The sequence below is a fragment of the Microbacterium sp. NPDC087591 genome (assembly GCF_044743625.1).
In the GTDB taxonomy this organism is placed as follows: domain Bacteria; phylum Actinomycetota; class Actinomycetes; order Actinomycetales; family Microbacteriaceae; genus Microbacterium.
In genome coordinates this window covers 733,618-790,161 of the sequence record NZ_JBIUWU010000002.1, presented here as the reverse complement: position 1 = coordinate 790,161, position 56,544 = coordinate 733,618, and the positions used below count along the sequence as shown (strand labels likewise).

49 protein-coding genes, 1 pseudogene and 1 riboswitch (2 of these 51 cut by a window edge) are annotated in these 56,544 nt (G+C 65.8%); of the genes and pseudogenes, 26 read left to right on the top strand and 24 right to left on the bottom strand.

Annotated features, from left to right (window positions below):
* The 3 genes from ACIOVG_RS14385 to ACIOVG_RS14375 all read left to right on the top strand — a co-directional run.
* A protein-coding gene (locus ACIOVG_RS14385) for a tyrosine-type recombinase/integrase (RefSeq protein ID WP_400874680.1) crosses the window boundary here: on the top strand, positions 1-1,149 show its 3' portion. The gene continues 36 nt to the left of window position 1, outside the view; the window shows 1,149 of its 1,185 coding nt (coding positions 37-1,185); its start codon lies beyond the left edge, outside the window; it ends in the stop codon at positions 1,147-1,149.
* Between the two features lie 77 nt (positions 1,150-1,226).
* Entirely contained in the window at positions 1,227-1,808 is a 582-nt protein-coding gene (locus ACIOVG_RS14380; protein ID WP_400874677.1) for a hypothetical protein, read from the top strand.
* Positions 1,809-1,849: 41 nt separating this feature from the next.
* The gene (locus tag ACIOVG_RS14375) at positions 1,850-2,716 is read left to right on the top strand and encodes a nucleotidyl transferase AbiEii/AbiGii toxin family protein (RefSeq protein ID WP_400874674.1); all 867 of its coding nucleotides are present in this window, start codon (positions 1,850-1,852) and stop codon (positions 2,714-2,716) included.
* A 429-nt stretch (positions 2,717-3,145) separates the two neighbouring features.
* Here the strand turns inward: ACIOVG_RS14375 and ACIOVG_RS14370 are convergent, their stop codons facing one another.
* Positions 3,146-4,702 carry a recombinase family protein gene (locus ACIOVG_RS14370; RefSeq protein WP_400874671.1) on the bottom strand — a complete coding sequence of 519 codons (1,557 nt, stop codon included), beginning with the start codon at positions 4,700-4,702 and terminating at the stop codon, positions 3,146-3,148.
* Between the two features lie 258 nt (positions 4,703-4,960).
* Here ACIOVG_RS14370 and ACIOVG_RS14365 point away from each other — a divergent pair, with 258 nt between their 5' ends.
* Together ACIOVG_RS14365 and ACIOVG_RS14360 are read left to right on the top strand one after the other, a co-directional pair.
* The gene (locus ACIOVG_RS14365) at positions 4,961-8,170 is read left to right on the top strand and encodes a DEAD/DEAH box helicase (protein WP_400874669.1); all 3,210 of its coding nucleotides are present in this window, start codon (positions 4,961-4,963) and stop codon (positions 8,168-8,170) included.
* A 248-nt stretch (positions 8,171-8,418) separates the two neighbouring features.
* The gene (locus ACIOVG_RS14360) at positions 8,419-13,401 is read left to right on the top strand and encodes a hypothetical protein (protein ID WP_400874667.1); all 4,983 of its coding nucleotides are present in this window, start codon (positions 8,419-8,421) and stop codon (positions 13,399-13,401) included.
* 448 nt (positions 13,402-13,849) lie between these two features.
* On the opposite strand, the gene ACIOVG_RS14355 is transcribed toward ACIOVG_RS14360, so the two are convergent.
* From ACIOVG_RS14355 to ACIOVG_RS14340, 4 genes and pseudogenes are all read right to left on the bottom strand, one after another.
* Positions 13,850-14,191 carry a hypothetical protein gene (locus ACIOVG_RS14355; RefSeq protein ID WP_400874664.1) on the bottom strand — a complete coding sequence of 114 codons (342 nt, stop codon included), beginning with the start codon at positions 14,189-14,191 and terminating at the stop codon, positions 13,850-13,852.
* Positions 14,192-14,534: 343 nt separating this feature from the next.
* Positions 14,535-15,713 (bottom strand): hypothetical protein, encoded by a 1,179-nt coding sequence (locus ACIOVG_RS14350; RefSeq protein WP_400874816.1) that lies wholly within the window; start codon positions 15,711-15,713, stop codon positions 14,535-14,537.
* 261 nt (positions 15,714-15,974) lie between these two features.
* Positions 15,975-16,052, bottom strand: a pseudogene (locus tag ACIOVG_RS14345) (SEC-C metal-binding domain-containing protein); the annotation flags it as partial.
* A 574-nt stretch (positions 16,053-16,626) separates the two neighbouring features.
* Positions 16,627-16,830: a hypothetical protein gene (locus tag ACIOVG_RS14340; RefSeq protein WP_400874661.1), complete on the bottom strand. Its 204-nt coding sequence runs from the start codon at positions 16,828-16,830 to the stop codon at positions 16,627-16,629.
* Between the two features lie 308 nt (positions 16,831-17,138).
* Here ACIOVG_RS14340 and ACIOVG_RS14335 point away from each other — a divergent pair, with 308 nt between their 5' ends.
* From ACIOVG_RS14335 to ACIOVG_RS14310, 6 genes are all read left to right on the top strand, one after another.
* Positions 17,139-17,762, top strand: a complete 624-nt coding sequence (locus ACIOVG_RS14335; RefSeq protein ID WP_400874658.1) for a TetR/AcrR family transcriptional regulator — start codon at positions 17,139-17,141, stop codon at positions 17,760-17,762.
* On the top strand, positions 17,759-18,679 hold the full coding sequence (locus ACIOVG_RS14330; RefSeq protein WP_400874655.1) for an NAD(P)-dependent oxidoreductase: 921 nt from the start codon (positions 17,759-17,761) through the stop codon (positions 18,677-18,679). The genes ACIOVG_RS14335 and ACIOVG_RS14330 overlap by 4 nt, the downstream gene beginning before the upstream one ends.
* The gene (locus ACIOVG_RS14325; RefSeq protein WP_400874652.1) at positions 18,676-18,945 is read left to right on the top strand and encodes a hypothetical protein; all 270 of its coding nucleotides are present in this window, start codon (positions 18,676-18,678) and stop codon (positions 18,943-18,945) included. The genes ACIOVG_RS14330 and ACIOVG_RS14325 overlap by 4 nt, the downstream gene beginning before the upstream one ends.
* Positions 18,915-19,006: riboswitch (TPP riboswitch) on the top strand. (Overlaps the previous gene by 31 nt.)
* Positions 18,998-19,192 carry a hydroxyethylthiazole kinase gene (locus ACIOVG_RS14320; protein ID WP_400874649.1) on the top strand — a complete coding sequence of 65 codons (195 nt, stop codon included), beginning with the start codon at positions 18,998-19,000 and terminating at the stop codon, positions 19,190-19,192. (Overlaps the previous riboswitch by 9 nt.)
* Complete coding sequence (locus ACIOVG_RS14315) at positions 19,189-20,754, top strand: bifunctional hydroxymethylpyrimidine kinase/phosphomethylpyrimidine kinase (protein WP_400874646.1); 1,566 nt, start codon at positions 19,189-19,191, stop codon at positions 20,752-20,754. The genes ACIOVG_RS14320 and ACIOVG_RS14315 overlap by 4 nt, the downstream gene beginning before the upstream one ends.
* A complete protein-coding gene (locus ACIOVG_RS14310) occupies positions 20,751-21,239 on the top strand; it encodes a PaaI family thioesterase (protein WP_400874643.1) in 489 nt (162 codons plus the stop codon). The genes ACIOVG_RS14315 and ACIOVG_RS14310 overlap by 4 nt, the downstream gene beginning before the upstream one ends.
* Positions 21,240-21,335: 96 nt before the next feature.
* Here the strand turns inward: ACIOVG_RS14310 and ACIOVG_RS14305 are convergent, their stop codons facing one another.
* Together ACIOVG_RS14305 and ACIOVG_RS14300 are read right to left on the bottom strand one after the other, a co-directional pair.
* Positions 21,336-22,178, bottom strand: a complete 843-nt coding sequence (locus ACIOVG_RS14305; RefSeq protein ID WP_400874639.1) for an NAD-dependent epimerase/dehydratase family protein — start codon at positions 22,176-22,178, stop codon at positions 21,336-21,338.
* Between the two features lie 44 nt (positions 22,179-22,222).
* Positions 22,223-22,573 carry a hypothetical protein gene (locus tag ACIOVG_RS14300; RefSeq protein WP_400874636.1) on the bottom strand — a complete coding sequence of 117 codons (351 nt, stop codon included), beginning with the start codon at positions 22,571-22,573 and terminating at the stop codon, positions 22,223-22,225.
* Between the two features lie 328 nt (positions 22,574-22,901).
* On the opposite strand from ACIOVG_RS14300, the gene ACIOVG_RS14295 reads away from it, so the two are divergent.
* Both ACIOVG_RS14295 and ACIOVG_RS14290 read left to right on the top strand, forming a co-directional pair.
* A complete protein-coding gene (locus ACIOVG_RS14295) occupies positions 22,902-23,570 on the top strand; it encodes a FadR/GntR family transcriptional regulator (protein WP_400874633.1) in 669 nt (222 codons plus the stop codon).
* Positions 23,567-24,379 (top strand): ABC transporter ATP-binding protein, encoded by an 813-nt coding sequence (locus ACIOVG_RS14290; protein WP_400874630.1) that lies wholly within the window; start codon positions 23,567-23,569, stop codon positions 24,377-24,379. The genes ACIOVG_RS14295 and ACIOVG_RS14290 overlap by 4 nt, the downstream gene beginning before the upstream one ends.
* A 6-nt stretch (positions 24,380-24,385) precedes the next feature.
* On the opposite strand, the gene ACIOVG_RS14285 is transcribed toward ACIOVG_RS14290, so the two are convergent.
* The 5 genes from ACIOVG_RS14285 to ACIOVG_RS14265 form a co-directional block, all read right to left on the bottom strand.
* Complete coding sequence (locus ACIOVG_RS14285) at positions 24,386-24,874, bottom strand: YbaK/EbsC family protein (protein WP_400874627.1); 489 nt, start codon at positions 24,872-24,874, stop codon at positions 24,386-24,388.
* Between the two features lie 48 nt (positions 24,875-24,922).
* A complete protein-coding gene (locus ACIOVG_RS14280) occupies positions 24,923-27,715 on the bottom strand; it encodes a family 78 glycoside hydrolase catalytic domain (protein WP_400874624.1) in 2,793 nt (930 codons plus the stop codon).
* Complete coding sequence (locus ACIOVG_RS14275) at positions 27,715-29,016, bottom strand: MFS transporter (RefSeq protein WP_400874621.1); 1,302 nt, start codon at positions 29,014-29,016, stop codon at positions 27,715-27,717. Before ACIOVG_RS14275 ends, ACIOVG_RS14280 begins: the two co-directional genes overlap by 1 nt.
* Before the next feature lie 110 nt (positions 29,017-29,126).
* On the bottom strand, positions 29,127-29,717 hold the full coding sequence (locus ACIOVG_RS14270; RefSeq protein WP_400874618.1) for a MarR family winged helix-turn-helix transcriptional regulator: 591 nt from the start codon (positions 29,715-29,717) through the stop codon (positions 29,127-29,129).
* 268 nt (positions 29,718-29,985) lie between these two features.
* Positions 29,986-30,657, bottom strand: a complete 672-nt coding sequence (locus tag ACIOVG_RS14265; RefSeq protein WP_400874615.1) for a TetR/AcrR family transcriptional regulator — start codon at positions 30,655-30,657, stop codon at positions 29,986-29,988.
* Between the two features lie 180 nt (positions 30,658-30,837).
* On the opposite strand from ACIOVG_RS14265, the gene ACIOVG_RS14260 reads away from it, so the two are divergent.
* Genes ACIOVG_RS14260 through ACIOVG_RS14240 form a run of 5 tightly spaced genes read left to right on the top strand, consistent with a single transcriptional unit; the run spans position 30,838 to position 36,527 of the window.
* Complete coding sequence (locus ACIOVG_RS14260) at positions 30,838-31,947, top strand: hypothetical protein (protein ID WP_400874612.1); 1,110 nt, start codon at positions 30,838-30,840, stop codon at positions 31,945-31,947.
* Entirely contained in the window at positions 31,947-33,386 is a 1,440-nt protein-coding gene (locus ACIOVG_RS14255; RefSeq protein ID WP_400874809.1) for an amidase, read from the top strand. Before ACIOVG_RS14260 ends, ACIOVG_RS14255 begins: the two co-directional genes overlap by 1 nt.
* Positions 33,383-34,651 carry an MFS transporter gene (locus ACIOVG_RS14250; protein ID WP_400874609.1) on the top strand — a complete coding sequence of 423 codons (1,269 nt, stop codon included), beginning with the start codon at positions 33,383-33,385 and terminating at the stop codon, positions 34,649-34,651. The genes ACIOVG_RS14255 and ACIOVG_RS14250 overlap by 4 nt, the downstream gene beginning before the upstream one ends.
* Positions 34,648-35,169, top strand: coding sequence for a hypothetical protein (locus tag ACIOVG_RS14245; RefSeq protein ID WP_400874606.1), 522 nt, complete (start codon positions 34,648-34,650; stop codon positions 35,167-35,169). The genes ACIOVG_RS14250 and ACIOVG_RS14245 overlap by 4 nt, the downstream gene beginning before the upstream one ends.
* A complete protein-coding gene (locus ACIOVG_RS14240) occupies positions 35,169-36,527 on the top strand; it encodes an acetyltransferase (RefSeq protein ID WP_400874603.1) in 1,359 nt (452 codons plus the stop codon). The genes ACIOVG_RS14245 and ACIOVG_RS14240 overlap by 1 nt, the downstream gene beginning before the upstream one ends.
* A gap of 311 nt (positions 36,528-36,838) precedes the next feature.
* On the opposite strand, the gene ACIOVG_RS14235 is transcribed toward ACIOVG_RS14240, so the two are convergent.
* Positions 36,839-37,759: a zinc-binding dehydrogenase gene (locus tag ACIOVG_RS14235; protein ID WP_400874600.1), complete on the bottom strand. Its 921-nt coding sequence runs from the start codon at positions 37,757-37,759 to the stop codon at positions 36,839-36,841.
* 128 nt (positions 37,760-37,887) lie between these two features.
* Between ACIOVG_RS14235 and ACIOVG_RS14230 the strand changes: the two genes are divergently transcribed.
* Positions 37,888-38,517, top strand: coding sequence for a TetR/AcrR family transcriptional regulator (locus ACIOVG_RS14230; RefSeq protein ID WP_400874597.1), 630 nt, complete (start codon positions 37,888-37,890; stop codon positions 38,515-38,517).
* 179 nt (positions 38,518-38,696) lie between these two features.
* On the opposite strand, the gene ACIOVG_RS14225 is transcribed toward ACIOVG_RS14230, so the two are convergent.
* Entirely contained in the window at positions 38,697-40,145 is a 1,449-nt protein-coding gene (locus ACIOVG_RS14225) for an MFS transporter (protein WP_400874594.1), read from the bottom strand.
* Positions 40,146-40,375: 230 nt separating this feature from the next.
* On the opposite strand from ACIOVG_RS14225, the gene ACIOVG_RS14220 reads away from it, so the two are divergent.
* The 3 genes from ACIOVG_RS14220 to ACIOVG_RS14210 all read left to right on the top strand — a co-directional run bounded on the left by ACIOVG_RS14220 (position 40,376) and on the right by ACIOVG_RS14210 (position 42,797).
* Positions 40,376-40,975: a TetR/AcrR family transcriptional regulator gene (locus tag ACIOVG_RS14220; protein WP_400874591.1), complete on the top strand. Its 600-nt coding sequence runs from the start codon at positions 40,376-40,378 to the stop codon at positions 40,973-40,975.
* Between the two features lie 137 nt (positions 40,976-41,112).
* Entirely contained in the window at positions 41,113-41,967 is an 855-nt protein-coding gene (locus ACIOVG_RS14215; RefSeq protein WP_400874588.1) for an enoyl-CoA hydratase/isomerase family protein, read from the top strand.
* Positions 41,968-41,972: 5 nt separating this feature from the next.
* Positions 41,973-42,797: an alpha/beta fold hydrolase gene (locus ACIOVG_RS14210; protein WP_400874806.1), complete on the top strand. Its 825-nt coding sequence runs from the start codon at positions 41,973-41,975 to the stop codon at positions 42,795-42,797.
* Between the two features lie 3 nt (positions 42,798-42,800).
* Here ACIOVG_RS14210 and ACIOVG_RS14205 read toward each other — a convergent pair whose 3' ends face one another.
* The 3 genes from ACIOVG_RS14205 to ACIOVG_RS14195 all read right to left on the bottom strand — a co-directional run bounded on the left by ACIOVG_RS14205 (position 42,801) and on the right by ACIOVG_RS14195 (position 46,539).
* Positions 42,801-44,012, bottom strand: coding sequence for an amidohydrolase family protein (locus ACIOVG_RS14205; protein ID WP_400874585.1), 1,212 nt, complete (start codon positions 44,010-44,012; stop codon positions 42,801-42,803).
* A 14-nt stretch (positions 44,013-44,026) separates the two neighbouring features.
* Complete coding sequence (locus ACIOVG_RS14200; RefSeq protein WP_400874582.1) at positions 44,027-45,430, bottom strand: L-serine ammonia-lyase; 1,404 nt, start codon at positions 45,428-45,430, stop codon at positions 44,027-44,029.
* Positions 45,431-45,510: 80 nt separating this feature from the next.
* Positions 45,511-46,539: an Lrp/AsnC family transcriptional regulator gene (locus ACIOVG_RS14195; RefSeq protein WP_400874579.1), complete on the bottom strand. Its 1,029-nt coding sequence runs from the start codon at positions 46,537-46,539 to the stop codon at positions 45,511-45,513.
* Positions 46,540-46,618: 79 nt separating this feature from the next.
* Between ACIOVG_RS14195 and ACIOVG_RS14190 the strand changes: the two genes are divergently transcribed.
* The 3 genes from ACIOVG_RS14190 (at position 46,619) to ACIOVG_RS14180 (ending at position 49,922) form a co-directional block, all read left to right on the top strand.
* Entirely contained in the window at positions 46,619-48,085 is a 1,467-nt protein-coding gene (locus ACIOVG_RS14190; RefSeq protein WP_400874576.1) for an MFS transporter, read from the top strand.
* Complete coding sequence (locus ACIOVG_RS14185; protein WP_400874574.1) at positions 48,082-49,308, top strand: amidohydrolase; 1,227 nt, start codon at positions 48,082-48,084, stop codon at positions 49,306-49,308. The genes ACIOVG_RS14190 and ACIOVG_RS14185 overlap by 4 nt, the downstream gene beginning before the upstream one ends.
* Positions 49,309-49,421: 113 nt before the next feature.
* Positions 49,422-49,922 (top strand): hypothetical protein, encoded by a 501-nt coding sequence (locus ACIOVG_RS14180; protein ID WP_400874571.1) that lies wholly within the window; start codon positions 49,422-49,424, stop codon positions 49,920-49,922.
* Between the two features lie 82 nt (positions 49,923-50,004).
* On the opposite strand, the gene ACIOVG_RS14175 is transcribed toward ACIOVG_RS14180, so the two are convergent.
* The 3 genes from ACIOVG_RS14175 to ACIOVG_RS14165 all read right to left on the bottom strand — a co-directional run bounded on the left by ACIOVG_RS14175 (position 50,005) and on the right by ACIOVG_RS14165 (position 51,919).
* Positions 50,005-50,643, bottom strand: a complete 639-nt coding sequence (locus ACIOVG_RS14175; protein WP_400874568.1) for a hypothetical protein — start codon at positions 50,641-50,643, stop codon at positions 50,005-50,007.
* A gap of 154 nt (positions 50,644-50,797) precedes the next feature.
* On the bottom strand, positions 50,798-51,247 hold the full coding sequence (locus ACIOVG_RS14170; RefSeq protein ID WP_400874565.1) for a MepB family protein: 450 nt from the start codon (positions 51,245-51,247) through the stop codon (positions 50,798-50,800).
* Between the two features lie 75 nt (positions 51,248-51,322).
* Positions 51,323-51,919 (bottom strand): TetR/AcrR family transcriptional regulator, encoded by a 597-nt coding sequence (locus ACIOVG_RS14165; RefSeq protein ID WP_400874562.1) that lies wholly within the window; start codon positions 51,917-51,919, stop codon positions 51,323-51,325.
* Between the two features lie 33 nt (positions 51,920-51,952).
* Here ACIOVG_RS14165 and ACIOVG_RS14160 point away from each other — a divergent pair, with 33 nt between their 5' ends.
* Positions 51,953-52,915: a DMT family transporter gene (locus ACIOVG_RS14160; RefSeq protein WP_400874559.1), complete on the top strand. Its 963-nt coding sequence runs from the start codon at positions 51,953-51,955 to the stop codon at positions 52,913-52,915.
* On the opposite strand, the gene ACIOVG_RS14155 is transcribed toward ACIOVG_RS14160, so the two are convergent.
* From ACIOVG_RS14155 to pdhA, 4 genes are all read right to left on the bottom strand, one after another.
* Positions 52,869-54,044, bottom strand: a complete 1,176-nt coding sequence (locus tag ACIOVG_RS14155; RefSeq protein WP_400874556.1) for an ice-binding family protein — start codon at positions 54,042-54,044, stop codon at positions 52,869-52,871. The two genes, ACIOVG_RS14160 and ACIOVG_RS14155, sit on opposite strands and share 47 nt — an antisense overlap.
* A 226-nt stretch (positions 54,045-54,270) precedes the next feature.
* On the bottom strand, positions 54,271-55,512 hold the full coding sequence (locus ACIOVG_RS14150; RefSeq protein ID WP_400874553.1) for a dihydrolipoamide acetyltransferase family protein: 1,242 nt from the start codon (positions 55,510-55,512) through the stop codon (positions 54,271-54,273).
* Positions 55,513-55,521: 9 nt separating this feature from the next.
* Positions 55,522-56,514: an alpha-ketoacid dehydrogenase subunit beta gene (locus ACIOVG_RS14145; RefSeq protein ID WP_400874550.1), complete on the bottom strand. Its 993-nt coding sequence runs from the start codon at positions 56,512-56,514 to the stop codon at positions 55,522-55,524.
* Positions 56,511-56,544, bottom strand: partial view of a pyruvate dehydrogenase (acetyl-transferring) E1 component subunit alpha gene (gene pdhA, locus ACIOVG_RS14140; protein WP_400874548.1) — the final stretch only. The gene runs 1,064 nt beyond the window's last position; 34 of the gene's 1,098 nt are visible here — the last part of the coding sequence; its start codon lies beyond the right edge, outside the window; the stop codon is at positions 56,511-56,513. Before pdhA ends, ACIOVG_RS14145 begins: the two co-directional genes overlap by 4 nt.

Genomic DNA, 56,544 nt, shown 5'->3' with positions numbered 1-56,544 from the left:
GAGATCGGCTATCTGCCAACTGCCGCCGGACGGATCGTCGCACGGGCCCGCTATCGCGATTGGGATGGCAAGACGCGGCTTGTCCAGGCCACCGGCGAGACCCGGAAGGCGGCGGAACGATCGCTGAAAGTGAAGCTCGCCGATCGCAGCCTCTTCCAGCCCACGTCGTCGGTGTTGACCCCGGACAGCCCGTTTCCCGATCTCGTCACCTACTGGCTCGAAGACCTGGACCTGGAAGATCGGCTCTCGAAGCGAACCCGGCAGTTGTACGAGCGAAACATGCAGACCCTCGTGATGCCCGCCTTCCGCAACCTCACCCTGCGAGAGATCGGCGTCGCCCGCTGCGATCACTTCCTCAAACAGCTCACGAAACAGAGTTACAACCGCGCTAAGCAGGCCCGCGTTGCCCTCCGTCTGGCACTCGGCCTTGCCGTGCGGCACGAGGTGCTGCCGCGCAACCCGATGGATCACGTCGCCCGCCTGCATCGCCCGGCGAGCACTCCGAATGCGCTGACACCCTCGGAGGTGAATGCGATCCGCACGGCGATCGCGTTCTGGGAAGCCGGGCGATCACCGTCAGGCCCGAAGCCGGACGGACAGCTCGGTGCAATCGTCGAGGTCATGCTCGGAACTTCCGCCCGCATCGGCGAGGTGCTCGCCATTCGTCGCCGCGACATCGACATCACTAGTGCGACGCCCTCGATCCGTATCGCGGGAACGATCGTCAGTCATCGTGGCGAGCCCACCATGCGGCAGGATCATCCGAAGACCGCGAAGTCGCGCCGTACGGTCGCGATCCCGTCCTTCACGGCGGAGGCCGTCCGGCGGCGCTTGGTGAGGCGGGATGACTCCTCGCCGGATGCTCTGCTGTTCAACAGTCGAGAGGGGACACCGTTGACGACGAACAACGTGCGCCGCCAACTCCGGCACGTGATGGACCTCACTGGAATCGCTGGAGTCACCCCACACATGTTCCGCCGCACGGTCGCGACCGCGATCAACGAGCAAGCTGGCGTCGACCTCGCCGCCGAGTTGCTCGGACACACTGATCCGAAGATCACCATCCAGCACTACATCCGCCGCAACGAGATGGTGAACCCCATCACCGCTGAACTGCTGGACCGCGCTTTCGCGAAGGACGAACGATGAGCACATCGGCTCTAGCCAACAGAAACACAGCCAGATATCATGGATGTGTAATGGTTCCCGTCGGAATGGAGGTAAGCATGGATACCGCGACGCTGCCCGATCTACTCCGCTACGGAGATCTCGACAGGCACGGTTTAACCCGCCACCGCTTCGACCGACTGATCGAGGAGGGCGAGTACGAGCGCATCGCCGCCGGGCTGTTCCTCCGGATCGGCAGCACCGACGACACCACGGCCGCATGGATGGCGATCGCCACGAAGAAGCCTGAGGCGACGATCTGCCTGCTGTCGGCGCTCGCGATACATGACCTGACCGACGAGATCCCGACACGCAGCGACATCGCCATCCCCCGTGGTGCCCAGCCTTTGGTGATCCAGCATGCTCCGATCGCTTGGCACCGATTCGACACCGACACGTTCACAATCGGCCGTACCGAGCACGCCCTGCCTGGAGGTTTGTCGATTGGGCTGTACTCACCGGAGCGAACGATCATCGACCTCTTCCGCCTCCGCCACGATTGGGGAAGCGATCTGGCCATCGGTGCCCTTAAGCGATGGCTTCGAGGACGCGGCAACAGCCCGGCGATGCTGTCGGCGATGGCCGAGTCGTTCCCGAAGGCGCGCCCGGCGTTACAGAACGCCTTGGAGATTCTGCTGTGAGCCCTAATCCGCAACACGGCACCCCCGCAGGTGACGCGACCTTGGCGATCCAGCGACTTGCTCGCCAGACGGCCGGCGACGTGCAGGAGTTACAGACGCTCTACGTGCTCGAGGCGCTCCTGGCTCGGCTCGCCGCATCCGAGCATCGCGACGACTTCGTCCTCAAAGGCGGCGTGCTGCTCGCGGCTTTCGCCGTTCGTCGATCGACCAAAGACATCGACCTTCAGGCAACCGGCGTCGAGAACGACGAGAGTGACGTTGCGGAACGGCTTCGGGAAATCGTCACCATCGACCTGCCCGACGGCGTGATCTTCGATCCGGACAGCATCACTGCCTCGACCATCCGTGACGATGACGAGTACGCCGGGATCCGCGTGAAGCTCGTCGGCATACTGGGCCGTGCACGATTGACCGTCGGCATCGACGTGAACTTCGGCGACCCCATCTGGCCGGCACCACGACTCATCGAACTCCCTCGCATCGTTGCGCTCGATCAGCCACCGGTCGAGATACTCGGCTACCCGCTGACGATGGTCCTCGCCGAGAAGATCGTCACTGCCATCGACCGTGGGCCTGCCAACACTCGCTGGCGTGACTTTGCCGACATCTACACGCTTGCGCGAGTGCACAGCGTGCCGGCTGATGACCTCGTGGCGTCCCTGAGTGCAGTAGCGGAGTATCGCCGAGTGGCCCTGAAACCCCTGCTTCCAGCACTGGACCGGATGCCGCAAGTCGCCCAGCCGAAGTGGCGCGCCTGGCGCACCCGTGTGCAGCGCGTCCACGAATTGCCCGAACAGTTCGCGGATCTTCTTAGCAATGTTTCGGCCTTCGCTGACCCGGTACTCGTTCAGTCTGCGGCCGGGGCTTGGGATCCTGCTTCCAGGCGCTGGGAGCCCATCACGCGCTAGGGCCTCGACTGCGGGGGCCATCCTCGACGGGAGTGGAACTGCCGGATGGCAGGAACTGGGCGAGGTCGACTCCGTTGCGAACGAGGCCTTCAGCGACGCCTTCGAGAAGTCTCAGAAGCTCCGGATTATGTGTGCTGAGGAACTCTTCGAATTTGCGTGAATCCTCAGCAGTGGGGTGTCGGCGACTCATCTTCATCTCCTTGGTCGAACGTTCGATGCGGGGCGACAGCTCGCCTCCAAGACGGATAGGTATGGCCTGCCAGCCCAGGGAATCTGGAGGTTCTCTTGAGCAGTTGGGCGGGGGTTCGAGTCTCGTCAGGGGCACCTGAGGTGCGCTATGCGAAACGCGCAGAGGCATGTAGAAGAGCAAAGGTTCGTTTCGCGTAGGGTCCACTCAAATCAGCTGTGCGAACACCGCCGCTGGTCGCTTCAGCAGGACAGGATCTCTAAGACCTCAGCGCGCATCTCCACGCGCAGATTCTCGTTGGCTGGGCCGATGAGGATACGGCTGAACAGTGTGTTGTTCATCTGCTTCCGCGCATCCGACGTAACGGCGAGGTAGCGCGCGTGAGCGCCATCGAGGAGATCAAGGACGTCAGTGATTCGCCGCAGGATGGAAGCGACATCCTCGCTGAGGCGTTCGCGTTCTCCTGCGATCCGGGCCAGCTCCTGCGATAGCTTCTTTTGTACCTTGGTGAGAATCTCGCGGGGGATACCATCCGAGTAGTAGAGGTCGAGCAGCTTCGCCTGGCGTGACGCGAGTACGTCAGCCTGTTCGTCGAGTTGGGCCAGTCTCTGTTCTGTGTCGCACGCGTCGCGGTCGAGAGGCCGTTGATGAGACTGTTCGATCTGTTGTCGCCGTGCGCTGGAGATCTCAACCAGTGAGTACGCTTCTTCTACTCGGCGTTCAACATCCGCGATCGGGAGTGCCTGCTGCGTGCGTTTGGGTACCGTCTGCCTTCCGGAGCAGACGAAATAGTCATAGATGCGCCCGCTCTTCGATCGGGCCTTGTGGACGAGGAGTCGCCGGTGACAGTTGAAGCAGTAGATCGTGCTCTTGAGGTAGTGCGTGTGGATGCGACTGCGTTCGCCATTGCGTCGAGCCTTGAGGAGTCGCTGCACCATATCCCAGGTGGATGCAGAGACGAGCGGCTTGTGTGACCCGGCGTGCTGGGCGCCGTTCATCGTGACGATGCCCTTGTAGTACGGGTTGGTCAGCACGCGGTGGAAGCTCGTGACCGTGGGAGCAGCGGATGGTCGTGATGGCGTCGAGCGCGTCCGCAAGCCTCGCTTCTCCAGTGCGAGAACGAGTTGGGCGACGCTCCAGTTACCCGTCGCGTACGTTTCGAATGCCCAGGCGATGTGTGGAGCTCGATCCGAGTCAACGATGACGGTTCGGTACTCTTGTCCGTCATCAGTCTGGAGCCGGACATTGAGATAGCCGATCGGTGCGCGACTCGGAGTCCCACCCTGGATGACTTTCTGCCGCATACCCTTCATGACTTCTTGCGCAAGGTTGCGTGAATAGAATTCCGCGATCGATGCCATGATCCCGTGCAGCAGCACACCGTTCGGTGTCGTGTCGATCCCCTCTGTAGTCGAGACGAGACGGGCACCTGCAGCATGAACCGCCTGGCTGATCGTGATGTCGTCAGCACGTGATCGGGCTAGGCGGTCGAGCTTGTGGACAATGAAGTAGTCGACAGGATGCTCTCTCAGGTAGGCGAGCATCCGTTGAAGCTCCGGACGGTTTGTACTCAGCCCAGATTGACCGCGGTCGACAAACTCGGCAGAGATGAGAGCACTCAGCCCATGTGCCTGCTTCCTGTTCGCCTCGCGCTGGGCAGGGATTGAGAAGCCGTCTCGCTCGCCGTTTCGCTCCGCTTGGCGCGCAGTGGATACGCGGATGTACGAGACGGCCGACAGCGGCGAGAACGCAGTATGGATAGAAGTTGGAACGTGGGAGGGCTTTAGAAGATGAGTCATTCAGTCAACGTTGGCGCTCCCATGCCCAAGGAGCGGAAGGGCACGTGCACTGGCTCATGCGTGTCGTCTGGTCGCGGCGATCCACATGCTGGAGAATCAGAGGGATGTCTGACGAACTGTAGGTGACCGCGTCACCGATAGGAGGTACCCGGTGACAAGCTCATCTCTCGCAAAGCCACCTTCAGCGAACGAGCAGAGCGCCCGTCGCCGGCCGTTCTCGTGCAACGCAAGCCATGTCTCTGCCGTAGCCAACGGGCGATGGCATCACTGGCCAAAGCGGATCGGGAGACAGCGATGAGAACCGCATCCGTATGGGCGACGGAAAGCGCTGTCGGCAAGAACATCATCAGACAGTTGTTGGTTCCGGCCCACGACTCACTAATCCTCAGCGAAGACGAAACAGAGACCGCCCGTAGCCAATACGGCGAATGGTCCACGGCTTCACCAGATCAGACTCAACCTGATGGCGGAATAGCTGCCGTACTACCGATCGACAAGGCCGAGGGCGTGATCGAATGGATCGGCGAGAGAGACCCGATCCCTGCAGAGAAGATCCTCGACTCCTTTGAGGGCGCGATAGGGTTCACCGCCTATGACCGACCACACAGCCTGCGCCGTCCACAGATCGGTGCTCTGCACTCCATCCTTGGCTACCAATCATCAGGCCTCACTGAGCCAGGAACCGTGGTCATGCCGACGGGGACCGGCAAGACAGAAACTATGCTCGCGTGGCTGGTCGCGCGACGCCCGGAACGAGTCCTCGTAATCGTTCCCTCGTCCGCGTTACGGGAGCAGCTCGCGTCGAAGTTCGAGACGCTCGGCATTCTTCAACAGGAAGGAATAGTCGGCCCGGGCGCGCTCAGACCACGAGTAGGACGAGTCTCTGGCCGATTCGACAGCGAAGAAGACGCCGCCAGCTTCGCAGCTGCCTGCAACGTTGTCATTGCGACTCCCAGCGCTATCAACGCCTCAAGCGAATTGGTACGCCGGGCCTTCTTCGCGGGGTTCACGCATCTTCTGGTCGATGAAGCACACCACGCTCCAGCTCGCACCTGGACCGAAATCATCCGCGCCTTCGCTGACCGCCCTGTTCTTTTGTTCACTGCGACTCCCTATCGGCGTGACGGACGCACGCTGCCGGGACGTGTGATCTTCCGCTTTCCGCTACGAGAGGCGCAACGAGAGGGCTACTTCAGCAAAATCGACTTCACTGCCGTCCTCGATCTCGATGACGACGACGAGGCACTCGCTAAGGCCGCGATCGCCCGGCTACGAAGTGACCTGGCCGCAGGACATGAACACCTCCTGCTAGCACGTGTCGATACGAAGTCGAGAGCTGACGAAGTCCATGCGTTGTATTCGCGGCTAGCACCGGACCTCGCTCCGAAAGTGATCTATGACTCGCTTGGAGTAAGAGATCGAACCGCAGCTATACGAGCGATGCGCAACCGTTCCAGCCGCGTGATCGTGTGCGTCGATATGCTCGGCGAGGGCTTCGATCTGCCGACACTTAAAGTCGGCGCGTTCCATGATGCGCACCAGTCTCTGAGCCCTATGGTCCAGCTCATCGGGCGGTTAGCAAGGACATCGTCTCCAGTTCCGATCGGCGAAGCGAGCGTCTTTATACGCCAAGACCCTAAACAAGCACTCTCTCCACTCCGGTTCCTCCTCCGAGAAGACCCGGATTGGAACAAGGTCCTCAGTGACATCACCGAGCGTGCGACCGAACAAGCTGATGAACTCAGCGACTTTGAAGCGTCGTTCATCGAGACACCGCCCGACGTTCCCGTCGGCCTCTTGGAGCCAAAAATGAGCGCGCGAGCGTTCAGGGCCACAAACTTGGATTGGGATCCACTCGCGGCGCGGCGCATCTATGGAGATAAAGTCTTGGACGGACTTGTCAGCGTCAACCAAGACAACAGCATCGCGTGGTTCGTAATCGAGTCGATCACTGACCTTAGATGGGGCGATATTCCTTCCATCCGTGCCACTGACTACGCACTCATTGTCCTGTTCCTCGATCGGTCTCAGGGCCTCCTCTATGTTCACTCATCTGACACGAAGCGCGGCCTGGATGATCTCGTGGAGGCGGTTCTTGGGCACGAGCCCATACCGGTCAACGGATTCGACACGTTCAAGGTGTTCGCTGGACTCGACCGTCTCGTGCCAACGAACATTGGCCTACTAGACGCCCGGGATCGCGATAAGCGGTTCTCGATGCACGTCGGAAGCAACGTCGAGACAGCGCTGACGGAGGCAGAGCAGAGCAACAAGACCAACACCCACGTCGCTGCCAAGGCATTCCAGGACGGCGAACGAGTCACCATATCCGCGGCACTTTCGGGCAGATTCTGGTCGATGAGGGCTGCGTCCAACCTCGTTGAGTGGCGTCGTTGGTGTCACGACCAAGGTACGAAACTTCGCGATAGCTCCGTTGACGTCCGCTCTCTGTTCCGCGAGATGATCATTCCGATCGACGTGAAGGAACGGCCTCCTCACCCGTTCCTGGCGGTCGAATGGCCGTGGGATCTGTATCTCGGGGCAGGTACCTCGTCGCGCGTCGTGTACGACGGCTCGGGCGTTCTTCTCACCGACGCGGATTTGAGAGTTGACGACTACGGCGCCGTCGGTCATCTTCTCTTTTCGGTAGTCACCCCAAACTGGGAACTCGCGTACGAAGGACGGTTCAGCGAGAGAGGTATTCACTACCGCGCAGTAGCCGACGATGCCACGGTCGAAGCCGGACGCGGGACCAGTTCACCACTGTCTACGTGGTTGAACAACCACAAGCCGACGCTGCTGCTCTCTGGCGATCGGCTGATTACGGGAGATGACCGGCTTCTTGAGCCGCGCACCGAACTCGCCCCATACCCCCGGGAGAACTTGCGCACTCTCGACTGGGCGGCAGGTGGCGTGAACATCACGGTCGAGTCGCAAGGCCGTGAGCGCAGACAAGACTCGATCCAGGCATTCATGGCCCGACACCTCTCGGAGAACCAGACCTTCGATATCCTCATCGACGACGACCGATCTGGTGAGGCGGCCGACCTCGTTGGGCTCCGAGTTGAGGGCGGGAATCTTCACGTCACCCTCGTGCATTGCAAATATTCATCGAGACCAGAACCCGGATCGCGACTTGCCGATCTCTACGAAGTGTGCGGGCAAGCGATGCGAGGAGCTCGGTGGCGAGACAAGGCCGCACTGCCGCTTCTCGAACACCTCGATCAGCGGGCCGGCGGCTACGAACGCAGCTTCGGCGGTTCGGCGTTCGAGATCGGCGATCGAGAGGCACTGTTCAAGATCAGACAGCAAGCGCCGCTGCTGTTCCCACGCTTCACGACGATCATCGCTCAGCCAGGCCTGAGCATCGAGGCCTCAAGCGTCGAGCAGCTTCGACTGATTGCGGGGGCAGCTTCATACGTCCAGGCCGTCACCAAGGGAGGTTTCGAAGTGTATGGATCGCGATGAGAATTCGAGACTGTCAATGGGTTTCCGTAGAAGAACGGCTTTCAGCAAGTCCTTCGGAGTCAACAGACGACGTGCGTTACGACGCTCGCGTTGAGGAAGCCGCGTTCCCTGGTCCATCCTCTCGTTCTGGCGTGCCCCGAGAGGAAGGAAAATTGGTTGAGATCGCCGATTATTGGTGTTCATTGCCTGTGAGGGATCGTGGCTGGGTGAAGCTGTCGGCAACACGTTCGATCGGGGAGATCTAGAGCATGGGCGCCGATAACGTGAACGCGCGCGAAAAAGAGATCGCGGTGGTCAATCCGTATGCCGGCGGTGGCGGAGGGAACACCCTTGCTCACCGAATCGCGACTAGCTATCTCGCCGACATGCTGCTGGGCGCCGGGCGAGCTGAGACTCACGAGCTTCCTGTCGTCAGGGTCGCCTTCCAGACGAGCTCAACCGATCCCGTCGACGATCTAAGGGTAGAGGCTGAACACGATGGAGAAACGATCGTCGTCCACATCGCAGCTCGACGCGCCCCCCAGTTCACCCGCAGCCATTCGAAGACAGCCAAACTCGTCAGGACCCTTGTTGACCAGGTCGAGACCTTGGCAGAGGACGAGTGTGCAAACGTTGCGGTCGCCGTCGCAACTATGGCCTCTTCGACTAAGGAAGTTCAGCTCCTCGCCTCCCTTGCACGAGACAACGCAACGGAAGCTGACTTCTACTCACAGATCCACACGCCTGGGAGGAACTCAGGCTATGCGAAGCGGTACGAGCACCTGACAAGGCTGGTATCTCAGGCGCGGCCGACGGCCTCCGACAACGAACTTCGGAGAATCGTCTGGTCACTCCTCAACCGCCTATGGATCCTGAGTTTTCGCGTCGAGTCCGACGACGAAACTGACTGGGTAGAAATTGGAAACCGGCTCAATCCTCTCGCCCGGCACGGACAGAAGGGGACCGATGTCCGCGATGCCCTTCACTCGGCTGGCTCTACTCAGTTTGATCAGCAAGGCACTGTAGTTGACCGTGCCTTGCTCCGACGCAAGTTCCACTCTGTTCTCGCAGCAGACGCCGGCCGATCTAAGGATGCGTGGGCGCAGCTCAGCCTGGAACAGGAATCCGCAAGGGTTGCCGTTCGCCGCGATCTGGCAGACGGAATCCAACTGCCACGAGCGAAGCTACAGGCGGACATTCAGGCCACGATCGCTCACGCAGGCAAGACACATGGGGCTCTCCTAGTTACAGGTGAATCCGGGATAGGCAAGAGCGCGGTGACCCTCTCGTCGGCAGCAGCGCTGGCGGACCGCAACAGCGATTTTCAGTGCGTAGTGCTCAATTTGCGACGGACCCGCGACAGCGTTGCGGCACTGTCGGCGGATCTCGGAATGTCTCTTACTGACGTACTCGGGGAGATGTCTGCACCTGATCGCGTCCTCATCATTGACGCCGCCGATGCCGCCAATGAAGGGCGTGCACCACTCCTCCGAGAACTTGTGGCAGCGACACATGCAGCAGGAGTCGGAATAGTGCTCGTCGCCGCCGACACGGCAGTCAACCAAGCCTCCAACACGCTCCACGGCATATACCCCGACCCACAACGATTCGAAGTGCCTGGACTCAATGACAGCGAGCTTCGCGCCGTGGGAACCAAGGTGCCAGCGATCGCAGGTGCCCTGCGAAACATCCCCACCAAATCGCTGTTTCGGCGACTGGCGATCATTGACCTCTTGGCGCGTACCGGTTCCGCAGTCACCAAGCCGCTGGCCGACTGGGACTGTCTCGAGCTGATTTGGCAGAACCTCATAGGCCGTGCAGTGGGTCAAAGCTCAGCGGCAGCGAGAACCGCAACCCTCTTGTCAATGAGCGAGGCAGCACTCGGCCTCCCGAGCCCCGAAAAGGCCTACTCAGGCGCCGACTACGCAGCACTCGACTCTCTCCGGGCAGATCGGCTGGTGGCACCAGCGAATCTAAGAAGGCCCGCGCCGGAGTTTGCCCATGACGAGGTCCGTCGCTTCGCAACCGCTGTCTGTCTAGTGCAGGCCCCTTCCCTGAGTGGAACTCTGAAGACATCCGGACCAGCGCGATGGTCGATGTCTGCCGCGAAGCTCGCATGCGAGGGCAGGCTCTCCGGCGCAAACGATCCCCATGCTGAACTCGCGATACAGATCGCCGATTTTGACGCTCTTGGAGAGGAAGCCAGCGTCCGCTGGAAGGACGTGCCGCTCGAAGCGGTACTTGAGATGCCGAACTCCTATTCTCTTCTCCGCCGCATGATCGACGAGTCCGGCACAGACACGCAGAACGTTCTCGCGAACATTGTCCGAGTCGTTTCGCTGCATCAGCGACATGACAACATGATCGACGTCCTACGAGGTGAGCCGGTCGTGCGCTTGCTCGTTGAGGAAACAGAGCAACTGTGGCACCGTGATAACGAGACCTACCGTTTGGTGTCAGACTGGCTCAAATCCTCCCTACTGGAACAGTTGCCTGCCGGCAACTCCTCTCGTCTCGCGCTTCGCAGAGTCCTGCTCGACCATTGGCATAAGCATTACCCGCAGGCTGACCGGTCCAGCGCGGCACAGGATCTTGAAGGCGACGTTGTGTTTAACGTCTTCCAAGGTCATACAACGATGAGAAGGCGCCGGAGCAAGCTGAACTGGCAGATCACCGAAGAGCGCTTCGTTGAGCTGCTGGCTCTCCTTGGCCCTGACATCAACGATGAAACACGTGCATGCCTCCTGGAGGTAGCAGCCGAGTCCCCATCGCGCCTTCAACCCGCTGTCGACTTCTCCTGGAGCGCCTGGGGGGTTGGGATGCACGATCCTCAGCTTCTCCTCACCCTCACTGAGTCTTACTACATCGATCACGAGGGCAGCGGCGGGTGGAGACACTGGGACGGCATTCGCGACCACCAACGGCACGGCTCTTACAAACTCAGCAACCACATGTATGGCCCGTTTTGGGTCCTGACTCGGTTCTGCTCACACGTGGATTGGATTCCAGTGGTGAACAGAATGCTCAACCATGCAGCGAACATCCGGTGCCGGACAGAGGATGGATCAGGATCGATCGATCGCGGTTCGAAGGTGACACTAGCGATCGACGGCACAGAACGAACCTACGTCGGCGACGGCAACGTATGGGGCTGGTACCGCGGCAACACAAACGGACCATACCCATGCATGAGTGCACTACAGGCAGTGGAACGATGGGTGGACCACTCGATCCGCGATGGCGCAGCTATCGGTGATGTTGCAACCGCGTTGCTGAGCGGATGCGAAAACCTTGCAATTCCCGCGGTCCTCCTGGGGGCCACCATTCGTCACTTGGGTGACGACGCTACGGTACTCGATCGATACCTCGTGGAACCCCTTGTCTGGCAGCTTGACCTGAGCCGCGCCACTCACGAAGCCGTTGGAATCATGCTGGCGGCCGATGATGGAATCATCAATCCGGAACGGCGCAAGTGGCAACTGAGAGATGTCGCTGCTTTTCTTGTGTTGAACGCCGGCGCGGAACGCCGTTCAGAACTAAGGGACCTGGGTCAGCAGCTCATAGCGAACTCCGATCGTGCCGGTATCGGTGAGTCAACCGTCATCCGTTGGGCGGCGACACTTGATGCGGGCAATATGGAGACTGAGCCTATAGAGGGCGGCCTTCTTGTCTCGTTCAACGAGCCGAAGGCTATTGAAGAAGAGCTTGCTCCGCTACGAGCTGACCTCGGTCGCGGCAACCTTCTAATCGGGCTTCAGAACAAGTACTGGATTCCTGCACGGGAGCAGAAGGAGGGTTGGGAACCGCCAACACCGGGTGAGATTGCGGAAGACCTATCAGAGGTCAAAGATCTGTATGAAAATCCACCCGAGTTCGCCGCATACGACCTTCCCCTCGTAGTCGCCCACGTCTCAGCCGCAGCAGTCCGTAGCGCAGCGGCTGGCAACATCGAAGCGTTCGGCGTGAACGCGTCCTTCGCGATCGATTGCACCCTCGGCATTCTCCGAGCGTACGCGGACGCGTCAACAAACGACGTCGACGCGCTTGAGTACGAGGACGACATAGGAACCCGAGGTGCAGCGGCATCAGCGGTCCCGTATCTGCTGCTCCCCGAGCTGACTGAACAACTCGCAATCGCAGGCGTCACCGTGGACGACATCGAGACGACAGTGGCGGCATTCGGCCAACTCGCGGCGACCGACACTTGCCTCAAATTCGCACGCTCTTGCGACGCCATCTGGGATCATCCTTGCTCCGGAAGCCCCTGTCTCCATACGACTGCTTACAAGTGGGTGCTCGATCTCGCTGCGCTCTGCGAAGTGCCTGACTTTGACGACGAACTTCAAGAGCTGCTGCCTAGAGAGCCCATCACGGAGAACATCGCAGATCGGGTTTCCGCTGTTGATCCAGGGAGGCTCGACACCTCACGCTTGAGTGCGACGATTCGTGCCGCTGGACACGCCGTCTTCTCGAAGGCATGCATCGCGAAGAACGCTCAGAGCGATCTCAAGAGGCTTCTGCGGGCTCAAGCGATCGCGATGGTCGTCCAGGAGACGTCCGAAGGCGTCCACTTCATTGACGACCATGGCGCTGAGACTGTGAGCGCAGCCCGAGCATTACTCCAGAACAGATCACTTTCAGACGAGAATCTGTTGCTCTCGTACGTCACAACGCTGATGCCTGCCAGTCAAGTCTTCAGTGCGTTTCTGCGGGATCTGGCAGTCGTGGGAGCCGAGAGTCAAGAACTTGCTGATTCAGCTAAAGAGCTGTGGCCCACCTTGTTCGGTCACGTCCTAAACGAACTAGACGCGAACAGAGACCTCTATGGGCGAGACGATACCTTCGGCGGCTATGCCCTTGGACATCTTCTGCCAAGCGATCCGCTCTCAGCTCGGGGCCTGCACGAAGAGTTCGGACGTTCGACCTTCGATTGGGTGCATCCTGAAGAATTGGTGGAGTTCATTCCTCGGTGGCTGCCGCACGCCGCAGGCAGAATGCCAGCGCTACTTGATCTTGTCCGTTTTCTGCGTCGACTCCCCATAGACACCCAACTCGGCGAAGGTCTGAACTGGCTGAGCGATATGTGCTTCTCGCGGCCGGATCGTCAGATCACTTCCTCCGAGGTACTTGAGGAGTGGCTGGTAAAGGTCAAACACGAAGCTGACGTGCGAGGAAACAGCGCTAGCTGGCTCAACTTCGTCGACCGTCTCGTGTACGCGGGAAACACGGCGCTTGCAGGATTCTCGCGTTGAATGTCGCGACAGAGCGGCTGCTGTGGTGCGGGCACTGATGGGCGAGCCTCCGGTGCCGTTATTCATGCCTGTGAAAGTCTCCCGGCGGGGTCCTTCACGGCGCTTCTGCCCTGTGGAGTCATAGATCGCGCCCACGACCACAACCTGTTTTTCCTCCTGGGGCGTTCGGCGCGATGAGCAGGGATCCCAGTGCATCTAGGGTTCGTAGTCCCGCGGCCGCAAGTTCCGCGGCCTGCGCGCAGGCGATCTGGAAATGCTGTTCATCGTGCCAACGCGGCGCATCCGTCCAAGTCACACGCCGCTCGTCCTGGTCGTCGAGAGAGTGCGCGTTCCAGATGGCTAGTGGGCCGAAGTGACTGTATTCAGAGAGTTGGCGGTAGACCGGTTCAAGTTGCCCCGCGTCGTCACGAACAGCATGAAACATTGCCTGAAAGCTCTTCTTCGCCGGTCAGCTATCCCCAGGACCTTCCATAAGGAATTTCGCGTAGCCGGGGTTTCGGAGAACGTAGAGGCCGATGGTGATGGTCTCGACCCAAGCTCGAATCAAGGGTAGGACGGCGTGCGGGTTGTTGTTCACGATCTCTCGTGTAACCCACTCGTGGAGTCCCCGCATACGTGAGACGAACGACCCGAACAGCATGAACTCCGCGGTGAGTGTAGTTTGCTTCGACATGTGCCTCTTAGCCACCGCCGTATACCCCTGCGAGCAGCCATGAGACGCCCGAGAAATCGCGTTCTCGCGATTGTCCATTCCTGACAGGTCTAGGAGTTGCGGGTCTGACTTAGCCATAGCTAGAGCCTGCCACCAACGGCACGGATTTGATGTAGTTGAGCGGCTCGACTCTGTCACGACTTGCTCGGTGGCCTTGGGCCACACGAACCAGTGGGCGCGGTCGTGTCAGCCATCGCTGGACGCACGGCTTCTGGCGGATATGAAGACTCGCCGGCGGAGGCCTGACGGTCGAAGGCACCGAACCACACCTCGATGAGGTTCGCCCAGAAGGGTGGGTCCCAGTGAGGTGAGCCTTGAACCGTCCGAGGGCCCTTCTCGTGCCTGGTCGGTGTGCCGGAGAGTTCCCATCACCTATGAAGCATCCGAGTCTCGAATCTTATTCGAGCGGCGGCAGTCAGGTCTACTTGCGCTTTCGCTTTGGCATCGTGAAGAGGAACGCTGCCTCGCGGCGTTGGTTTAATCGTTCCCCAATGGCGGGGCTGATAGCACCGACCAGTCCGAGTGCCGCACCCGCGAAACCCGCCACACCACCCGCTGAGCCCACGACCAGACCCATGCCGCCAGCGATCACCGGCGTGGTGAGGGCAAAGCTGCGATACGTTCCCATGCGCTTGTTCAACACTCGCGAAGCTTGTTCGATGTCGGAGGCTACAGCGCGGATGGAGGAAATCTGAGAACCGAAGTCTGAGGCACTCTCCATTGCGATGCGCACTCGCACTCGCAGGTCTTCCACTGCGTCTTCGGCCGACAGCATGCGCGCGAGGTCCTTCGCTCCGAGGTTCGCCAGCGAAGGTACGTCTGCCCACAGCGCTGTATTCGCAAGACTGGGCCTATTGCTATCTCTGCGCTGGAGCATGCGCGCTTCGAAAGGAGAGGCGGCAACGTACTCGGACCCGAGCACGTCGGCCACTGCTAGCCGCCGCTCCGTGCGTTGCAGATAGTTCGCTAGAGCGGTGTCTGACTCCTTCTTGATCCAAGCTGAATAGTCGTGTTGCGGGTCATAAGGCTGGAGCATCCGAAAGCCAATGGATCGGTCAGCCTCAGTGATCGATTCAGGATCCGTATGGCCGTAAAACCACATACCCGGGCTGTGCTCGATGTCATCCACAGCGTTGATGAACAAGACCTCACGGGCGCTTGGTCCTTCCACCACGAGCTGAGACCGGACGAACCGCACCAGGGAGTCGTTAGCGAGAGCAAGTTCGGTCGCGTCGTGGATCAATCTGCCTCCGATGAACTCGGCGACGCTGTCAGGCATTGGAAGCACGTGCCCGCCGCGCAGAAGGTGCTGAAACTCCATCTCCTCGATAGCGAGCGCTCTCACCCTCCGCGCCGTCGGCGTGGATCGAAGCGCGCGGAGCAGACTATCTGGGTAGAGAACATGGTCAGCGAGAAGCATGGTGCGTCCGATGAGCTTGTTGACTGCCAGCTCCTCATTCCAGAGGATGGTCCGGCGCGGCATCAGTTGACGGAGCGAGCTTGACGTCTTCCACGCGTCCACCGCAAACGACGCAATCGCTTCGAAGTATCTGTCCTTCAGGGGTTCATCGCTTTCGCGGAGCGCAGCGAGTTCGCGCAATAGAGCAACTCGTGTGCGTCCTAACTCCTGAGCCGTCGCTGGGTCATCGTCGGGCGTGGAGGATGCCACAGCTCGGTCGAACGCGGTAGCTCCCAGAGGTCGCTGGGTAGGCCCGTCCGGCGGCAGGGTGAGTGGGGTGCCGGCAGGCATCATCGAAGGGATAGCAGTCCGCGCTAGCTGAACATCCGGACTCAGACTGATGAATTCATCGTCGTCAGGCCTGGCAGGCGCTCCTGGTGGATGACGTGGTGCTGCGAATCGCTTGTGGCATAGACGATACGTCTTTCCGGACCCGCACCAACATGGGTCCTGGCGGTCGAACGTAGCAAGCGGATTCACCTGCTCAGGATATCCGGCTGCGGAACTAGTCCTCTGCGCCGTCGCGCCGCACGAGGGGACATGCAACACCTCTCTCGTTTTCGAGAGCCGTCCCGAAGCAAAACGCGTTCTGGCCTTGACCACCGCCTTGCACTTCCCGTGGAGTGGCTGGCTCAGTCCCAAAGCACCCCCGCGATGCGCCAGCCGTTGGTATCGGCGGCCTGGCGGACATCACTGCGTCTGCGCGTGCCGTAGAACGACCGCCACGATAACCGCGAAAGCAGGCGGACTCTCAGTGATCCCCACGCCATCCGGATCCCGCTCGAACCCGTCAATTGTTCTTGGCGCGAGTCCGAGCCCGGCCAATCAAGAACCCATCTAATTTACCCGCCAAGACCCGCCACCAACCGGCTACACTCGGACTATGCGAACCGCTCGGTTCCCTGTAAGCACAAGGGAATCCGCGAGTTCCCGAGACTATCGGCGGAGACCGGAAATCAGCCGGATTCTCCAAGGGGTCGCAGGTTCAAATCCTGTCAGCCCGACCAACAAGCCCCGGAGAACCGCGGAAACACGCGGATCTCCGGGGCTATTCTCATGCCCACTTTCGCCCGATCTGCTCGACCCGGCCGCCGCCGAAGTCGACCGCCAACGACACCGCCAATCGCGAGAGCCGGGCCGAGAACGCGCAGTACGTCGATTGGTCGATCGCGTCCGGGATCTCGCCGGTGGTGTTGTAGAGAGCGAGTTTCTCCCAGACGAGCACGGGGTCGTCGTCGCGGATTGCCGCGAGCCTCATCGCGTTGGGATGACGTGCAGCACGCGGGCCTGCCCGCCGTGGCCGGAACAGCGCCTCGCCGGGAAGGCGCCGCGAGTCGTTCGGAACCGGCGTCGCGTAGGTGTAGTCGAAAAGCGTCGAGACGTCGGGATGCGGGCGCACCTGCTCGCGGAAGGCGCGCTGACCGCCGAGGAGTTCGATGCAGTGGATCAGGATGTGCCCGCCCGCGGAGGGGCCTCCTTGTCACGCGGGGGTCGCCTGTCGCAAAATGATACTTGTGAGGTTTCATTCCATAATGGATTGTGAGACGCAGCGCGAGGAGGAAGCAGATGGCAGGCACAGGGAGCGCGGGAATCGCGCGCAAGCGGGGGCGTCCCACCGAGACGGAACGCACTCAGCGACGCGACGACATCCTGGATGCTGCCGTGCGGCTGTTCGTCGACGAAGGTTTCGAGCCGGTGACCCTCGATCGCATCGCTGCCGACGCACACGTGACCAAACGGACGATCTACACCTATCTCGGCGACCGCACGGACGTCTTCCTGGCCGCTGTCGAACGCCTGAGCGAGCAGACGCTGCACGAGGCATGGCCAGCCGATGGCCTGGAGCAGCTCGCACCCAAGATCGTGCACGCGCTGCACTCCGACGATGCGATCGGCCTGCACAGACTGGTCATCGCCGAATCCCGCCGCTTCCCCGAACTCGCCGAACGCTTCTACGACAGGGGCCCTCGTCGGTACATCGCGGCGATCGACGCCCGGCTGCCTCGGGACGACAGCGACGCGGATCACGGGCGCGCAGAGGCGCTGTTCGCCCTGCTGCTCGGCGAGTGGCACCGGCAACGACTGCTCGGACTGCGACCGGCACCCGACCGCGCCGCTTCCGCGGCTCACGCCCGTGCGGCGCTGGATCGAGCGCGGATCACACCATGCGGAGAGGAAGAAGGGAAATGACCTCCAAGACGGTGGGCTTCATCGGCCTCGGCATCATGGGAGTCCCCATGGCGAGCAACCTCGTCCGGGCCGGGTTCGATGTGGTCGTATGGGCGCGTTCAGCTGACCCCATGAACGAACTGGTTGCGACCGGCGCGCGGGCGGCAGCCGATGTCGCGGGCGTGTTCGACGCCACGGAGACCGTGATCCTCATGCTGCGCGACGAGGCGGGAGTCGACGCTGTGCTGGCACGTGGCACGGACGAATTCTCCACGCTGGTGGCACATCACACGGTGATTCAGATGGGGACCTTCACGACAGCGTTCTCTCGCACGCTCGCGTCAGAGGTGACCGCTGCCGGAGGCCGGTACGTCGAAGCGCCCGTATCCGGGTCTCGTGGCCCGGCAATCGAGGCGAAACTGGTGGGAATGCTCGCTGGAGAGGCGGGCGCGGTCGCCGAGGCGGAGCCCGTGGTCGCAGCGATGTGCTCGCAGGTCTTCAGGTGCGGGGAGATCCCCGCCGCCCTGTCGATGAAGCTGGCGGTGAACACCTTCCTCATCACGATGGTCACGGGGTTGGCGGAGACATTCCACTTCGCCTCCCGCAGCGGCGCGGACCTCGACGTGCTGCGGGAGGTGCTGGCCGCCGGCCCGATGGCATCGGTGGTCTCCCGTGGCAAGGCACAGAAGCTCACCGACGACGACCTGTCGGCTCAGGCGGCGATCGCCGACGTGCTCAAGAACGCGCGGTTGTCCGAAGACGCTGCGCAGGTGGCCGGATCGGCGCATCCGCTGATCACCGCAAGCCGGGAACTGTACGAGGAAGCCGCGGCCGCCGGAATGGGGGCACTCGACATGATCGGGGTGACCGCAGCATTCGCTGCCCGAGCCGAGCCGGAGGGCGCATCAGCAAACGACCCCACGGAAGCCTCGCGATGACGATCATCATCCGCGCCGGCGTGTCGCATGATCACGCTCGGCTCGTCGCAGTCTGGAGATCCGCGGTCGAGGCGACGCATCACTTCCTGACACCCGAGGAGATCGACGGGTACGAGCGTCAGGTCGAGGCCTACCTCCCGCAGATGCCGGAGATCTGGGTGGCTGTCGAGGATGGCGAGGGGCAGCCGCACCCGATGCTGCACCTCGAGCGGGAGGGTGGGCAGCGTGAGAACACACACGTGACACGGGGTGCCCCGCAGGGCTGAGATCACACCCGTCGAACCTGATCTAGTTCGTACTAGCGAAGGGATGTCGCGCATGACGCGCACGCCAGAACACCCGATCGAGTCCACTGTCTCGTTGCTGCACGAGTTGCGCGACCACGCGCCACTCGTGCAGTGCGTGACCAACATTGCGGTGACGAACTTCACCGCCAACGTCCCGCTCGCCCTCGGCGCAGTCGCGGCGATGGTCGACGTTCCCGAGCTGCGTGCCGCGTGGGACGCAGCATGAACGGGCGACGACCGGTGCCGCGGGTGCTGAGCATCGCAGGGACGGACCCGACCGGCGGGGCGGGCATCCAGGCGGATCTGAAGAGCATCGCGGCCAACGGCGGTTACGGCATGGCGGTCGTGACCGCGCTGGTGGCGCAGAACACGCACGGGGTGCGGTCGGTGCACGTGCCCCCGGCGGCCTTCCTGGTCGAGCAGTTGGACGCTGTGTCCGACGATGTCGCGATCGACGCGGTGAAGATCGGGATGCTCGGCACCGCCGAGGTGATCGAGTCGGTCACCGGCTGGCTCGACCGGGTGCGGCCGCCTCTCGTGGTGCTCGACCCGGTGATGGTCGCCACCAGCGGCGACCGGCTGCTCGACGCGGACGCGGAACGGGCTCTGCGCCGGATGCTCTCCCACGCCGATCTGGTGACCCCGAACATCCCCGAGCTCGCGATCCTCGCCGACGCGCCGGTCGCCGTCACCTGGGATCAGGTGCTCGCGCAGGCGGGCCGGGTCGCCCTGGAATGCGGGGTGCGGGTGCTCGCCAAGGGCGGACACCTCTCGGGACCACAGCTGCCCGACGCGCTCGTCGAAGCAGTCGACGGAACGGTTGTGGTGACCGAGTTCTCCGGTACCCGTGTCGAGACGCGCAACACGCACGGAACGGGCTGCTCTCTGTCGTCGGCGCTCGCGACCCGCATCGCCGCGTCGGGGGATTGGGTGGAAGCGACGCGGGAGTCGAAGCGATGGCTCATCGAGAGCATCCGCCATGGCGCCGAGCTCGCCGTCGGAACCGGGCAGGGGCCGGTCAGCCACTTCGCGGGGCTCTGGGCCCGTGGCGGCGTCACCACCGCACCGACCCCGGCCGAGGTGGAGGCGGACTGGTGGGCCGGCATCGCCGGTATCCGCGCCGACATCGACGCGCTGTCGTTCGTGCGCGGGCTCGGCGAGGGCACCCTGGATCGCGGCGTCTTCCTGCACTACCTCGCCCAGGATGCCCTCTATCTACGCGACTACGCCCGGGTGCTCGCCGACGCGTCACGCCTCGCCCCCACCTCCGCGGAGCAGGCCTTCTGGGCCGGATGTGCAGAGACCTCGATCACCGGCGAACTGCATCTGCACGAGTGCTGGCTCACCGATGAGACCCTGCGGTCCACGGAGCCTGATCCCGTGACGACCGCGTACCTGAACCACCTCCTCGCGACCGCCGCGCGCGGCGACTACCGCGTGCTCGTCGCCGCGCTGCTGCCGTGCTTCTGGATCTACCAGGACCTCGGCGAACGCCTGCAGTGGCGCTCGCACCCGGAACATCCCTACAGGCCCTGGCTCGACACCTACGCCGACCCCGCATTCGCCGCATCCACGCGCACTGCCATCGACACCGTCACCCGACTCGCCGCAGCCTCCGATGACACGACACGGCACGCGATGTGGAACGCATTCCGGCTGTCCTCGAAGCATGAGCACAACTTCTTCGCCGCACCAGATGTCGATGAAGACACCGTACTGACCGGTCGAGCAGCCGATCGTGGTGCCGGAGACAGTGGCGGCCGCGCCGGAAGTGGAGTCCGCGGATGAACTCTCACGAAAACGCCCCGCTGCCTGTGCTCGACTTCTTGCGACGCCACCTTGCCGAAGAGCTCGGCCCTGAGGATCACACCCATCTGAGGTACCCGACGGCGGTATCTCGGCTGCTCGGACTCGAGCTTGTCGCCGTGGCCGAGCGCTCTGCGCGCGTGCGGCTTCTGGCTGACGTGGACAAGCACGGCAATCAGCAGGGAACTATCCACGGTGGCACTCTGTGCGAGCTGGCCGACGCGGCGATCGGCACTGCGCATTCGACCGTGGTCGGAGTCGATGAGTCGTTCACGAGCCTGGACCTGAACGCGAGGTTCCTGCGACCGGCGTGGTCGGGACCGCTCACCGCTGATGCTCACTGCACCCACGCGGGGCGGAGCATCAGTCAGTACGCCTGCGAGATCACGCGGGAAGACGGAAAGACCGTGGCAACCATCACCAGTGCCGTGCTCACTCTCCGCGGGGAATCCGCACGAGGGAGGTGAATCACCTCGAGCCGTAACCATTCTGCGGCGAGGCCACGCCGGTGAGGAAGCGGATGCGGGCGTCGAAGACGGCGCGGTATTCGACCTGCGGTGGTCTCATAGTGCGGCGAAGCCGTCACGCCAGCTCGGGTGGAGCATCTCCCAGCCCTGTGCGCGGGCGCGGGTGTTGCTGACCGGTCGACCGATGTCGCCACCGACCTGGACCACGGGGCGGGGACCGCCGACGGCGGACGCGAAGACGGGAACCCACGTCGTGCCGGCGGCGGGCTCGTCGTCGACGATGTTCCAGATGCCCGCCGGCCAGTTCAGCGCTCGAAGCGCGGCCTCAGCAGCATCCTCGACATGAACGAATGAGGTCACCGCCTGAGTGGCAGGGAGGCGCCCCGCGCGCGCAGCATCGGCTCGGACTCCGTCCGGGGCGTACCAGGTCCCGGGGCCGTAGAGCTGCCCGAACCGCAGCACCACACCGGAGGGCAGCTCGCGGACTCTGTCCTCTAGCGCGGCGACACCGCGGATGGTGGTGAGCCGCGGTTCCGTTGCGTCGACGTCGAGCGCCTCGGTTTCGGACGCGGAGGCGGTCCCCGGCGGGTACACCCAGGAGATGCTCTCGGCGACCACGCGGTCCACGCCCGCAGCCTTCGCGGCGTCGATCAGGTTCCGGGTGCCCGTGGTGCGGATGCGCGCATTGCTCGCCGAGTCTCCTGAGGCGAGGTCCGTGAGCAGGTGCACAACGGCATCAGGGCGCGCTTCGGCGACAGCCCGTATGACCGCTTCGCGGTCGAATGCATCCGCCAGCACGGCCGCAGCGGCGTGCCGTTCGATCGCGGCGGCGCCCCGGGCGGATCGAGTCATGCCGATGACCTCGTGACCGCTGGCCACCGCCTTTCGGGTGAAGGCGCGGCCGAGCACACCGGACGCACCGGCGACGAAGATTCTCATGACGGCATCCTCTTTCTTGGTCTTTCTTGGTCTGTGTTGCGGGTTCAGAATCCGATGACGGTGGCCCGTTCCATCGTGTACCGGAGGAAGACGTCGCGGGCGACGGCGAGGGTGAGCCCGCGCGCCGTGAGGGCGGACTCGGTGCCGTCGCCGCGGGCGGTGTTGACGCACGCGCCCACCGGGATGCCTGCGGCGATGAGCTCGTCGATCTGCGCGTTGAAGCGGCGATCCAGCTCGGTGGCGGCCGTGCCGAGTCGTCGCTGCGCGGCGCCGAAGACGAAGACCTCGACCTCGATGTTCTGCTCGGCGGAGACCTCGGCGATTCGACGCGGGAGGCGGCTGCCGATGAGCAGGGAGTCTTCGTCATCGTGGAAGATGTGCGCGACGGTCTTCACGGTGCCACCACCTCTCGTGCGACGGCGTTCGCAACGCGGATGACCGCATCGAGCGTGGGTGAGGGTGGAACGATCGCGATCTCGCTCTCATCGTGCCCTCGACGCGAGAGTAGGCGTCGGTGTAGCGGCGAGAGGGCATGCCGGAGGGGGCGATGGTGGTCATGTCACGCAGTCCTTCAGGGTCTGGAGAGGTCGACCGGCGCGGTGTTCGGCTCCACGACGGGGAGCCGGTCTGGCTACGCCCCGCCGTGGCGGCGAAGAAGAAGGAGGGTGACGGTGAGCACACGTAGACTTTACCATAAGTCCTCAGACAAGTAGAGGAGATGAGATGACTCGACTCAGACGTGTGCCCTTGGCGGATCAGGCCGCCGACGCGCTGTTCATGCGCATCCGCGCGGGGGAGTGGGCGCTCGGCGCCAAGCTCCCTGGCGAGACGACGCTGGCGCCGCAGCTCGGGGTGGGGCGGTCCACCGTGCGGGAAGCGATCCGCCAGCTCGCCGGTCGCGGCGTCCTCGATTCCCGTCACGGGTCGGGTGTGTACGTGACGGCGCTGGAGGTGCCCGAGGAGTGGGAGCAGGTGCTGCGCCGGGCCGACATCGTCACCGTGATCGAGGCGCGCACCGCGATCGAGGTCGAAGCCGCATCCCTTGCCGCCACGCGCCGCACTCCGTCCGATCTGCGCATGGTCCGACGGGCGCTGGAACTGCGTTCGATCCCCGGGGAGAGCATCGAAGAGCATGTGGATGCCGATATGGCGCTGCACCGCGCGATCGTGATCGCCGCGCACAACGAGGTGCTGACCGAGCTGTTCGACGGGTTCGTGCCGCGAGTGCGGCGCGCGATGGTCGAGATGCTCCGCATCCGCCCCGTGCCCGATGCGAGCGCTGACCAGGATGCGCACGCCGTCGTGGTGGATGCGATCGCCGACCGGATGCCGGATGCCGCTGCCCGCGCCAGCCGCGCCCATCTCGATGCCCTCAAGGCAGGCTTCGCGTGAGCGCCGCGGTCGTCGAGCCCGTCGTGGTGCTCAACGAGGTGACGTTCCGCAGGGCTGGGAGAGACATCCTGAACGGCGTGTCGCTGCGAATCAATCCCGCGGAGCACTGGGTGCTGATCGGCCCGAACGGGGCGGGCAAGAGCACGATCCTCGGTCTCTGCGGCGCCCGCACGTTCCCCACCGCCGGCACCGTCGATCTGCTGGGTCATCGGGTGGGTCGGGTCGAACTGCTGGCGCTGCGTCGCCGCATCGGACACGTCGACCCGCGGCATCCGCTCGAATCCCCGCTCACGATCACCGACGTCGTTCTCACCGGGGTCACCGGCACCACGGAGCTCATGATGCGCTGGCGGCCCACTGCCGCTGACCGGCGCCGCGCCGCCGAGCTGATCGACCTGCTCGGCCTCGACGGGAAAGCCGAAGAGCGATGGCCGACTCTCTCCCAAGGCGAGCGGGGACGGGCTCTCATCGCGCGCGCCCTGATGAGCGACCCGGCCCTCTTGCTTCTCGACGAGCCCTCGACCGGGCTGGATGTCGCCGCAAGAGAGCAACTTCTGGAGACGGTCGACCGGCTCGCCGCGACTCGTTCCGATCTCGCGTCCGTGCTGGTCACCCACCACCTCGAAGAGATCCCCGAAGCAGCCACCCACGCCCTCCTGCTCGCCCATGGCAGCGTCGTCGCCGCTGGTCCCGTGCGCGACACGCTCACCACCGACCTCGTGAGTCAGACCTTCGAGCACCCCATCGTCGTCGACCACAGCGAGGGACGATGGCGTGCCCGCAGCCTCCGCTCCGTCCGCAGCGCCTGAACGTCCTCAGTCTTTGGCGATGCGGATCGGAGTGCCGCCGGTGATCGCGACGAGGTCGGCGAAGGTGAGCGGGAACACGGTGTGCGGCGTTCCGCCCGCAGCCCAGATGACCTCGTAGTCCTGAAGGGCTTCATCGACCACGGTCCGCACCCGGGTGGGGTGACCGACGGGGGAGACACCGCCGATCGCTTGCCCGGTGACCTCTCGTACGAGTGCGGCAGGTGCCATCGTCACCGATGCCGCGCCGAGATGCCGTGCAAGCTGGTCGGTGTCCACGCGATGCCGGCCGCTGGTCATCACCAGAACCGGTTCGTCATCGGCGAGGAAGAGCAAGCTGCTCGCGATCGCCCCGACCTCGCAACCGAGCGCAGACGCGGCATCCGCCGCGGTGCGGGTGGAATCCGGCAGCTCGCGCACTCGCCCGGGAAGTCCTGCCTTGTCGAGGTGCTGCTGCACGATCTGGCTGCGCTCTGGTAGCGGCTGCTCGATGGTCATGGTGCGTGCCTCTCTGTCTCCGGGGGGTGGGGGTAGTGCATGAGGAGCTCATCCGGTCGCCCGGGCGCTGGCGGATGCGCGGCCTGCCGACAGCGCGGCGAGGCGGTCGCCGATCTCGCGCTGCACCGCCGGGCTGGCGTACTGAAACACGACCTCGGCGAGCGTCTGGCCCCTCGTCCACCGGGTTGCTGTGCGCATGGCCTCGACCGCGGCAGGGCGGTGCTCGGCAAGCGTCTCCTCGACGACAGCCAGGGCCTCGGCATCGTCGATGACCTGCGCGAGCGACGTGTCGAGGCTCACGGCGCCGAGAGGCTCGGCAATCGGAGAGGGAATCGTCCAGGCGTGGACGCCGGCACTCAGGATGCGCGTGCCGCCGGGGCCGGACGTCTCGGCCTCGACTCCGCTCGGCACGGTCGCGCGTACATGGATCTCCGCCCCCTGTCGGCGCCACCCGACCTCGATCCTTCCCGAGGGGCTGTCGAGTGCGACGGCGGCGTCGTCGATCCCCGGGAGCGGGCGCGGCGCGATGCGCACCCGCCGGGCGCCCGGCTCGAGCACGGTGAGTCCGCCGAGTTCGCGGTGCATCCAGTCGGCGACCGCACCGAGGGCGTAGTGGTTGAAGCTGGTCATATCGCCGGGGTTGATGGAGCCGTCGGGGAGCATCGAGTCCCATCGTTCCCAGATGGTCGTCGCGCCCATGGTGACCGGATAGAGCCAGGAGGGGCAGCCGGTCTCCAGCAGCAGCCTGGACGCCTCGTGATCGTGACCTGTCGCGGTGAGCGCGTCGAGGATCAGCGGTGTGCCGACGAACCCGGTCGCGACGCGGTAGCCGTTCTCTCGGACGAGGTCGGCCAGGCGTGCACCGGCTGCGGGGCGCAGGTGCTCGGGGATGAGGTCGAAGGCGATACCGAGCGCGTAGGCCGTCGGGGTGTCGGAGACCATCCGTCCTGCCGCGGTGACGTACTCGTCGACGAACGCGGCGCGGACATCGTCGTGAATCCTCCGGTAGCGCGTCGCGTCGTCGTGCTCGCCGAGGAGGGCGGCGGCTCTCGCGAGCAGTCCTGTCGACCGTGCGAGGTATGCGGTGGCCACGAGTCCGGGCGCGGTCATCGCTTGTCCGGGGCGGTCGGGGGGAGCGGTGGGGTCGAGCCAGTCGCCGAACTGGAAGGTGCCTTCCCAGATGCGGCGCGGGCCGGCCATCCGCACGCACAGCTCCACCCAGGCGAGCGCGCTCGGATACTGGCGTCGGAGCGTGTCGCGGTCTCCGAAGAGCCGTTCGAGCACGTCCGGGACCACCACGGCGGCGTCTCCCCATGCTGCTGCCGGACGGGACAAGCCCAATACGTCGGGCACGACGAAGGGAACAGTGCCGTCGGCGTCCTGTTCGAGCCGTAGGTCTCGAAGCCACGAGTCCAGAAAACTGCGGATTTCGTACAGGAACCCTGCGGTAGGCGCGAACACCTGGATGTCGCCGGTCCAGCCGAGGCGTTCGTCGCGCTGCGGGCAGTCGGTGGGGATCGAGAGGAAGTTGCTGCGAAGGCTCCACACCACGTTGTCGTGCAGCTTCTGCAGCAGCGGGTGCGAGGTGCGGAACCATCCGGTGCGCGTCATGTCGCTGTGGATCACGACAGCAGTCACATCCCCGGGGTCGAACTCACCCGGCCACCCGGTGACCTCCGCGTATCGGAAGCCGTGGAACGTGAACTCGGGCTCCCACACCTCGACTCCGGTGCCAGCCAGCGTGTAGCTGTCGGTGGAGATGGCGCGGCGCAGCGGGCGGGTACTGAGACGTCCGTCTTCGAGGACTTCGGCATGGCGCAGTGTCACGGTTGTTCCGCGTGGTCCCGACACCTGGATCCGCAGACGCCCGACGAGGTTCTGCCCGAAGTCGAGCAGGAGCGTTCCCTCGGGCGAGGGAAGAACCGCCGCAACTCGTCGCTGCTCGATGCGGCGCACGGGCGGAGAGATCCTCGGGCCTGGTGCAGGGGCAGGCTCGAAGACCCGCGAGGCGGACCATCGTGCCGGCGACGCGCGGCGTGCGTCATGATGCTCGCCTTCGTACAGCCCGCTGTCGGTGATCGGACCATCCGTGGTCTGCCAGTCCGGTCCGCTGCGGATCCACCGAGTCTCGCCGTTGCCGAACTCCAGGAGCAGCTGTGCGGCCAGGCGTGGTTGATCGCCGTACCGTGGGCGGGCGTTCTGCCGGAACCCGAACCGCTCGGTCGCCCAGGTGCCGGCAAGCCGGAAGGTCATCGTGTTCATGCCATCGCGGATCAGCGCTGTGACGTCGGTGGTGTCGTAGACGGTTCGCTTGTCGAACGGTGTCCAGCCGGGCTTGAGCACGTGGTCGTCGACATCGGTCCCGTTCAGCGCAGCCTGGTACGAGCCCACCGCGGTGGCGTACAACGTGGCCCGTACCACGTCGGAGGCGTTGAACGTGTGGCGCAGGATGGTGGGCTGTGCGTGACGTTCCGGCGTGGGGTGGCCGACCCAGCCGGCGTTCCACTCGCCGTCGTCGAGAAACCCGGCGATGATCGTGACGGGATCGCTCCAGTCGCCGAACGCTCCGTCCTTGCCCGCCAACCGCACCCGGAGGTCACCTCGCTGGCGCGCAGAGAGGGAAGCGAACGGCCAGTCGACTCGGAGCCGCTTCTCGCCCTCGTGGAGGGCCACCGCCACCGTACCGGCGGACTCCCACCGGAGCTCGGCCGCATGTTGCCGCCACCCGGCATCCGTCGTCTCGATGCGCCAGCTGATCGCGGGGGTGGGATGTGAGACAGGATCGCCAGGGCGGGCGGCCTCGACCGAGAGGTGTACCCGAACCGGCATCGGCATCGGCATCACGACGATGCTCCCGGTGCGACCGTGGCCGATGAGGTGGCCTCGGGGTCAGTACGACTCTCGACGTCGAGAACGGAGACGTTTCGACGCCGGCGGAAGACGGCCCACGCGATGCCGAGACCGGCGGCGTTGAACGCGGTCAGCAGCACGTAGAACGCCGTGACGCCGGACTCCAGCAGAAGCGGTGTGACGGCCGCGAGGACGGCGGCACTGAACCGGCCGATGGAGATGATCGCTCCTTGCGCGGTCGAGCGCAGCAGGGTCGGGAAAGACTCCTGCGTCCAGACCTTCATGATTCCCTCGAAGGCGAAAGCTCCGCCCACGGCAGCCAACAGGGCGCTGATGGCATAGGTGACGATGTTCAGACCAGCGAACACGACGACGAGCTTCGACAGGATCATGACGACAGCACCGATCTGGAAGTACAGGAAGCGCCGTGGCCCATCGACGATCTTCATGAACCACAGGTATCCGAACACGGCGATCGGGATCATCGGCAACGCGATGAGCGCGGCCTGACCCACGGTGGCACCACCGTACGTGACGACGATGTAGGTGCCGAACTGGCCGCTCGTGTTGGCGACCAGGTTTGTAAGAGCGTAGAACGCGACGAGAGCAAGGAACGGAACGACATAGGGGGTCCGGAGCAGGTCGACGATGCGCGTGCGATCGGCGCGGATGGTGGGGACTCCGGACCGGCGCTCGTCGCGTGCGGTGGTCCAGCTGGCCGACTCAGGGATCGTGAGGCGCCCGAGGAGCACGAGCAGGGCGACGACGCCGATGTGGCCGAACAGGATCTGTGCCCCGCGGTGTCCCCAGTCGCCGACGACGCTCGCGATGAGCGTGTTCGCGACGATGCCGATGATCCACAACAGGTTGGAGAGGCCCAGCAGGCGGCCGCGGTTCGCGTCGGTCGCCGCCTCCGCGATCGTCGCCAATGACACCGGCAGATCGGCTCCGGTGCCGAGGCCCAGCAGGATGGCGCCCGCGACGACGACGCCGAACGAGGGAGCCAAGATCAAGGCGAGGACGGCGGCGAGGATGAGGATCATCGTCGCTGTGAAGACGGGGCGTCGCCCGAACCGGTCGCCCAGCCGTCCACCGACGAGCGCACCGACGGCGATGGAGAGAGTCAGCGAGGCGGCCGCGACGCCCACCTGCCACTCATCGAGCCCGAGCTCCGCGCGCAGGATCACGAGAGAAGTGCTGAAGCCGGTGATGGCGGCTGAATCGATGTACGACGCCATACCGGCCACGGTGGCAACCCACCACGGGCGAGCATGCAGAGGACGAGCGGGCATGGGCTTCTCCTTCGAAGCATGGGTTCAATGGACAGCCTCACGATATCAATTGATTGTCGCTAGGACAATCAATTGAGGCCCAAAGCATTCATCGACGGCCGCTCTGTGTGTCAGTCGCTGTGCGTTCGCGGGTCCCAGTGCGACGGCGGCGGGCCCCATGGTGCTCCGGAGACTCGCTGCACTTCACCACCGACACGTCGATCGAGGTCGCGGACGAGACGGACGAGCAGCTCTTCGAGCCTCTCGCGCTCCGCATCGTCCCACCCGTCGATCGCTTCGGCGAAGTCCATCTCGCTCGCCGCCACGATGCGCTTGGCTACCTCGCGCCCACCGGGAGTGAGAGCGATCATCGTCTCCCGGCCGTCGAGCGGGTTGGCCATGCGACCCACGAGCTCGGCAGCCTCGAGTCGCCGCACGACCTTGCTGAGGTTGGAGCGCCCCGTATGCGCGGCATCGGCGAGCTCGGTAGGCCGCGCAGCCCCTCGGTAGGCGAGCTGGTTCATGACCAGGAATGCGAGCATGTCATCGGAAAGAGGAAAACCGCTGCGCCGCAGAAGGTCCTCACGCCGCGATCCTGACGAAGCCCAGGTGATGACCGCCTGCATCGCGGCTCGGGCATCGAGGCCTCCGCCACCGACGACCGGCGCCATGACCGCCGGGGTCGACGGAAGGGCAACGGGAGAGTGAGGGCGGCGCGGCATACTTCATCTTCTCGCATGCCTTGTCGACGCCGTCGAAAGGAGCGAGAGCCGCGAGTCGGCTTGTCTACGCAGAGGCGGTGACGCTTCGGGTCGAGCTGCCCTCTCGATCACGGGCCCCGGATCACAGCGAGTCGGGGCGGGCGGTGAATCTCCGCGGTTTCGCTCGAGTGATCTCGGTGTGACGTCCGCGCCGACCGTGTGGGCGATGACGGCACGATTCGCGCTTGCGGTGATGAACATAGGGGGTCTGATCGCGGTGCCGGCCGCATCAGATCTCGCGCGGAACGCCCTTACCGGCGCGAGCGAGCCCGGGAAGCATCCAGACGATGAGCTCGCTGATCATGGTGCGGAAACGTGCGTGGGCTGTGGTCTCTGCCCACTCGTCGACCGCCAGCAGCGCGTCTGGGGCGGGCTCGATGCTCCTGAGGCGGATCCTCGTTTCTTCGGGACTGACTTGCTGTTCCCGCCGGGATGCCGCGGAGCTGGCCATGGTTACACCGATCAGGGCTTCGTAGCAGACGGTGGCGCGGGCCGGCGACAGTCCCAGGCCCGCCAGCTCGGCGAGCAGCTGATCGACCATCCGCACCATCTGCTCCCATGTCGCGGTGCCGATCCGTGCCGGGATCGCGGTGGGGTGGGCAACGAGCAGGTCACGAATCTTCTCGAACAGCACGATGAGAGCTTCGAGTGGGTCGGGGCTCGAGTCCAGGTCGGGGATCTCGATCCGCTTCAATATCTGCTCTGATGCCAGGTCGGCGATCTCGTCGATCGACGTGAAGTACGAGTACAGCGTCGAGGACCGTACGCCCAATCGAGCGGCGAGCGAACGGATCGAGAGCGCCTCATAGCCCTCGTCGACGATGAGCCCTGCCGCATCATCGATCACGCGCTCGGGAGTGAGCTTCCGGGGGCGTCCCCGCTGCCTATTCTGTTCGATCACCGTTCTCACTTTACAGATCGCGAGATCGGAATATAATTTCGATCATCCGATCGAAAAGAGGATCTTGTGAGAGTCATGCGAGCGGTGCTGCGGGTCCGAGGGGGCGCTCGGGCGCTCTTGCGCCGGGTATTGGTGAGTCGAGGCTCTCCGCAGTTGGAGCCGTTAGCGTGGCCGACGGGGGTGGCACTGTACGGCATAGGGGTCCGCGATGCCGTGGTGCTGGGCCTCGGGCCACGTTCCACCGATGGCGTCATCCGTATGTGGTATCCGGCTCATGCGCCGTCGACTCTCGCACCGCGACGCTACTTCGACGGTCCCGATGAGCAGCAGATCATGACGGATGGGCTGGCATGGCTGCTCTCGGCACGCGGTGCGCGCGCCCTGGGCAGGTGGCGCACGCGGGGTCACAGCAACGCACAACCCGCGGGGGAGAGGCTTCCGGTGGTCTTCTTCTCCCATGGGTTCACCGGCTTCGTCGGGCAGAACACTCACCTCTGCGAGCGACTGGCGGCGGCCGGCTATCTCGTGATCTCGATCGCCTATCCGGAGGCGGCCGCATCCATCTGCGCCCCGGATGGCTCCTCACACGTGATGTCCGCCGCTCAGCGTCATCGCCTGGTCGGTGACCAATTCGCGAGAGCTATGGTGCGCCTTCTGCGGGCGCGGTCCATCGATGCCGAGAACCAAGCCATCTCGGAGGTGACAGCGGTGGACACGCTTGCGAGAGAGAACGACGGCTGGTCCGCCTACCTCGCAGCGATGCTGGACGCGCTCGTTCCCGTCGATCAGCGTCGCGCTCGAGTCGACGCTGCGACGGCCGCGATCCTCGATGCGGGCGACTGGTCGCGGGTCGCGCTGATGGGCATGTCCTTCGGCGGGTCCACGAGCGCCAACGTCGCACACCTGGATGAACGTGCCCGGGCTGCGATCAACTTGGACGGCATGCAGCAGGGGGCCATGCTCCTGGGCCAGGACATCCGTGTGCCGCTGCTCGTCATGTCATCTGCTGGGTCCGTGCTGCCATCCGGCCGGGTCGTGAACGACCTCCACTACGAGTCTCGGCGAGCGGCGACCGGGCGCGTCCAACGCGTCCTCGTGGCAGACGCCGGGCACTACGCGTTCAGTGATCTCGTCGCCTTCGGCGCAGGGCGCACGCGTGGACTGCTCGATCTCGGCACCGTGGACCCTGAGCGGATGCTCACTGTCGTCGCCGACACGGTGACGGCGTTCCTTGTCGACGCCCTAGGCCCCGTCGGCGACCCAGAGACGGATGAGACGGAGGCGTCGTGATGCGGGTGGACGAGTACGTACGGCACGATGCGACGAGCCTGGCGGGGCTGGTGGAACGGGGAGAGGTGAGCAGCGACGCTCTTGTGGAGTGCGCTGCGACGGCCGCCGCCGCGCTGAACCCGCAACTGAACGCGATCGTGTCCCCCATCGACGTGGGAGCGACGCCGACCGCGGGGGGACTGTTGCACGGTGTGCCGATTCTCACCAAGTCCGGGCACGGAAGGAGAGGTGGTCCGGCCGGAGCCGGCTCGCGATTGCTTGCGCCGTTGTACGTGCGTGAGGATGACATCTTCTGCGGACGGCTGCGAGCGGCGGGCGTCGCATTCGTGGGCGCGACGACAGCTCCCGAGTTCGGACTCTACGCGGTTACGGAGTCCCAGCTGCATGGGCCGACGCGAAATCCCTGGGACCTGACACGGACGCCGGGGGGATCGAGCGGCGGGTCCGCCGCTGCCGTCGCTGCAGGCATCGTTCCGGTGGCGACGGGGGGCGACGGGGGTGGGTCCATCCGGACTCCTGCGCACTGCACGGGAGTGTTCGGCTTCAAGCCGAGCCGCGGACGAACCCCGTTCGAGGGGAACTACCTCTTCAACATCTCCGTCAATCACGTTCTCACCCGTTCGGTGCGAGATTCCGCTGCGTTCCTCGACGTGACTCAGGGGGCATATCCAGGGGCCCGATACCGTACTCCGCCGCCCGCCGGACCGTTTGCTGCGGCAGCCGCCACCGAACCGGGACCGATGCGAGTCGGCTTTGCCACGGCTCTTCCGGGCTTCGCGCGCGCCGACCCCGAGTGCTCCGCCGCAGTCCATGGGGCCGCGTCCGTGCTTGAGAGCATGGGCCATGACGTGACGGAGTCTTCCCCATCGGTCAACTGGGCAGAGTTCTTTGATGCGTTCATGTGCGCGTGGACGCACTCCTTGCCCTGGACGATCGAGCGTGCGGAGCGACTTGCCGGCGTCAGAGCGGATGCAGAAACCTTGGAACCGATGACCCTGCGGTATATGGAGCACGGTGAATCGGTGACTATTCGCGAGCTTTTGGAAGCGGACCAGGTGTTCCGACGGGTCACGCGCGCCGTCGACGATTTCTTCGCCTCGTTCGATATCTGGCTCACGCCGACGGCGGTGAGCGAGGCTCCGGCGGTTGGGGCCTTCGACCCGGCCGGCGCCGAGGAGTCCGCACATGAGTACTCGATGCGGGTGTTGCGCGACTATTCGGCGTTCACGCCGCTGCTGAATGTGACGGGACATCCGGCAGCGTCGGTACCCATCGCGCGCAGCTCCCGCGGGCTCCCCGTTGGCGTCCAGATCGTCGGACCGGCATGCGACGACGCTCGGGTTCTGGCGGTGTCGGGGCAGCTTGAGAACGCCATGCCGTGGCGAGACCGTATCCCTCCCATCTGGGCAGGAACTCGACACGAGGAGGGAGGGCGATGACCGACGCGCGCACGGCGTGGCCGGCGCCTCAGGGACGACTTCTTCTGGCCGGATCGGCGTTGGTGCTGGCCTTCAGCGCGGTGGGCTTCCTCGTTCAGACGTTCGGGATCTTCGCGGCCGCGCTCGAGGACGAGTTCGACTGGTCACGCACCGCCACCTACAGCGTGCTGGCCATCGCCACGTTGCTCACCCCCGTGCTCATCCCGCTGACGGGGTGGGCGTCCGATAGGTTCCCTGTGCGCGTGCTTGTCCTGTGCGCGCTCGGCGCCGAGGTCGTCTGCCTGGTGCTGCTCGGTATCCTGCCGACCTCTCGGATCGGTTTTGCCGTGCTATTCCTGGCCACATACGCTGCGAGCTTCGGCGCGAGCGTGGTCCCCTTGGCGCGAAGCATCAATCTCGCATTCAGTCACCGCAGAGGTGCTGCGCTGGGACTGCTATTCGCGGGGGCCTGCCTGGGCGCGATCGTGAACCCGCTCGTCGCGGCCATGTTGGTGTCGACGGTCGGATGGCAGGGGGCGTTCATCGCGCTCGGCCTCCAGGTGACGGTGCTCGCCGGTATCCCCGCGTTGCTGTTCATCCGTACCCTTCCGTCCCGGCACGTGGCACGACGGCCGCAGACAGAGCAGTCGGCGAGCTGGCGAGCGCTCTTCGGCACGCGGGCCATGTACGTCGTTTTGGGATGGGCTCTGTTCGCCGCGATCGGCTATGGCGGGATGCAGGGCCACCTCGTGCCCCTGCTCGAAGAACGGGCGCACAGGCCAGAGGTCGCCGTGCTGGGCCAGAGCCTGCTGGGAGTCGGGCTCTTGGCGGGCAATATCGCCGCCGGGATCCTGCTGGACCGCATCGCCGTTCGAGTTCTCGCGAGCCTTATGCTCATCCTCCCGGTCGGCGCCCTCGGCCTCTTGCTGGCTGTGCCTCCGGGGCCGGGCGATCTCGCGATCACCACAACGATCGGAATCGCGACGGGCACCGAGACGGCCGTGCTCGCCTATGTCGTCTCCCGTTATGTGCCCCCGGAGATCAACGGGCGCGGCCTCGCCACCGGCATGGTCGCCGTTGCTCTGGGCGGTGGGATCGGGACCATGCTCGGTGCGGTCTCGCACGATGCGACTGGCAGCTACCACCTGTTCATCACGGCGAGCGCCGCCTCGCTCGTCGTCGCCGCCATCTGGCCGTGGGCGCTTCCGGCACGTCCGCTCCTGGATGAACCGCGGGGTTCGTCGTCGATTGCCGGAAACCATACCTCTGACAGAGATATCGCTTGACCATGGTCGATCAGACGCCCACCAGAAACACCATCCTCGATTACCTCGCCCTGCATCCACGGAGCGGATGCGCGGTCCGGCACGCTGCTGCCCGAACACCGTTCTGGGGCCTCAGCGCTGGTCAGCTTTGCCCGCAGCGGTCGTTGTTGGGCTGGATCGTTCTCGCCTACGGGGTATTCCAAGTCTCTAGGTTTGCTCCGTCGGGTTCGGTGACGTCGTGGGACATCGTGGTGCTCCTGGGCAGCGCGCTGCTGGGCTGCGCGCTGGCCACTCTGCGGGCGTTCACGGTCCGCTTGGGTCGCAAGGACGGCCAACTCATGCAACAGGGCACGGTGATCACGGCGGCGCTGTGGATCGTCGGCCTGGGGCAGCATCTGCTCAGTGAACTTCTGATGCCCACTCCGGCGCTTGCGCAGGCGACGCTGCTGGCGTATTTCGGGCTCGTGATTCTCGTGCAGCGTGGTGTGCTGCTCGGCCGCGCCCGCGCGGCCGGACATCTACAGGGGAGGAGAGCGTGATGAACCAGACGCAGGATCGCGTCGGATTCCTCGGCCTCGGCATCATGGGGGAGCCTATGGCGCTTCGCCTGGTCCGCGCCGGGGTGCCGCTGGTGGTGTGGAACAGGTCACCCCGGGCCGCGGAAACGTTGGCGTGGGCGGGAGCAGAGGCAGCCGAAAGTGTGGCGGACGTCTTCCATCGCTCGCGGATCGTCATCCTCATGCTCGCCGGAACGGTTGCCATCGACGCCGTCCTCGGACCCGCAGGGCACCGCCAACCCGAGCTCTTCGCAGGCAAGACGATCGTCAACATGGGGACGGTGTCCCCCGCCTACTCGCAGCAACTCGACGATGAAATCCGCGCTGCAGGCGGCGTGTACGTCGAAGCGCCCGTGTCGGGCTCCCGCCGGCCCGCCGAAGGCGGTGCTCTCATCGGGATGCTCGCCGGCCCGGAGCGAGCAGTAGGCGAGGTATCGCCGATCATCGAGCATCTGTGCTCGTCCGTCACCTACTGCGGCGCGATCCCGGCGGCGCTCACGATGAAACTGTCCGTCAACGTCTTCCTCATCGCGATGGTCACCGGCCTCACAGAGTCCTTCCATTTCGCCCAGCGGCACGGGCTCTCCCTCGACGCACTACGTCAGGTCCTCGACGCCGGTCAGATGTCCTCTCCGATATCTCGGCTGAAGAGCGAGAAGATCGTCGCGAACGACTGGGCCCCGCAGGCGGCGATTCGGGACGTGTTGATGAACAGCGCTCTGATCACCGACGCCGCACGCGGCCGAGGAATCGCAAGCCCACTCTTGGACGTGTGTCGGGCCCTCTATGACGAAGCAGTGCAGCGCGGCGATGGCTCACTCGACATGGCCGCTGTGGTCCGCGCGATCGCCGACCGGACGGCATCGACGCCTACGCGCCAAGAGCCCGGTGACACGATCTCCATCCGCCGCTCCAGGGGGGATTCTGACTATTCAGCCTTCGCTGAGATCTGGCGACGAGCGGTCGACGCGACACACGACTTCCTCGCGATCGGCGATAGAAACGCGATCGAGGCGCGACTTCGCGCCGAGTACTTCCCGTCTGTGACGCTCTCCGCGGCAGAGGTCGGCGGTCGGACGGTGGGATTCTGTGGAACGCTCGATGGATCGCTGGAGATGCTCTTCGTCGACCCCGCCCACCACGGCAACGGAGTGGGCACTGCGCTTCTCCGACACGCCATCACGAACCACCACGTCACCAAGGTGGACGTCAACGAGCAGAACACCTCAGCGTTGCGGTTCTACGAACACCACGGGTTCGAGATCGTCAGACGCAGCCCCATCGACGAGGCAGGTCGCCCCTACCCGCTGCTGCACTTGACGCATAACGCCACCCGGTGAGGCACCCGCATCGGCTCTTCCCCGACCCCACGCCCGGTCACTGTGAGAAGGTCAATACGTTGTCGTCGACACCCCCGTGAGAGAGCGTCGTGCGGCTCGGAGCGATTGATGGATGCACGCGTCGGACTCCAGGGCGGCAACGCGCCGGTGGTGTGGTCGCACGCGGGCAGAGGCCCGGAAATCAAGGAATCCGACCGACAAGCCCCGGAGAACCGGAGAACCACGCGGAACTCCGGGGCTATTCTCATGCCCTCCTTCGGCCGGAATGACGGCCGTCTCAGAGGGCTCTCACAACAGGAGCGAGAACCTGCTCAGGGGACGAGCACGATACGTCCGAACACCTCGCCGGCATCCATGAGTCGGTGGGCGTCGGCGGCGGCGCTCAGCGGGAGGGTGGTGTGAACCACGGGGGAGAGGACACCTCGAACGGCGTCGTCGAACATCTCGCGTCGCACCCGGGCGAGTTCGTCGCGTGGCACGGTATCGAGGCTGAGGGTTCCGAAAGTGATCGATCGGCGGAAGCCGGCCAGAAGTGCGGTGCCGAAGTCAGCGGGCGGGAATCCGCCGACCACGCCAACGGCGATCAGGCGACCGTTGGGCGAGAGTCGCTCGATGAACCGGGGAAGATCGTCGCCGCCGACGATGTCGAGGATGACGTCGAACTCGGCCGGGGCTTCTGGATCGCCCGCGCCGGCGCGGTCGAGCAGGTGGGTGGCGCCGAACGCCCGCAGCCGCTCCCCGCGTTCGGGAGATGACGTGGTGACGGCGATGGCGCCGGCGCCGGCGCGAGCTGCCAGCTCTACGCCTGCCAGGCCGATGCTTCCGGCGGCGCCACGAACGAGCACCGATTCGCCCGTGACGAGGTGAGCACGTTCGAGCGCGAAATGCGCGACAGGTGCCGCCCCGCCCAGGGTCACTGCGTGGATGGACGTGAGTTCGGCTGGCAATGCGACGATCTCGTCGGCGCGAGCGATCACGTGCTCAGCGTACCCGCCTGAGATCCCCGTGAACGCCCAGACGCGGCGACCGAGCCATGCGGGGTCGACATCTGCCCCGGTCGCCGTCACGACGCCGGCGGCCTCGCTTCCCGGAATCATCCCCGAACCGCGGGTCGCATCGGCGATCCCGCCTCGGCGGATCACGACATCGACACCGCCGACGCCGATCGCTTCTGTTCGGACGAGGACCTCCCCGGCTCCGGGCGTCGGGACGGGAAGCTCCACGAATTCCATCCCACTCGGGTCGCCGAAGGTCCGGATGACTACTGCGCGCATGGGTGCACTCCGTTTCGAGGCGGGGGATCGAACCCGCCTTCCGAAACGTAACGGACGCCTGCGTCCACTTGGCTAAAGTGAGACACATGCCCGCCACAATGCCTCAGGCCTTGCGTTCCGACGCGAAGGAGAACCGCGACCGCGTCCTCGCCGCGGCTCGCGAACTGTTCGGGACTGACGGCCTCGACGTCACCATGCGGCAGATAGCTCGACATGCGGGGGTGGGGCCGGCCACGCTGTATCGGCGGTTCCCCACGAAAGCCGATCTCGTCCGTGCTGCCTTCGTGAATGAGCTCGACGCCTGTCGCTCGATCGTGGTCGATGCCCTTGCCGACACCGACCCGTGGCGCGGGTTCTGCCACATCATCGAGCAGGTCTTGGTGCTCAATGCTCGGAATCAAGGCTTCACGGACGCGTTCCTCTCCGCCTACCCTGATGCGGTCGACTTCCGCGCGCAGCGCGAGGATGCAGTGCGAGCGATCGTCGCCGTCGCCCGTCGTGCGATCGATGCCGGCGCCCTGCGATCCGACTTCGTCCTGGACGACTTCCTGATCGTCCTGCTCGCGGCGCGGGGACTCTCCCGCACGACGGAGGCGGAGCGCGCCCGTGCTGCGCGTCGCTACTCGGCGCTCGTGATCGACGGACTACGCGCATCCGATCGGCACGGACCCCTACCTCCTGCGCCGGGGCTCATCCCGAGTGTCATCCCAGGGTAGACAGCGTGCCTCCCTCATGAAGGGTGGGCGACGACTGAGAGCTGGGACCTGATGCGCGCAAGTCATGCGATTGCTGACACGGGGTCTCAGGTTCGATTCCTGTCAGCCTGACCCGAGAAGGCCCGGAGACTCGTAAGGGTCTCCGGGCCTTCTGCGCGCATCGTGAAGTTCTCTGCCACTCAGCGCTGGCTGTCCACGAGGCTCGTCCGGTGGGTGCGGGTCGAGATACCCACGGCGATGACCGTGGCGATGGCGAAGGCGACGAGCATCACGACGATGTACATGTTCACGCCGGATGCCGACGGCGTCGAACTGTCCGGGATCGAGGTGGCGCTCAGGATGCTGCCTCCGACGATGTTCATCACGACAGCTCCGACGCCGAGCATCACCTGTACGAGCGAGGCGACGACGCCCTGCCTCTCCTCCGGCACGAGAGCCGTCGCGAGGTTGAAGCCGGAGGTGACCAGCGCCCCGGCGGTCAGCCCGAGCAGGCCGGCGCAGATGGCCGCGGGCAGGAAGGCGCTGGTGGAGAAAAGGAGTCCGAGACCCGATGAGAGACCGATGAAGGCGCCTCCGGCGAGCGTACGAGCAGAGCCGATGCGGGAGCCGAGCCAGCCGGCGAAGATCCCGCCGATCGCGGCGCCCAGGGCGGGGAGCGCGAACATGAGGCCGAGTGAGCTCGATTCTCCGGCGAGACCGTATCCGAGGCCTGCGTCGGGCGGTGTCTGCCCGATGATGCTCATGAGTTGCAGGAGCGCCTGATATGCGCCGGTGCCGAGCACGACGACGAGCAGGGTCGCGACCAGAGGACGCGTCAGGCGGCGCAGATCGACCACGGGCTGTGGGGTGCGCAGCGCCGAGAACACCCATGTCGTCAGAAGGCCGATCCCCAGCAGCAGCATCACGACCAGCCCGGCGCTCGTCCACCCTGCCGTGGGCGCGAGGCTGATGTACGCGAGCACGCCGGCGAGGCCGAACCCCAGCAGGAGCGCCCCGAGCACATCGAGTCGACTGCGCGCATGAACCGGCGACTCGGGCAGGAAGGCGCGCACGGCGATCGCCGCGATGAATGCGAGCACTGCCGACACGACGAACACGGCGCGGAAGTCGAAGGCCGCGACGACCGCTTCGAAGAGGAACGGTGATGCGATCCCGAGGATCGCCGAGCCGGAGGTGACGATGCCGACGGACGTCATCCCGACACGGGCGGGGAACATCTGTCGGATGTAGACGACGGTGATGAAGACCGAGCCCACGGCGGTCCCCTGGATGACGCGACCGAGCAGGAAGATCCCGATGTGGGGGGCTACGAGGCAGATGAGCGCACCGACGCCGCCGGCGAGCAGTGCGAGGACGAGGACGCGGCGTTTTCCGTAGATGTCGGCGCTCTTGCCCAGCAGCGGTGCCCACATGGCTCCCGCCAGAACGGCGCTGGCGTTGAGCCAGGCGCTTTGGTCCGTGCCGAAGAACTCGGCCATCTGCGGCAGCACCAGCAACGGGGCGACGATGACCGTGTCGACGAGGGTGTTCGCGACGATGAGGATCGCCACCCACCAGACGAGGCGTCCGCGCCATCCGTCGTGATCTCTGTCGGCGAGGGCTGTCGAGGGCGAGGGGGTCTGGGTCATGGCTCACTCCGGGAGTCGGTGCGACGTGTCGTCGCGAATGTTGTGGACATTGTGGGAGGGCGGTGTTGCACTCGATCGAAGACGCAGGAAACGGGCATGGTGGGTGCATCCGTCGAAGGAAAATTCGTCCAGCGAGCCGCGGGCGAATGAAACGGCTAACATCGGCTGACGTTGCTCGGCTGCTGCGGCTCGCGGTTGCCCTGGAGAGCATCGGAGGAGAAGGTTGACCCATGACGGTAGATGACTCGCGCGTGCGTCGGCCCGGCGGGCGGACGCGGCTCGTCACGGAGAGGCTGCGGGCGGCTGCGCTGGAGATCGTCGCCGAGAACGGGATCGACGGCCTGCAGTACGAAGAGCTCGCGTCCCGCGCACAGGTCGGGCGCGCGACGGTCTATCGACGGTGGCCGAACCGCGACGATCTGTTCCGCGATGTGCTCACGCATTTCGCTGAGACGTCGGTGCAGATCGAAGACACGGGCGACATCGTGCGCGACCTGACGGTCTTCCTGCATTCGTTCGCCGAGGCATCGGTCACGCCGGCTGGCCGCGCAGTGCTCCAGATCCTTCTGCGTCGAGTCGACACTCAGGATGGGCTGCACCGGGTGGGAGTGGAACTGCTGGATCGCCGCACCGGCGAATTGCAGAGTCGCCTCGACCGGGCGACGGAGGTCGGGCAGCTGCCCCCGGTCGAGGCCTCCTTCGTCAACATGATGCTCGTGGGACCGGTGCAGTGGTTCGTGCTGCGCCGGGAGCGGCCCTTCGCCCTCGATGATGCTCGGGAGATCGTCGAGCTCGTGTTGGCCGGTTTACGGCGCCGCGACGTCGGCTGAGTCCTCGATTCTTCGCAGACCTCTCCGAGCAGGTCCATTACCGGCGACTTGTTTCACAAGCGGTCGCCTTCGCGCTTATCGAGATAGCATGTCTCATTAACGGGCGGGGTTGGCTCGCTCCGACGAAGGGACTCACCATGGTTGACACCTCGAGCTTCGGATGGGACGGCCACGTTGCGCCCACGCCGTTGGAGGAGTACTCGAAGCGCTACGCCGACTTCTTCGAGATGCGTCGAGAGGACGGCATCCTCGAACTGCGCCTGCACACCGACGGCGGCCCGTATGTGCACAACTGGGCGGCGCACAACGCATGGAATCGGGTGTGGCAGGACGTCGGCAACGACTCCGAGAACCACGTCCTGATCATCACGGGGACCGGTGACACCTGGTTCAGGGGCGACCCGCGCCAGACCTGGCCCAAGCCGCTCGTGGAGGAGACCCCGGACTACATCTTCCAGCAGACGATCGACGCGTGGAAGCTGATCGAGAACTTCGTGAACAACATCGACATCCCCACCATCGCTGCGGTGAACGGGCCGGGGATCCACACGGAGTTCGCCCTCATGTGCGATGTGACACTCGCCGCGGAGGACGCCGACTTCATGGACCCGCATTTCATGGTCGGAACCTCGCCAGGCGATGGACTCGCTCTGGCCCTGCAGCACCTGATGGGCACCAAGCGCGCCGCCTACGCCATCTACGGCGGAACGGGGATCCCCGCACGCAAGGCTCTGGAGTACGGTCTCGTCAGTGACGTGCTGCCCCGCGAAGAGCTCCTCCCCAAGGCGTGGCAGCTCGCCCGCGACATCATGAAGCGTCCGCGGTTCGCACGCTGGTCGACGCACAACATCATCAACCGGCCGTGGCGCAAGCTCGTGACCGAGGACTTCGGATTCCACTTCTCGCAGCAGTCGTTGGCCACCGTCGCCGCCAAGACCCTCATCCCGGTCCCCGAGCTGGTCGCTGACGCACGCGAACGCAAGGTCTGGTGATCCGGATGGTGGGGGCCGCGGCCACGAGCATCCGCACCGGCGCGGGCGTCACCTCGTTCCGCGCCGATGGCGCCGGGCCCCCGCTGTTCCTTCTCCACGGGCTCCAGGTCGGGCAGGAACTGTTCGACGGGCTGCGCGCGCACCTGACGACATCGTTCACGGTCATCACCTATGACCAGCGCGACCGGGGCGAGACCGTGTTCGAAACCTCGCCCTACACGACGGACGATCTGGCCGACGATCTCGCCGCGCTCATCCAGGCGCTCGGCTATGCCCGCGCACACGTTCTGGGAACGTCGTTCGGGGGGATGGTGGCCCAGGCCTTCGCGCTCCGTCACGCCGACCTCCTCGGCGGGCTCGTGCTCGGCGCGACCTCTCAGGCCCCGTTTCGCACCGAGCGAACCGCCGGGCCTGTCGCGGACCTCCTCGTCGCGCTCGCGCATGGCGATGAACCGCGTGCCAGGGCGACCCTCGCGCACCTCGTGCCGTCGGCGCCCTCAGCGTCGCCGACGGAGGGAGCGTCGACGCATCCTGACCGTGGCAGCGGGCTGATGCGGCGCTTCGGTGCGACTCATGGGTTCGACACACGTGGCCGACTCGGCGAGATCGTCGCCCCGACGCTGGTCATCCACGGGCGCGAGGACGCCGCTGTGCCCGTGGCGGACGCCCTGTCGATGGTCGACGAGATCCCGCGGGCAGATGCGCTGCTGCTCGCGGACTGCGGGCATGCGTGGGAGAACGAACGCCCCGCTCGTGCGGCGTCCGCCATCGCGTCCTTCCTCAGTGATCCACGCCATCCGCAGACGGTCCCCGCGCTGCTCGACGCCTGAGCGTCACCGCACGCGCCGCCCGCCGAGAGTGACCGACCGGATGCGCGTGCGCAGCGCTCGAAGATCGTCGATCTCGCCGTCCACGACGACGAGATCGGCGATCTTCCCCGGCGCGATGACGCCGAGATCGTCCTGCCGCAGCAGCGCCGCGGCATCGGCGGTGGCTGCGCGCCATGCATCCGCAGGCGTCATGGAGGACGCTTGGGTCATCAGCAGCAGCTCGTCGAGGTTGCCGGCGGAAGGGTGGCCGTACGGAGGTGAGTCGGTCCCCATCGCGACCTTGACGCCGGCCTCGACGGCTCGAGCGAAGCTCGCCCGGTGGGCGGCGACAGCCTCCCTGGCGAGAGCCTGGCTCTCTGCCGGGATCGGCACCCCGCGGTCCGCGGCATCGACGATCGCCTGGGTGGCGGACAGCGTCGGCACGAGCCACGCATCCGTGCGGAGCAGGAGATCGATCGCCTCGTCGTCGAGGTGGTACCCGTGCTCGATCGAACGGGCTCCGTGCCGCAGCGCCGCCTTGATCCCTTCCGCACCCTGCGCGTGCGCGAAGAAGTAGGTCCCCGCCGCGGCCACCTCTTCCGCGATCGCAGCGAGTTCGTCATCGCGGAAGTGCGCATGCCGCGGATCATCTCCCGTCGACATGACTCCGCCCGTGGTCGCAACCTTGATCGCGTCCGCCCCGGCCCGCAGGATCTCCCGCACGCCACGGCGCACGTCGTCGACCCCATCACGGACCGAGCGCGGCCGTCCCGGGTGTGGCATCATCATCGCCATCGAACGGCTGCCGCCGGAGGGGAGATGCAGATCGCCGTGACCGCCGGTCTGGGAGAGCATCACGATCGCGGTCTGCAGTCGCGGTCCTTCGATCAGGTTCTTCGCGATCGCGCGCTTGACGCCGGCATCCGCTCCGGCCGCGTCCCGCGCCGAGGTGATGCCCTGATCGAGGAGAAGCGACAGGTTGCGCACCGCCTCGTAGTAGGGGAGCGAGAACGGCTCCTGCTCGCTCCGAGCGACGTCGAGGTCTCGTACCATGACGTGCACGTGGCAGTCGAAGAGACCTGGGACGACGAACGCCCCCGTGCAATCGACGGCCTCATCGCCGTCCAGTCCGACCCCGACATCGACGATGCGATCTCCGATGATGGCGACGTCGGCTTCTGTCGTCGTGACGCCGTCGAAGACGCGCCCTCCGGTGTAGACCGTGCGGGTATGCATAGGTGGTGTTCCTCTCAGCACTCGACGACATTGACGGCGAGTCCGCCCTGCGCCGTCTCCTTGTACTTGTCGCTCATGTCCGCGCCGGTGTCGCGCATCGTCGCGATCACCTGGTCGAGCGAGACGCGGTGCTCCCCGTCGCCCCACAGGGCCATGCGGGCGGCGTTGATGGCTTTCGACGCCGCGATCGCATTGCGTTCGATGCAGGGGACCTGTACCAGCCCGCCGATCGGATCGCAGGTGAGTCCGAGGTTGTGCTCCATGGCGATCTCGGCGGCGTTCTCCACCTGACGCGGAGTGCCGCCGAGGATCTCAGCCAGCCCCGCCGCGGCCATCGACGACGCCGACCCGACCTCACCTTGGCATCCGACCTCGGCGCCGGAGATCGAGGCGTTCGCCTTGTAGAGCGTGCCGATGGCGGCTGCGGTGAGCAGGAACCTCTCGATGATGTCCTCGCGTGCCCCGTCATCGGCGGAAGCCGCAGCAGGGGTGTAGTGCAAGGCGTAGTACAGCACCGCCGGAACGATGCCCGCCGCGCCGTTCGTCGGCGCCGTCACCACGCGCCCGCCGCTCGCATTCTCCTCGTTGACGGCGAGAGCGATGAGGTTCACGCGATGCTGCCAGTGCTCGTGGTCGTGGTCAGGATCCTCCGCGGCGAGGCGTGCCGCCCACGCGCCGGCGCGACGCCGCACTTTCAATCCTCCTGGTAGCACTCCGTCTCGCCCGAGTGCGGAGCGCACGCTCGACTCCATGACGTCCCAGATACGGCGCAGCCCCGCGCTGATCTCGTCGTCGGTCCGCCGAGCGCGTTCGTTCTCGCGCATCACTTCGCTCACAGCGAGTCCCGTCTGCTCGCATCTGGACAGGAGTTCGGCCCCTGAGGAGAACGGCAACGGGATGGCGTGCTGTGCGGTCGGGAAAGATGTCGTGTCCTCGCCGTCGCGGAGGATGAACCCGCCACCGATCGAGAAGTACGTCTGCGTGGAGAGCGTGCCGCCGGCGGCATCGAAGGCCGTGAACGAGAGCGCGTTCGGGTGTCGGGGGTGAACGGTCAACGGGCGCAGGATGAAGTCCTCGACCTTGCAGGGGACAGGGTGCCGTCCGCCGAGCACGACTGCACCCGTGCGCGTGATCTCTGCGAGTCGCGTCTCGACCTCCGCCGGGGTGATCTCATCGGACCGGGCGCCTCCCAATCCCAGCAGCACAGCCGTGAACGTGCCGTGCCCGGCGCCCGTCGCGGCGAGTGAGCCGAAGATCTCCACGCGCACGGTCGACACGCGAGCGATCACCGTCTGCGCCTCCAGTGATGAGGCGAAGTCCGCTGCGGCCTTCATCGGACCGACCGTGTGAGAACTCGACGGACCGATCCCGACCGTGAAGAGGTCGAACACTCCGACTGTCGACTGCGCATGCGTCATGGAACGTACGCTAGGCAGCGAGTGCGGTGGGGGAGTCGAATCGATGCTTCCTTACTGAACGAGTACCATCTGCGCAGTATCTAGGTCAGCATGGGGATCATCGTGTCGGTTGCAAGCCCGCCAGTGCGGAGATAACGTCCTTCTTTCTTCAAGCTCTGCAGCACAACCGATCGGTCGGCGATCGAGACGCCGGGCACCCCCTCTTCGATCGCCACCTCGAGTCGCTGCACGTCGGCGAGCGCCCGCATCCACACCGACAGCACGAGGTTGTACGGGCCGATCGTCGACGCGGCCATGCGCACCTCGCTGAGCCGTGTCATGGCGGAGCCCACGCGTTCGGCCACGCTCGCCGGGACACGAAGGAAGTACCACGCGTGCACGGGCCAACCCGAGTGAGCGCGCGCGACCTCGGTGCGAACGACGAGGCGTCCCTGCGTGCTGAGTGTGGCGAGCGCCTCGCGGATGCGGCGTTGCCCCACCCCCAGCTCTCTCGCGATGCTGGTCACGGTGGCGCGCCCATCCTGACCCAGCACGTGCAGCAGAGCGTGCTCCAGCTGCGGGTCGACGTCGCCGCGAGCAGCCACGGCGGGGGTATCGATGGTGCGCTCGACGGCGGCTGTCTCGTCGGCCGACAGGGAACGCAGGCGCCACTGTCCGGCATCCGTGAACGGAGAGGACAGCAGGAGAGTGCGCGTCGCACGCACGCCGGAGAGTCGACGCATCCGCCCCATGATGTACTCGCTCAGCGAGTCCAGGTCGCTCGCGCCCACGATGGCCAGCAGGTCTCGTCCTCCCGCGGTGTGATCGATCGTGAACGCCTCCGGGTCGGCGGCCAGTGTCTGGGCGATCTCCAGAGTGGCGCCGGGCTCCGCTTCGATCTCGAGGATCGCGGACGGTCCGCGTGCTCCCGCTCCAGGGTGGCCCGCCACCCACGCCAGGCCATGGTCGGAGAGCCGTTCCCACCGGCGGGCGAGCGTGACCGAATCGACTCCGATGATCGGGGCAAGGGACGCCCACCGCGCGCGCGGATTGATCTGCAGCGCTTGAATCAGTCGCTTATCCGTCTCGTCAAGACTCGCTAACTGCGCAACGTCGTCACTCCTGTTCATGAAACTGCATTCTAGGTGCCCTCGTCGCGCTCGCGGGTGAACATGTCCCATCGCATCGGAATCGACGGAGGAACACGTCATGTCGCAAAGACTCTCGCGGGGGCGCCCGGCCATCGGCGTCGTCGGCTTTCTGGTCGTCATGGAGTTCGGAAGCGGGGCGCTCCAGGGCTGGTTCTCGCCGTTGCTCGCCGCGATCGGCCAGCAGTTCGAGGTCGGTGCCGGTGCGCTGAACTGGGTGAGCGCGATGTACATGCTCATGACCGTCGCCTGCGTTCCCATCCTCGCCAAGCTCGGAGACATGTTCGGGCACAAGCGACTCCTGGTCGTGGCGACCGCACTCGTGGCCGCCGGATCACTCGTCGTCGCCTTCGCGCCGACCTTCGAGGTGTTCCTCCTCGGGCGTGCTCTGCAGGCACCGTTGGCAGCGTTCCTGCCGTTGGAGTTCGCGATCGTCCGGGCTCGAGACGAGCGATCGGCGAGCCGAAGCATCGGAGTGCTCGTCGGTGCGCTCACCCTCGGTGCCGCAATCGGCTCGCTTCTGTCCGGCCTGCTCTTCGGCGCGACCGGCGACCTCACCATCGTTCTGCTGATCCCCGCGGTGTTCATCGCCCTGTGCGTGCCGGTCGTCGTGCTCCTGGTGCCCGAGACCGCCGTCCGCAAGCGCGGCCGCGTCGACATCGTCGGAGCCGCGCTGTTGACGATCGGCCTGCTCGCGATCCTGACGGGCATATCGAACGCCGGAACCTGGGGATGGGGTGACCCGCGAACTCTGACCCTGATCCTCGGCGGAGCCGCGGTGCTGGCGGTGTGGGTGATCGTGGAGCGTCGGATCGCCGATCCGCTCGTCGATCTCGCGATGCTCACGCGGGGAGGGATCGGGCTGCCGATCATCGCCTCCCTGCTGTTCGGCGCACAGACCTACGGCGGTCAGACCGCGAGCTTCCTCTGGCTCCTCGGGAACAGTGCACGCGATGGCTACGGCCTCGGGATCCCCCCTGCCGCCGCCGGCGGGGTCATCGTCCTGTACGCGCTCGCCGCCTTTCTCGGCACGCTGTTCGGAGATCGGCTTGCGCGATGGATGTCGCCCCGTCGCGCGGTCGCGATCGCCGGTGCGACCGCCGCCGTGAGCTTCGCTCTCATGATCCTCTCCGCGGGGGTGGCCGTACTCTTCGTCGCATCCATGGCGCTCGGAGGCGTCTCCGCGGGGGTGCTGCTGGCGGTCCTCCCCGCGGTCGTGGTCCGCAATGCGCCGGCGGATTCGGTGGGGATCGCCTCCGCCCTCTTCAACACCGCTCGCACAGCGGCTGGTGCGGCGGCCGGCGCGGTGTTCGCCCTCGTCATGACGCTGTTCGTCACCACCGCCGATGACGGGGCGACGGCTGTCGTCCGCTCCACGCCGTCGTCCTTCATCGCTGTCTGGGCGATCTGCCTGGTCATCTCCCTCGTGCTCGCCGCCATCGGGCTCCGTATGCGGGTCGCCGCCTCCGCAGAACCGCGTCATGACTCTGCCTCTTCACCTGCCCACGAACCGATCGAGGAACGATGACCACCACCCCGTCGCCCCTGTTGCCCGCTGCCATCGCCGACGCACGCGCCGCCGTGCTCGCCTCCCGCGCGAACTGGGAAGCAGAGGTTCTGGCCTTGAGCGCGCAGATCCACGCGCACCCTGAGCTCGCCTTCGCCGAGCACCACGCGGCTTCACGGGTGGCAGAGAGGCTGCGCCATGCCGGTTTCGCCGTGCACGAAGGCGCCTTCGGGCTCGACACCGCAGTAGAGGCCGTCGTCGGCGAGGGAGACATCACCGTTGCGATCTGTGCCGAGTACGACGCTCTCCCCGGCATCGGCCACGCCTGCGGGCACAACATCATCGCCGCTGCCGGAGTCGGTGCAGCGATCGCACTGTCACGTGTTGCCGTCGACCTCGGAATCCGCGTGAAGCTGCTCGGGACGCCGGCCGAGGAGCATGGCGGCGGAAAGATCCTCATGCTCGAAGCGGGCGCGTGGGACGACGTCGACTTCGCCCTCATGGTGCACGGAGGTCCCGGCGACGATCTGCGATGCGCCGACGTACGCACACAGGCCGTGGCTCGATTCGACGTGTCCTTCCACGGGCAGTCCGGTCACGCCGGGGCGCCGACCCCGGAGGGGGCCAACGCGGCGAATGCAGCGACGATCGGGCTCGTTGCGCTGGGGCTCCTGCGGCAGCACTTCCCGGACAGCGTGCGGACCCATGCCTTCATCGCCCATGGTGGTGAGGCGACGAACATCATCCCGTCATCGACACGAGTGCGCGCCGAGGTGCGTGCCGACACGCTGGAGGCGGTGCAGACAGCTCAGCGCCGCATCCTCGCCTGCTTCGAGGGCGGCGCGATCGCGACCGGGTGCTCCTGGACATGGGAGCATGCCGAGCCCACCTATGCGGAAGTGGTGCAGAATCCGACGCTGGCTCGCGCCTGGGACCGCAACCTCGCCACCCTCGGGCGCTCAGCGAGGCCCCACACGGGGGCACCGGGCGGGTCGACCGATATGGGGAACGTCTCCCAGGTCGTGCCTTCGATCCATCCGCTCGTCGCGATCGAGGGATGCTCTTCCGCTCCGCATACGCGTGAGTTCACGCACGATGCCATCGGCCCCGCTGCCGACGCAGCTGCTGTCGACGGTGCACTCGCGATGGCGCTCACCGCCGTCGACGCCGTGATGCTCCTGCGTGCCGGGGAGACTCTCGTCGACGCTGCCGCGCAGGACGTGATGGGGTACCGCGGGAGATAGCGGGGAGTGCCGCAGGCAGATGTCATCCGTCGGGCGGGCCGAGGTCCGTCGCCCCGCCCGGCGAACGCGAGAGGAATGGCCGGGCCGCACCGGTCTCGCTACGATGACTTCTGATGTCGATCGAGTCCGGATCACCTTCGCCGACGCGGCGGAGACGCGCATGGTGGGTAGTCGCGATCGCTGCGACCGCCGCGGTCATCACCGTAGCGGCGCTCGCCCTGGTGCACAGGCCCGGCTTCACCACCGACGTGACGATCGCTTTGAGCTATGTCGGCGACGACGGGCGCACGTACTCCTGCACGTACGACTACAAGACTCCGAACCGGCTGCGGATGCCTGCCTCGATCGCCGAGTCCATGAACTCACGAGACTGGTCCCAGACGGGGCAACTCATCTACGACTGGGCGAAGAGCCATCCGGCTGAATCGTGGACGACGGAGGACGATCTGCCCGCGGATGATCCCCGCTCGACGAGGGCCGATGCGTCGTGGGGCCTCGCGATGGAGCAGTACGTCCGTTTTCCTCCGTGGACCGTGGACGCGGGAGACGGACCGGAGTACGAGCTGTGGTGGGAAGCGCGCGCGGGCAGCGATTGCGAGGACGGCCTGCGGTGAGGCTCCGTCCCACAGCGACCGTCCTTCGGGCCTCGTCGCGCGCTCCCCAGGATCGACCAGCCCCGCGGCGAGAGCGGATGCTCTAGTTCGCCCAACTGATTCGGGTGGTCTCCGAGTAGCCGAGGTCGTTGCGCACATCGATGCCGATGTGTGTGGCGGTGATGTCGTAGACGATCGTGCGTTCCTCGAACGGTGCGAGGATCGGACGCTCGGTGGAGTCGGTGATCCCGTCATCGTCGAAGTCGAGATCGACGTACACCTGCATGGTGCCGGAGGTCTCATTGCGGAGTGTGAGCGTCACGGGAGTGCTGGTCTCGCCGACGGCGCCGAGCATGGTCTGGGAGGTCAACCCGATCGGCGGGCAGTCGACGACGAGTTGCTCCTGCAGGTACACCGCCCTCGCGGTGCTCACTCGATATGTGGGCGTCCCGTTCGGGTAGAGCCCGTAGCCGAACGACTCCGTCGCGCCGGCGCTCACGATGGGGCCGTCGCCCGCCTCGAACACGCCGTCGCCGTCCATGTCCACATCGGCGAAGACCTGCAACGACTCCGAGGTGTGGTTCGTGATGAACAACGTCAGTCGGTCGCGACCGCCGCACGTGACCACGAACCACGCGGTCAGCTCCGCCGCGTCGCTCGCAGCGGCGAGCGGAACGGCGGCTGCGGCAGCGACCACTGGCACGCTCCACGCGGCAGCTTTGAGGGCAGTCCGCCGGCTCATTCCGGCAGGCTCGTTCGTCCCCATCGATATCCCCAGTTCGCTTCGTTCAGGCCGTCCCAGTGTCGGCGCAGCCGCCAGCATATCGCTAACGGGATGCGTGTTCCTGGCCGCTGTGCGACCACTTCTCTCGGTGACCCGCTTGCTGGTGCGCGCCCTACGCGAGCCGGAGGAAGGCGGATGCCTGAGCGTTCTGTGTCTGCGTCGCCTGACGGTTCACGACCTCGCTCCAACTCGGGTAGACGCGGAAGCCGCGCTTGCCGGGACTCGTCGAGGAGGACGTCACGCCGAGCTGCTCCAGGTGGAGAGCGGTGAACCGGAAGAAGCCGAAGCGGTCACCATCCGGCACGAACACGAGGAGTCCGTCTGCTGGATCGTCCGAACCGAACGGCCGCGTCTCGCCACGCTCATCACGTCTCCAGGCGGCGACGAAGGCTCCGGGCTTGGTGGGCGTCACGCGTGCCGTGCGGATTCGCCAGAGCTGTGATCCGATCCCCACGATGCCGGATTCGTAGTCGCCGCGCTGCTGCTCCGGCTGCGGCCGCTCCACCTCTCCGTATCGGTCTCCCACGATGGCCACGAAACGGTCGAAGGCGGTGAACTCCACCCGTCCACCGTAGGTGCTGTCTCCCGGTGGCGTTCACTCCGCCGCGGGATCGGAGTCCAGGCCGCACATGCGGGCTCACCCCCTGGCGTTCTCCAGCAGCCCGCGCGCCAACCCGCGCGCCACCTCGAAGGGCTGCGCGAACGTCTCCATCCCGACCGTGACGATGGCGCCCTCGTAGAGCAGCATCATCGCCCGCGCCATCGCTGAGGCGTCCGCGACCCCCGCCTCGCGGCAGAGGTCGGTGAAGACGTCGAGCAGCCAGGCCTTCTGCCTTGCCACCTCGGGGAACACGGGGTGGCCGTCGTGGCCGTCGCCGATCTCGGCTCGGGCGTTGATCGCGCTGCAGCCCTTGGGGCTGTAATCGTCGGACCAGGTGATCGCGGCATCGAAGATCGCCAGCACGCGGTCGATGCCGGGGGCGGGGATGCGGGACAGGTGGTCGGCGACGTGCGCCCGCCACTTCGCGTCCCTGTGCTGCAGATACGCGACGACCAGCGCCTCCTTCGACCCGAATCGGTCGTAGAGCGTCTTCTTGGTGACCCCTGCGGCCTCGGCGATCGTGTCGACGCCCACGGCATGGATACCGCGCTCGTAGAACAGTCGTGAGGCGGCGTCGAGCACGCGCGAGGCTCCGGGGGTGAGCGGGGCGAGCTCGGGAACGGACGTGACCATGGGTCGAGTATACCAACCTGTATAGTCGGATCAATGAGTAAACAGATCGGTGTACTTCGGCTCGGAATCACCATCCTCGCCTCGGCAGCCTTCGTCGCGACCTGGAGCTCCGGCTTCCTCGTGCCGGCCCTCGCCGCCGATGCCTCCCCGCTGACCCTGCTCGTGTGGCGGTTCGTCCCGCTCGCGGTGGTGCTGATCGTCATCGTGCTCGCCACGGGTGCGGCGCGCGGCGTACCTCCCGCCGACGTGCGCCGGCAGGCCCTGATCGGCGTCTTCGCGCAGTTCGGATACTGCGCCGCCGTGTATGCGGCTGTCGCGGCCGGTGTCGCCACCGGCACGACGGCGCTGATCGACGCCGTGCAGCCCCTGGTGGTCGCGATGCTCGTCGGGCCGCTGCTGGGTCTCCGCGTGCGGGCGGCGCAGTGGGCAGGGTTGGTGCTCGGCGCGATCGGCGTCCTCCTGGTGGTGCAGTCGCAACTCGGCGGTTCCGATGCTCCTCCTGCGGCGTATCTGCTCCCGGCGCTCGCGATGGCGTGCCTGATCGTGGGCACGTTCCTACAGAGGCGTTCCTCGGTGCACACCGGAGTTCTCCTGACGCTCACGATCCACGTGACCGTGACCGCCGTGGCACTCCTGCTGATCGCCGTGTTCGCGGGAGCGCTCGTGCCGCCGGCGTCCGTGTCGTTCTGGGTCGCGGCGGCCTTCTCCGCTGCCTTCCCGACTCTCGCCGCCTACGGTCTCTACTGGTGGCTGCTGCGCCGTGTCGGGATCACCGCGCTCAACGCACTGTTGTTCCTGGTCGCCCCCGCCACGGCTGCGGCGGGAGCGCTGCTGCTCGGCGAGCAGCTCACGGCGGTGACGCTCGCCGGATTCGTGCTGTGCGGCGCCGGGGTGGGCGTGGTGCTGGCGAGCGAGTCGCGCGCCTCACGCCCCGGTGACCCGCCTGCGCTCAGGCAGCCGACCACGAGCGACGAGCCCGCGACATCCCGATCATGAGCCCGCCTGCGACGACCGCGAGCAACGCGACGAGGGGCGTCGTGCCCAGCTGGCCTCCGCTTTCGGCCAGCTGATCGCCCGAGCCTGCTTCTCCCGACTCCGGCGCGGGAACCGCGGGGACCTCCGAGATCGCCGCCGGGGCGATCGTGAGCTCGTACGTGATCGTGGCATCGGGCTGTGTGCCGTTGGCTGCGACGATCGTGACGGTGGAGGTGCCGGGTGTGGTCGGAGAGCCGCTGATCACACCGGTGGTCTCGTTCAGCGTCAGGCCAGGGGGCAGCGATCCGGAGCCGACGGTGTACGTCGACGACGGCGTGCCCGACGTGGTGATCGTGTGCGAGTAGTCGGTGCCGACCACGCCGCTCGGCGGCGCGGCGGAGGTGATCGTGGGGCTCGTCCGCACGGTACCCGGTTCGGTCGTGCAGCCGGTCGGCGCGGTGATCGTGTTGGTATCGAGAGTCACGGCGCCGGTACGAGCGAGGAGTCGGCCCGTCACGGTCGCTGCGGTCTGTGCCGTGACGGAGACGTCGGCCATCACCGTGCCGACGAACTGCGCACCGGTTCTGATCGTCGCGGAGCTGCCGACCTGCCAGAAGACGTTGCAGGCGCTGGCGCCGTCGACGAGGGTGATGATCGCGCCGGAACCGATCGTCAAAGTGGAGGCGGCCTGGAAGATCCAGACGGATTCTGCGGTACCGGACAACGTCAGAGCGCCGGTCAGAGCCAGTTCGCCGCCCGAGTACACGCCAGGAGTCAGCGACGCGCCGGTCAGGTCTCCGAGGCCCGACTGGAGCGGCGTGAGCCCCGCTGCCACGTTGTACGCGGTGGTGAGGTCGGCCTGCGCCTCGGCGGCGACCGCGTCGGTCTGGTGCAGCGTTCCATTCACGACAGCAGGCGGGAAGCCGGTGACTGATGTCTCGGGGCTGAGGCCGACATCGCCGTTGAGTACCGATGGACCGGTGTTGGTCACGGCCGAAGCACCGAGAACGGCGAAGGGGGTCGCTGTTCCGAGGTCGATGGGGCCGTCGATGGTCGTGGCAGCGTTCGCCGACGACGCGGAGGTGAGCAGGATGAGTGCCGCGAGAACAGAGGCAGCGACGACTGGGGTGCGTCCGCCGATAGAGGACATGACGATCCTTCCGATAGGGAGGGGCATCGTCATCAACTGCGGTCAACACATCCGCGCCTAGTCGCAGGTCTATCAGTACGGCGCCGGGTACGGCGGTGAGGCCGGAAACTGACAGGACAACCGTTACCTGCGCCGCCCGGGGGGACTTGTGCCTTCCCGCCGTCAGCTGCGCACCCGGTCGCCCGCATCGTGCACCGTGCCACGGGACACGATGCGGGCGACGCGGTCAGGCCACGATCCGCATCGGATGCTCCAGCAGCGTGACCAGCGTCGCGAGGAAACGGGCTGCGGCCGCGCCATCGATGATGCGGTGATCCGCGGTGAGCGTGACGCGCATGCGCTTCCGGGTCGAGACGTCGTCGTCGATCAGCGCAAGTTCGTCGCGGATGCCGCCGACGGCGAGGATCGCGCCCTGTGGCGGGTTGATGATCGCGGTGAAATGCTCGATGCCGAACATGCCGAGGTTGCTGATGGTGAACGTTCCCTCGCTCATCTCGGCGGTCGTCAGCGTGCGATCGGCTGCCTTGGCGATGAGCTCTCGGGTCATGGCGGCCACAGTCGACACCGCAGCGCGATCGGCGTCGCGCAGGACGGGCACGACGAGCCCGGCAGGCGAGGCGACCGCGATTCCGACGTGGATGCGGGAGTGCAGGAGTGTCTGTCCTCGCCCCTCCGGCGAGTAGGACGCGTTGATCTCCGGATGCTGCCGCAGAGCGAGGGCGGCGGCACGCACGATCAGATCGTTGACGCTGACCTTCGCACCCGCCTCGGCGCCGGCGTCGTTGATCTGCGCCCGCAGCGACAGGAGGTCTCCGACGTCGGCGGATGCCGTGGCGGTGAAGCTCGGGACGGTCGTCGCACTCGTCGTCAACCGTGATGCGATGGCCTGCCGCACCGCATCGAACGGCACGGCTTCAGGCTCCCGCGGGTCTGGCGGCGTGGTGGACGCGGCAGTGGCGCGGTCCCTGACGCCGGAAGCGCGTGCGGCTTCCAGATCGGCGCGCACGATGCGGCCACCCGGACCCGTGCCGGCAACCTCGGAGAGGTCGAGCCCCCTCTCGCGGGCGAGCCGTCGCACCAGCGGGGTCGCCGCGCGGCGCTCGGAGTCGAGGGGGGCAGGCGTGGGGGCGGACGTGGGTGTGGGCGCGGGCGCGGGCGCGGGCGTGGGCGTGGGCGCGGGAGCCGGTGCGGGCGCTGCGTCCGTTCCGCGAGGGGGCTGCGCGTCCTCGCCGCGACCGTCGTCCAGTCGGGCGATCGGCGTGCCGATGGCGACGTTCTCGCCCTCGGCGACGAGGATCTCGACGAGCACTCCGGCGTCGTAGGCCTCCTGCTCCATGAGCGCCTTGTCGGTCTCGATCTCGACCAGCACCTCACCGGGCGACACGGCGTCTCCCGGCTTCTTGTGCCAGGCGGCGATGGCGCCCTCGGTCATGGTGTCGGAGAGGCGTGGCATGAGGATGTCGATCATGATGACCTTTCAGGCTCGTCGGGCGACGGCGTCGAGAGTGTCGCGGATCGCCGTGATGGCGTCGTCCACGGAGGGGAGGGCCGCTGTCTCGAGCGGCTTCGCGTACGGCATCGGAACCTCTGCCATCGCGACACGGCGCACAGGGGCATCGAGCCAGTCGAACGCCCCATCCGAGATGGTCGCGGCGATCTCCGCGCCGATCCCGTACGTCAACCAGTCGTCCTCCAGCACCACCGCGCAGTTCGTCCTGCGCACCGAGTCGACGATGGTCTCGCGATCGAGCGGGCGCAGGCTGCGCAGATCGATCACCTCGACGTCGATGCCCTCGTCAGCCAGACGCTCTGCGGCCTCCCTGGCGACCATCGCCATGCGTGAGTATGCGACCACGGTGATGTCACGTCCGGGACGCGCGACCACCGCCTTGCCGATCTCGGCAGGCCCGACGTCGTCCGGCACCTCTCCGGTGGTGTTGTAGAGCGCGAGGTTCTCGAGCACCAGCACCGGGTCGTCATCGCGGATCGCGGCCAGCATCAGTGCCTTGGCATCCGCGGGTGTGGACGGCGCCACGACCTTCATCCCCGGAACGAACGCGTAGTAGAGCTCGACGTTCTGCGAATGGGTCGCGCCGAGCTGCTGTCCGCCGCCGCCGGGGGTGCGGATGACCAGCGGAACCCTGGCCTGTCCGCCGAACATGCCGTAGATCTTCGCCGCGTGGTTGACGATCTGATCCAGCGCCAGCAGCGAGAAGTTGATCGTCATGATCTCCACGACCGGTCGCAGACCGACCATCGCCGCCCCGATGGCGGCACCCGTGAAGCCCTCTTCGGCGATCGGGGTGTCGCGCACCCGCTTCGGGCCGAACTCCTCGAGCATGCCGGCGGTGATCTTGTAGGACCCTTCGAACAGGCCGATCTCCTCGCCGATCAGGAACACGTCCGGGTCTCGGAGCATCTCCTCCCGCAGGGCATCATGAAGGGCCTGGCGATAGCTGATGACGGTCATGCCGGCACCTCCGTGAGGGCGATGGTCGGA

Coding starts and splice junctions, on each gene's coding strand:
- ACIOVG_RS14380 (WP_400874677.1), top strand. CDS start 1,227: ATGGATACCGCGACGCTGCCCGATCTACTCCGCTACGGAGATCTCGAC.
- ACIOVG_RS14370 (WP_400874671.1), bottom strand. CDS start 4,702: ATGACTCATCTTCTAAAGCCCTCCCACGTTCCAACTTCTATCCATACT.
- ACIOVG_RS14365 (WP_400874669.1), top strand. CDS start 4,961: ATGGCATCACTGGCCAAAGCGGATCGGGAGACAGCGATGAGAACCGCA.
- ACIOVG_RS14360 (WP_400874667.1), top strand. CDS start 8,419: ATGGGCGCCGATAACGTGAACGCGCGCGAAAAAGAGATCGCGGTGGTC.
- ACIOVG_RS14355 (WP_400874664.1), bottom strand. CDS start 14,191: ATGGCTAAGTCAGACCCGCAACTCCTAGACCTGTCAGGAATGGACAAT.
- ACIOVG_RS14340 (WP_400874661.1), bottom strand. CDS start 16,830: ATGAGGCTCGCGGCAATCCGCGACGACGACCCCGTGCTCGTCTGGGAG.
- ACIOVG_RS14335 (WP_400874658.1), top strand. CDS start 17,139: ATGGCAGGCACAGGGAGCGCGGGAATCGCGCGCAAGCGGGGGCGTCCC.
- ACIOVG_RS14330 (WP_400874655.1), top strand. CDS start 17,759: ATGACCTCCAAGACGGTGGGCTTCATCGGCCTCGGCATCATGGGAGTC.
- ACIOVG_RS14325 (WP_400874652.1), top strand. CDS start 18,676: ATGACGATCATCATCCGCGCCGGCGTGTCGCATGATCACGCTCGGCTC.
- ACIOVG_RS14320 (WP_400874649.1), top strand. CDS start 18,998: ATGACGCGCACGCCAGAACACCCGATCGAGTCCACTGTCTCGTTGCTG.
- ACIOVG_RS14315 (WP_400874646.1), top strand. CDS start 19,189: ATGAACGGGCGACGACCGGTGCCGCGGGTGCTGAGCATCGCAGGGACG.
- ACIOVG_RS14310 (WP_400874643.1), top strand. CDS start 20,751: ATGAACTCTCACGAAAACGCCCCGCTGCCTGTGCTCGACTTCTTGCGA.
- ACIOVG_RS14305 (WP_400874639.1), bottom strand. CDS start 22,178: ATGAGAATCTTCGTCGCCGGTGCGTCCGGTGTGCTCGGCCGCGCCTTC.
- ACIOVG_RS14295 (WP_400874633.1), top strand. CDS start 22,902: ATGACTCGACTCAGACGTGTGCCCTTGGCGGATCAGGCCGCCGACGCG.
- ACIOVG_RS14285 (WP_400874627.1), bottom strand. CDS start 24,874: ATGACCATCGAGCAGCCGCTACCAGAGCGCAGCCAGATCGTGCAGCAG.
- ACIOVG_RS14280 (WP_400874624.1), bottom strand. CDS start 27,715: ATGCCGATGCCGATGCCGGTTCGGGTACACCTCTCGGTCGAGGCCGCC.
- ACIOVG_RS14275 (WP_400874621.1), bottom strand. CDS start 29,016: ATGCCCGCTCGTCCTCTGCATGCTCGCCCGTGGTGGGTTGCCACCGTG.
- ACIOVG_RS14270 (WP_400874618.1), bottom strand. CDS start 29,717: ATGCCGCGCCGCCCTCACTCTCCCGTTGCCCTTCCGTCGACCCCGGCG.
- ACIOVG_RS14255 (WP_400874809.1), top strand. CDS start 31,947: ATGCGGGTGGACGAGTACGTACGGCACGATGCGACGAGCCTGGCGGGG.
- ACIOVG_RS14250 (WP_400874609.1), top strand. CDS start 33,383: ATGACCGACGCGCGCACGGCGTGGCCGGCGCCTCAGGGACGACTTCTT.
- ACIOVG_RS14240 (WP_400874603.1), top strand. CDS start 35,169: ATGAACCAGACGCAGGATCGCGTCGGATTCCTCGGCCTCGGCATCATG.
- ACIOVG_RS14235 (WP_400874600.1), bottom strand. CDS start 37,759: ATGGAATTCGTGGAGCTTCCCGTCCCGACGCCCGGAGCCGGGGAGGTC.
- ACIOVG_RS14230 (WP_400874597.1), top strand. CDS start 37,888: ATGCCCGCCACAATGCCTCAGGCCTTGCGTTCCGACGCGAAGGAGAAC.
- ACIOVG_RS14225 (WP_400874594.1), bottom strand. CDS start 40,145: ATGACCCAGACCCCCTCGCCCTCGACAGCCCTCGCCGACAGAGATCAC.
- ACIOVG_RS14220 (WP_400874591.1), top strand. CDS start 40,376: ATGACGGTAGATGACTCGCGCGTGCGTCGGCCCGGCGGGCGGACGCGG.
- ACIOVG_RS14215 (WP_400874588.1), top strand. CDS start 41,113: ATGGTTGACACCTCGAGCTTCGGATGGGACGGCCACGTTGCGCCCACG.
- ACIOVG_RS14210 (WP_400874806.1), top strand. CDS start 41,973: ATGGTGGGGGCCGCGGCCACGAGCATCCGCACCGGCGCGGGCGTCACC.
- ACIOVG_RS14205 (WP_400874585.1), bottom strand. CDS start 44,012: ATGCATACCCGCACGGTCTACACCGGAGGGCGCGTCTTCGACGGCGTC.
- ACIOVG_RS14200 (WP_400874582.1), bottom strand. CDS start 45,430: ATGACGCATGCGCAGTCGACAGTCGGAGTGTTCGACCTCTTCACGGTC.
- ACIOVG_RS14195 (WP_400874579.1), bottom strand. CDS start 46,539: ATGAACAGGAGTGACGACGTTGCGCAGTTAGCGAGTCTTGACGAGACG.
- ACIOVG_RS14190 (WP_400874576.1), top strand. CDS start 46,619: ATGTCGCAAAGACTCTCGCGGGGGCGCCCGGCCATCGGCGTCGTCGGC.
- ACIOVG_RS14185 (WP_400874574.1), top strand. CDS start 48,082: ATGACCACCACCCCGTCGCCCCTGTTGCCCGCTGCCATCGCCGACGCA.
- ACIOVG_RS14180 (WP_400874571.1), top strand. CDS start 49,422: ATGTCGATCGAGTCCGGATCACCTTCGCCGACGCGGCGGAGACGCGCA.
- ACIOVG_RS14175 (WP_400874568.1), bottom strand. CDS start 50,643: ATGAGCCGGCGGACTGCCCTCAAAGCTGCCGCGTGGAGCGTGCCAGTG.
- ACIOVG_RS14165 (WP_400874562.1), bottom strand. CDS start 51,919: ATGGTCACGTCCGTTCCCGAGCTCGCCCCGCTCACCCCCGGAGCCTCG.
- ACIOVG_RS14160 (WP_400874559.1), top strand. CDS start 51,953: ATGAGTAAACAGATCGGTGTACTTCGGCTCGGAATCACCATCCTCGCC.
- ACIOVG_RS14155 (WP_400874556.1), bottom strand. CDS start 54,044: ATGTCCTCTATCGGCGGACGCACCCCAGTCGTCGCTGCCTCTGTTCTC.
- ACIOVG_RS14150 (WP_400874553.1), bottom strand. CDS start 55,512: ATGATCGACATCCTCATGCCACGCCTCTCCGACACCATGACCGAGGGC.
- ACIOVG_RS14145 (WP_400874550.1), bottom strand. CDS start 56,514: ATGACCGTCATCAGCTATCGCCAGGCCCTTCATGATGCCCTGCGGGAG.